The organism is Bradyrhizobium embrapense (genome assembly GCF_001189235.2).
Taxonomy (GTDB): Bacteria; Pseudomonadota; Alphaproteobacteria; order Rhizobiales; family Xanthobacteraceae; genus Bradyrhizobium; species Bradyrhizobium embrapense.
Genome location: NZ_LFIP02000003.1, coordinates 962,513 through 1,016,352 on the forward strand (window position 1 = coordinate 962,513; position 53,840 = coordinate 1,016,352).

The 53,840-nt window shown below is 64.6% G+C and carries 61 protein-coding genes (2 of these 61 running past the window's edge); 32 read left to right on the top strand and 29 right to left on the bottom strand.

Annotated features, from left to right (window positions below; genetic code table 11):
- The 6 genes from AKN83_RS18540 to flgF all read right to left on the bottom strand — a co-directional run.
- Positions 1-72 carry the 5' portion of a hypothetical protein gene (locus tag AKN83_RS18540; protein ID WP_050403654.1) on the bottom strand. The gene continues 222 nt to the left of window position 1, outside the view, so the window shows 72 of its 294 coding nt (coding positions 1-72); its start codon is at positions 70-72; the stop codon falls past the left edge of the window.
- A gap of 96 nt (positions 73-168) precedes the next feature.
- Positions 169-603, bottom strand: coding sequence for a hypothetical protein (locus tag AKN83_RS18545; protein WP_050403653.1), 435 nt, complete (start codon positions 601-603; stop codon positions 169-171).
- Between the two features lie 347 nt (positions 604-950).
- The gene (gene flgH / locus AKN83_RS18550) at positions 951-1,703 is read right to left on the bottom strand and encodes a flagellar basal body L-ring protein FlgH (protein WP_050403484.1); all 753 of its coding nucleotides are present in this window, start codon (positions 1,701-1,703) and stop codon (positions 951-953) included.
- A gap of 5 nt (positions 1,704-1,708) precedes the next feature.
- A complete protein-coding gene (flgA, locus tag AKN83_RS18555) occupies positions 1,709-2,764 on the bottom strand; it encodes a flagellar basal body P-ring formation chaperone FlgA (RefSeq protein WP_050403483.1) in 1,056 nt (351 codons plus the stop codon).
- A 2-nt stretch (positions 2,765-2,766) separates the two neighbouring features.
- Complete coding sequence (gene flgG, locus AKN83_RS18560) at positions 2,767-3,555, bottom strand: flagellar basal-body rod protein FlgG (protein WP_050403482.1); 789 nt, start codon at positions 3,553-3,555, stop codon at positions 2,767-2,769.
- Positions 3,556-3,571: 16 nt separating this feature from the next.
- A complete protein-coding gene (gene flgF / locus AKN83_RS18565; protein ID WP_050403481.1) occupies positions 3,572-4,336 on the bottom strand; it encodes a flagellar basal-body rod protein FlgF in 765 nt (254 codons plus the stop codon).
- Between the two features lie 382 nt (positions 4,337-4,718).
- Here flgF and fliL point away from each other — a divergent pair, with 382 nt between their 5' ends.
- The 5 genes from fliL (at position 4,719) to AKN83_RS18590 (ending at position 11,940) form a co-directional block, all read left to right on the top strand.
- The gene (gene fliL, locus AKN83_RS18570; RefSeq protein ID WP_050403480.1) at positions 4,719-5,207 is read left to right on the top strand and encodes a flagellar basal body-associated protein FliL; all 489 of its coding nucleotides are present in this window, start codon (positions 4,719-4,721) and stop codon (positions 5,205-5,207) included.
- Between the two features lie 18 nt (positions 5,208-5,225).
- Positions 5,226-6,428: a flagellar motor switch protein FliM gene (gene fliM / locus AKN83_RS18575; RefSeq protein ID WP_050403479.1), complete on the top strand. Its 1,203-nt coding sequence runs from the start codon at positions 5,226-5,228 to the stop codon at positions 6,426-6,428.
- Positions 6,425-6,898 carry a DUF6468 domain-containing protein gene (locus AKN83_RS18580; protein ID WP_050403478.1) on the top strand — a complete coding sequence of 158 codons (474 nt, stop codon included), beginning with the start codon at positions 6,425-6,427 and terminating at the stop codon, positions 6,896-6,898. Before fliM ends, AKN83_RS18580 begins: the two co-directional genes overlap by 4 nt.
- The gene (locus tag AKN83_RS18585) at positions 6,895-7,707 is read left to right on the top strand and encodes a MotE family protein (protein WP_050403477.1); all 813 of its coding nucleotides are present in this window, start codon (positions 6,895-6,897) and stop codon (positions 7,705-7,707) included. The genes AKN83_RS18580 and AKN83_RS18585 overlap by 4 nt, the downstream gene beginning before the upstream one ends.
- A 438-nt stretch (positions 7,708-8,145) precedes the next feature.
- Positions 8,146-11,940, top strand: a complete 3,795-nt coding sequence (locus tag AKN83_RS18590; RefSeq protein WP_050403476.1) for a tetratricopeptide repeat protein — start codon at positions 8,146-8,148, stop codon at positions 11,938-11,940.
- Between the two features lie 12 nt (positions 11,941-11,952).
- Here the strand turns inward: AKN83_RS18590 and AKN83_RS18595 are convergent, their stop codons facing one another.
- Positions 11,953-12,798: a glyoxalase superfamily protein gene (locus AKN83_RS18595; protein ID WP_050403475.1), complete on the bottom strand. Its 846-nt coding sequence runs from the start codon at positions 12,796-12,798 to the stop codon at positions 11,953-11,955.
- Between the two features lie 271 nt (positions 12,799-13,069).
- Here AKN83_RS18595 and AKN83_RS18600 point away from each other — a divergent pair, with 271 nt between their 5' ends.
- From AKN83_RS18600 to AKN83_RS18620, 5 genes are all read left to right on the top strand, one after another.
- The gene (locus tag AKN83_RS18600) at positions 13,070-13,306 is read left to right on the top strand and encodes a hypothetical protein (RefSeq protein WP_050403474.1); all 237 of its coding nucleotides are present in this window, start codon (positions 13,070-13,072) and stop codon (positions 13,304-13,306) included.
- Between the two features lie 25 nt (positions 13,307-13,331).
- On the top strand, positions 13,332-14,291 hold the full coding sequence (locus AKN83_RS18605) for a LysR family transcriptional regulator (RefSeq protein ID WP_050403473.1): 960 nt from the start codon (positions 13,332-13,334) through the stop codon (positions 14,289-14,291).
- 88 nt (positions 14,292-14,379) lie between these two features.
- On the top strand, positions 14,380-15,090 hold the full coding sequence (locus AKN83_RS18610) for an SDR family NAD(P)-dependent oxidoreductase (RefSeq protein ID WP_050403472.1): 711 nt from the start codon (positions 14,380-14,382) through the stop codon (positions 15,088-15,090).
- Positions 15,091-15,113: 23 nt separating this feature from the next.
- Entirely contained in the window at positions 15,114-15,362 is a 249-nt protein-coding gene (locus tag AKN83_RS18615; protein ID WP_050403471.1) for a tautomerase family protein, read from the top strand.
- A 118-nt stretch (positions 15,363-15,480) separates the two neighbouring features.
- Complete coding sequence (locus AKN83_RS18620; RefSeq protein WP_244522014.1) at positions 15,481-16,722, top strand: YbfB/YjiJ family MFS transporter; 1,242 nt, start codon at positions 15,481-15,483, stop codon at positions 16,720-16,722.
- Here the strand turns inward: AKN83_RS18620 and AKN83_RS18625 are convergent.
- The 4 genes from AKN83_RS18625 to AKN83_RS18640 all read right to left on the bottom strand — a co-directional run bounded on the left by AKN83_RS18625 (position 16,719) and on the right by AKN83_RS18640 (position 20,572).
- The gene (locus AKN83_RS18625) at positions 16,719-17,870 is read right to left on the bottom strand and encodes an aminotransferase class V-fold PLP-dependent enzyme (protein WP_050403469.1); all 1,152 of its coding nucleotides are present in this window, start codon (positions 17,868-17,870) and stop codon (positions 16,719-16,721) included. The two genes, AKN83_RS18620 and AKN83_RS18625, sit on opposite strands and share 4 nt — an antisense overlap.
- Before the next feature lie 53 nt (positions 17,871-17,923).
- On the bottom strand, positions 17,924-18,811 hold the full coding sequence (locus AKN83_RS18630; protein WP_050403468.1) for a hypothetical protein: 888 nt from the start codon (positions 18,809-18,811) through the stop codon (positions 17,924-17,926).
- An 85-nt stretch (positions 18,812-18,896) separates the two neighbouring features.
- A complete protein-coding gene (gene fliP / locus AKN83_RS18635) occupies positions 18,897-19,649 on the bottom strand; it encodes a flagellar type III secretion system pore protein FliP (protein ID WP_050403467.1) in 753 nt (250 codons plus the stop codon).
- Positions 19,646-20,572 (bottom strand): flagellar biosynthetic protein FliO, encoded by a 927-nt coding sequence (locus tag AKN83_RS18640; protein ID WP_063695423.1) that lies wholly within the window; start codon positions 20,570-20,572, stop codon positions 19,646-19,648. The genes fliP and AKN83_RS18640 overlap by 4 nt, the downstream gene beginning before the upstream one ends.
- A 369-nt stretch (positions 20,573-20,941) precedes the next feature.
- Here AKN83_RS18640 and flgB point away from each other — a divergent pair, with 369 nt between their 5' ends.
- The 7 genes from flgB to cckA all read left to right on the top strand — a co-directional run bounded on the left by flgB (position 20,942) and on the right by cckA (position 27,067).
- Positions 20,942-21,352, top strand: coding sequence for a flagellar basal body rod protein FlgB (flgB, locus tag AKN83_RS18645; protein WP_063695402.1), 411 nt, complete (start codon positions 20,942-20,944; stop codon positions 21,350-21,352).
- 27 nt (positions 21,353-21,379) lie between these two features.
- Complete coding sequence (flgC, locus tag AKN83_RS18650) at positions 21,380-21,805, top strand: flagellar basal body rod protein FlgC (protein WP_050401185.1); 426 nt, start codon at positions 21,380-21,382, stop codon at positions 21,803-21,805.
- Positions 21,806-21,831: 26 nt separating this feature from the next.
- Positions 21,832-22,143, top strand: a complete 312-nt coding sequence (gene fliE, locus AKN83_RS18655) for a flagellar hook-basal body complex protein FliE (RefSeq protein WP_050401184.1) — start codon at positions 21,832-21,834, stop codon at positions 22,141-22,143.
- A 64-nt stretch (positions 22,144-22,207) separates the two neighbouring features.
- Positions 22,208-22,471 (top strand): flagellar biosynthesis protein FliQ, encoded by a 264-nt coding sequence (gene fliQ, locus AKN83_RS18660; protein ID WP_050401183.1) that lies wholly within the window; start codon positions 22,208-22,210, stop codon positions 22,469-22,471.
- Between the two features lie 18 nt (positions 22,472-22,489).
- Entirely contained in the window at positions 22,490-23,260 is a 771-nt protein-coding gene (gene fliR, locus AKN83_RS18665) for a flagellar biosynthetic protein FliR (RefSeq protein WP_050401182.1), read from the top strand.
- 12 nt (positions 23,261-23,272) lie between these two features.
- Entirely contained in the window at positions 23,273-24,346 is a 1,074-nt protein-coding gene (gene flhB, locus AKN83_RS18670) for a flagellar biosynthesis protein FlhB (protein ID WP_050401181.1), read from the top strand.
- A gap of 141 nt (positions 24,347-24,487) precedes the next feature.
- Entirely contained in the window at positions 24,488-27,067 is a 2,580-nt protein-coding gene (gene cckA / locus AKN83_RS18675) for a cell cycle histidine kinase CckA (RefSeq protein WP_050401180.1), read from the top strand.
- A 151-nt stretch (positions 27,068-27,218) separates the two neighbouring features.
- Here the strand turns inward: cckA and AKN83_RS18680 are convergent, their stop codons facing one another.
- Both AKN83_RS18680 and AKN83_RS18685 read right to left on the bottom strand, forming a co-directional pair.
- Positions 27,219-28,331, bottom strand: a complete 1,113-nt coding sequence (locus tag AKN83_RS18680) for a hypothetical protein (protein WP_050401179.1) — start codon at positions 28,329-28,331, stop codon at positions 27,219-27,221.
- A 38-nt stretch (positions 28,332-28,369) separates the two neighbouring features.
- Entirely contained in the window at positions 28,370-29,563 is a 1,194-nt protein-coding gene (locus AKN83_RS18685) for an L-dopachrome tautomerase-related protein (protein ID WP_050401178.1), read from the bottom strand.
- A 676-nt stretch (positions 29,564-30,239) separates the two neighbouring features.
- On the opposite strand from AKN83_RS18685, the gene AKN83_RS18690 reads away from it, so the two are divergent.
- On the top strand, positions 30,240-31,199 hold the full coding sequence (locus tag AKN83_RS18690; protein ID WP_050401177.1) for a Tim44 domain-containing protein: 960 nt from the start codon (positions 30,240-30,242) through the stop codon (positions 31,197-31,199).
- Positions 31,200-31,350: 151 nt separating this feature from the next.
- On the opposite strand, the gene AKN83_RS18695 is transcribed toward AKN83_RS18690, so the two are convergent.
- On the bottom strand, positions 31,351-31,767 hold the full coding sequence (locus tag AKN83_RS18695; protein WP_050401188.1) for a DUF3606 domain-containing protein: 417 nt from the start codon (positions 31,765-31,767) through the stop codon (positions 31,351-31,353).
- A 153-nt stretch (positions 31,768-31,920) separates the two neighbouring features.
- On the opposite strand from AKN83_RS18695, the gene AKN83_RS18700 reads away from it, so the two are divergent.
- Positions 31,921-32,628, top strand: coding sequence for a glutathione S-transferase (locus AKN83_RS18700; protein WP_050401176.1), 708 nt, complete (start codon positions 31,921-31,923; stop codon positions 32,626-32,628).
- 54 nt (positions 32,629-32,682) lie between these two features.
- On the opposite strand, the gene AKN83_RS18705 is transcribed toward AKN83_RS18700, so the two are convergent.
- Together AKN83_RS18705 and AKN83_RS18710 are read right to left on the bottom strand one after the other, a co-directional pair.
- On the bottom strand, positions 32,683-33,042 hold the full coding sequence (locus AKN83_RS18705) for a GFA family protein (protein WP_050401175.1): 360 nt from the start codon (positions 33,040-33,042) through the stop codon (positions 32,683-32,685).
- Positions 33,043-33,051: 9 nt separating this feature from the next.
- Positions 33,052-33,726: a methyltransferase family protein gene (locus AKN83_RS18710; protein WP_050401174.1), complete on the bottom strand. Its 675-nt coding sequence runs from the start codon at positions 33,724-33,726 to the stop codon at positions 33,052-33,054.
- Positions 33,727-33,881: 155 nt separating this feature from the next.
- On the opposite strand from AKN83_RS18710, the gene AKN83_RS18715 reads away from it, so the two are divergent.
- Both AKN83_RS18715 and AKN83_RS18720 read left to right on the top strand, forming a co-directional pair.
- A complete protein-coding gene (locus tag AKN83_RS18715; RefSeq protein ID WP_050401173.1) occupies positions 33,882-34,208 on the top strand; it encodes an ArsR/SmtB family transcription factor in 327 nt (108 codons plus the stop codon).
- Entirely contained in the window at positions 34,208-34,648 is a 441-nt protein-coding gene (locus AKN83_RS18720; protein WP_050401172.1) for an SRPBCC family protein, read from the top strand. The genes AKN83_RS18715 and AKN83_RS18720 overlap by 1 nt, the downstream gene beginning before the upstream one ends.
- A gap of 4 nt (positions 34,649-34,652) precedes the next feature.
- Here AKN83_RS18720 and AKN83_RS18725 read toward each other — a convergent pair whose 3' ends face one another.
- Together AKN83_RS18725 and AKN83_RS18730 are read right to left on the bottom strand one after the other, a co-directional pair.
- Complete coding sequence (locus AKN83_RS18725) at positions 34,653-35,114, bottom strand: hypothetical protein (protein WP_050401171.1); 462 nt, start codon at positions 35,112-35,114, stop codon at positions 34,653-34,655.
- 102 nt (positions 35,115-35,216) lie between these two features.
- Complete coding sequence (locus tag AKN83_RS18730; RefSeq protein ID WP_050401170.1) at positions 35,217-35,534, bottom strand: Kazal-type serine protease inhibitor family protein; 318 nt, start codon at positions 35,532-35,534, stop codon at positions 35,217-35,219.
- A gap of 233 nt (positions 35,535-35,767) precedes the next feature.
- On the opposite strand from AKN83_RS18730, the gene AKN83_RS18735 reads away from it, so the two are divergent.
- Positions 35,768-37,420: a fumarate hydratase gene (locus AKN83_RS18735; RefSeq protein WP_050401169.1), complete on the top strand. Its 1,653-nt coding sequence runs from the start codon at positions 35,768-35,770 to the stop codon at positions 37,418-37,420.
- Entirely contained in the window at positions 37,417-38,091 is a 675-nt protein-coding gene (locus AKN83_RS18740) for a DUF429 domain-containing protein (RefSeq protein WP_083992119.1), read from the top strand. The genes AKN83_RS18735 and AKN83_RS18740 overlap by 4 nt, the downstream gene beginning before the upstream one ends.
- Before the next feature lie 9 nt (positions 38,092-38,100).
- On the opposite strand, the gene AKN83_RS18745 is transcribed toward AKN83_RS18740, so the two are convergent.
- The 4 genes from AKN83_RS18745 to AKN83_RS18760 all read right to left on the bottom strand — a co-directional run bounded on the left by AKN83_RS18745 (position 38,101) and on the right by AKN83_RS18760 (position 41,358).
- Positions 38,101-38,397, bottom strand: coding sequence for a hypothetical protein (locus tag AKN83_RS18745; protein WP_050401168.1), 297 nt, complete (start codon positions 38,395-38,397; stop codon positions 38,101-38,103).
- A 79-nt stretch (positions 38,398-38,476) separates the two neighbouring features.
- The gene (locus tag AKN83_RS18750; RefSeq protein ID WP_050401167.1) at positions 38,477-39,031 is read right to left on the bottom strand and encodes an inner membrane-spanning protein YciB; all 555 of its coding nucleotides are present in this window, start codon (positions 39,029-39,031) and stop codon (positions 38,477-38,479) included.
- 54 nt (positions 39,032-39,085) lie between these two features.
- A complete protein-coding gene (locus AKN83_RS18755; protein WP_050401166.1) occupies positions 39,086-39,661 on the bottom strand; it encodes a hypothetical protein in 576 nt (191 codons plus the stop codon).
- Positions 39,662-39,954: 293 nt separating this feature from the next.
- Positions 39,955-41,358, bottom strand: a complete 1,404-nt coding sequence (locus tag AKN83_RS18760; RefSeq protein WP_050401165.1) for a carotenoid oxygenase family protein — start codon at positions 41,356-41,358, stop codon at positions 39,955-39,957.
- A gap of 112 nt (positions 41,359-41,470) precedes the next feature.
- Between AKN83_RS18760 and AKN83_RS18765 the strand changes: the two genes are divergently transcribed.
- Positions 41,471-42,190 carry a TetR/AcrR family transcriptional regulator gene (locus AKN83_RS18765; protein WP_050401164.1) on the top strand — a complete coding sequence of 240 codons (720 nt, stop codon included), beginning with the start codon at positions 41,471-41,473 and terminating at the stop codon, positions 42,188-42,190.
- A gap of 193 nt (positions 42,191-42,383) precedes the next feature.
- Complete coding sequence (locus tag AKN83_RS18770; protein WP_244522015.1) at positions 42,384-42,884, top strand: DUF6321 domain-containing protein; 501 nt, start codon at positions 42,384-42,386, stop codon at positions 42,882-42,884.
- On the opposite strand, the gene AKN83_RS18775 is transcribed toward AKN83_RS18770, so the two are convergent.
- On the bottom strand, positions 42,881-43,483 hold the full coding sequence (locus AKN83_RS18775) for a hypothetical protein (RefSeq protein ID WP_050401162.1): 603 nt from the start codon (positions 43,481-43,483) through the stop codon (positions 42,881-42,883). The genes AKN83_RS18770 and AKN83_RS18775 overlap by 4 nt on opposite strands.
- A 165-nt stretch (positions 43,484-43,648) precedes the next feature.
- Between AKN83_RS18775 and AKN83_RS18780 the strand changes: the two genes are divergently transcribed.
- Entirely contained in the window at positions 43,649-44,326 is a 678-nt protein-coding gene (locus AKN83_RS18780) for an SET domain-containing protein (protein WP_050401186.1), read from the top strand.
- Positions 44,327-44,355: 29 nt separating this feature from the next.
- On the opposite strand, the gene AKN83_RS18785 is transcribed toward AKN83_RS18780, so the two are convergent.
- Positions 44,356-44,790 (bottom strand): RrF2 family transcriptional regulator, encoded by a 435-nt coding sequence (locus AKN83_RS18785; protein ID WP_050401161.1) that lies wholly within the window; start codon positions 44,788-44,790, stop codon positions 44,356-44,358.
- A gap of 97 nt (positions 44,791-44,887) precedes the next feature.
- Here AKN83_RS18785 and AKN83_RS18790 point away from each other — a divergent pair, with 97 nt between their 5' ends.
- Together AKN83_RS18790 and AKN83_RS18795 are read left to right on the top strand one after the other, a co-directional pair.
- Positions 44,888-45,349, top strand: coding sequence for a group III truncated hemoglobin (locus AKN83_RS18790; protein ID WP_050401160.1), 462 nt, complete (start codon positions 44,888-44,890; stop codon positions 45,347-45,349).
- A 271-nt stretch (positions 45,350-45,620) separates the two neighbouring features.
- Positions 45,621-47,570, top strand: a complete 1,950-nt coding sequence (locus tag AKN83_RS18795) for a hybrid sensor histidine kinase/response regulator (protein ID WP_083992120.1) — start codon at positions 45,621-45,623, stop codon at positions 47,568-47,570.
- A 7-nt stretch (positions 47,571-47,577) separates the two neighbouring features.
- On the opposite strand, the gene AKN83_RS18800 is transcribed toward AKN83_RS18795, so the two are convergent.
- Complete coding sequence (locus tag AKN83_RS18800) at positions 47,578-48,282, bottom strand: response regulator transcription factor (protein WP_050401158.1); 705 nt, start codon at positions 48,280-48,282, stop codon at positions 47,578-47,580.
- A gap of 199 nt (positions 48,283-48,481) precedes the next feature.
- Between AKN83_RS18800 and AKN83_RS18805 the strand changes: the two genes are divergently transcribed.
- Positions 48,482-48,706, top strand: coding sequence for a hypothetical protein (locus AKN83_RS18805; protein ID WP_050401157.1), 225 nt, complete (start codon positions 48,482-48,484; stop codon positions 48,704-48,706).
- A gap of 82 nt (positions 48,707-48,788) precedes the next feature.
- On the opposite strand, the gene AKN83_RS18810 is transcribed toward AKN83_RS18805, so the two are convergent.
- Positions 48,789-49,187 (bottom strand): hypothetical protein, encoded by a 399-nt coding sequence (locus AKN83_RS18810; protein WP_050401156.1) that lies wholly within the window; start codon positions 49,185-49,187, stop codon positions 48,789-48,791.
- A 30-nt stretch (positions 49,188-49,217) separates the two neighbouring features.
- On the bottom strand, positions 49,218-49,427 hold the full coding sequence (locus tag AKN83_RS18815; RefSeq protein WP_050401155.1) for a hypothetical protein: 210 nt from the start codon (positions 49,425-49,427) through the stop codon (positions 49,218-49,220).
- 94 nt (positions 49,428-49,521) lie between these two features.
- Between AKN83_RS18815 and AKN83_RS18820 the strand changes: the two genes are divergently transcribed.
- From AKN83_RS18820 to AKN83_RS18830, 3 genes are all read left to right on the top strand, one after another.
- Positions 49,522-50,346 carry a helix-turn-helix domain-containing protein gene (locus tag AKN83_RS18820; protein ID WP_050401154.1) on the top strand — a complete coding sequence of 275 codons (825 nt, stop codon included), beginning with the start codon at positions 49,522-49,524 and terminating at the stop codon, positions 50,344-50,346.
- A gap of 63 nt (positions 50,347-50,409) precedes the next feature.
- A complete protein-coding gene (locus tag AKN83_RS18825) occupies positions 50,410-51,075 on the top strand; it encodes a DsbA family oxidoreductase (RefSeq protein ID WP_050401153.1) in 666 nt (221 codons plus the stop codon).
- An 85-nt stretch (positions 51,076-51,160) separates the two neighbouring features.
- The gene (locus AKN83_RS18830) at positions 51,161-51,799 is read left to right on the top strand and encodes an NIPSNAP family protein (RefSeq protein WP_244522016.1); all 639 of its coding nucleotides are present in this window, start codon (positions 51,161-51,163) and stop codon (positions 51,797-51,799) included.
- Between the two features lie 204 nt (positions 51,800-52,003).
- Here AKN83_RS18830 and AKN83_RS18835 read toward each other — a convergent pair whose 3' ends face one another.
- Positions 52,004-53,182, bottom strand: a complete 1,179-nt coding sequence (locus AKN83_RS18835) for a GNAT family N-acetyltransferase (protein ID WP_063695404.1) — start codon at positions 53,180-53,182, stop codon at positions 52,004-52,006.
- A gap of 251 nt (positions 53,183-53,433) precedes the next feature.
- A protein-coding gene (locus AKN83_RS18840) for a hypothetical protein (RefSeq protein WP_244522017.1) crosses the window boundary here: on the bottom strand, positions 53,434-53,840 show its 3' portion. The gene runs 25 nt beyond the window's last position; 407 of the gene's 432 nt are visible here — the last part of the coding sequence; its start codon lies off the right edge, out of view — the gene reads right to left on this strand; the stop codon is at positions 53,434-53,436.

Here is a 53,840-nt window from a genome sequence, read left to right on the forward strand (position 1 = left end):
TTCCTTGATCCGGCGCGCGAGTTCTTCGGCGCTACCAGACTTCGCCTTGGCGTGACGGATGGCGGCATACATGCGTTCCTCCTTCCGGCTGCATCGATCGGGCTGCGCTTCGCGCATGCGCGATGGTACGCCCGAAGGGGCGGAGACGCCATCGGGATTGCGGACCGATCAGCTGAAGCGCCTGGTCACGATGGCCGTGCGGCGGTCGGGAAGCTTCGGCAGCCGCGTCAGATCCGCGCGCGTTGTCGCGGCTTTTGGGCCGGGGGCGGGCGCCTGCTCCTGTTGCTGCAGAAACAGCGTGGCCTCGAACAGCACGCCGGGGGCCTGCTTGGCGGTGCCCGAGCACACCGCGCGATTGCCGCTGAAGGTGCCCGTCAGCTGCGCCTCGACCTCGTCGCATCCGAACACGGTGGTGAACGGGCCGTCGGCATATCTGCGCGTCGTCAGCACCGCCGTGAAGCGGTCCTCATCGAGCTGATAGGATCCACCATAGGTGAACATGGCGTCGCCGCCCGAGATCCTGCCGTCTGCCAGATGGACTATTCCGGTGCCTTCGCCGCGCGGCGTGCGAAACCACGCCGCATATTGACCGTCTCTTTGCATGACCGTCACGAACTGCAAACCCTGCGTTGTCGTCTAGCTACGTTGCAAGCGGCGGGACTGCTACTTAACCTTCACCCGACGGTTAACGAACCGAGAAGGCGATCGTGCGACTTGCGCGAAGCGGTACTGGACCTGTGCGCGACGATCGCGCGAGAGTCCTTTCCGTTCCGACGCAATCGAAAGCGGGCTCTGTCAACTTCGTTCGCGACTCTCCAATGCATTCGACCGGTCATAACACGCCACGGCCCTCGCCAGGGGAGCTAGCGAGGGCCGTGTTGGTACACCGCGCCGCGCCTAGGTTCGCGACGAGATGTGGGAGCTCGTAGAGGACTTACTCAGGCATGTCGTCAGAAGGGCAAGAGCACGTCGAGAACCTGCTGGCCATAGCGCGGCTGTTGCACGTCGGTGATCTGGCCGCGGCCGCCATAGGCGATGCGCGCCTGGGCGATCTTCGATGAGTCGATGGTGTTGTCGCTCTGGATGTCCTCCGGGCGCACGATGCCGGCCACGATCAGCTCGCGGATTTCGTAGTTGACGCGGATCTCCTGCTTGCCCTCGACCACGAGATTGCCGTTCGGCAGCAGCTGGGTGACGACGGCGGCGACACTGGTCTGCAGTGCCTCCTGGCGGTTCACCGAACCCTTGCCGTCGCTTGATGCCGTCGATTCGGCGGTCAGGATCTTGCCGGGCAGGATCTTGTTCGCCTGCGTGATGGTCTGCGAGCCCAGGAAGTTGGTGACACCGGAATCCTCGGAATTGCTGCGGCTGCGCTGGGTTTCGTTGGCGATCGCGGCCTTGTCGGTGAAGTTCACCGTGATGGTCAGGATGTCGCCGACGCGCGCGGCGCGCTGGTCCTTGAAGAAGGCCCGCGAGCCGCTGCGCCACAGCGAGTTGGGGCTGTAGGAGGCGACCTCGGGCTTCGGCATCGGCATCTGCACCGGCTTGTAGCCGGGCTGCGTGGTCGGATTCTCGATCTCCGTCAGCTTCGGCTTTTCACCGATCTGGGAAAGACGGTCGATCGACGAGCAACCGCTGGCGATGGTTCCGAGTGCGAGCAGCGCACCGGTCAGGATCAGGCGGTTGATGCGGTACTTGGACATGAACTTTACTCGGCGTTTGGTGCGACTGAACTCAGCTTGACGGGAGCGGACGTCGAAGAGGCGGCGTCGGCGGCCGGCGCTGCGCGCGGGGACGCGACCGAGATCGAAACCTCGCCGCGGCCGGTGACCACGCCGGCGACGGCGCGCTTGGATTGCAAATTCATCACGTTGACGACATCGCCCTCGGCGCCGGCGTCCATCGCCTTGCCCCGGATCGTGAGGTACAGACCGGAGGTGCGGTAGACCAGCGTCACGTTCTGGTCACGGGTGACGAGATCGGGTTTTGCCGTATCGGCTGTGCGTAGCGCCTGGCCGGCGCGCATCTGGCGGCGCATCTGCATGCCGACGGCGCTGTCGCGCACCGCCGCGTCGTTGCCGATTTCGGCTTTCGGACGGCGCTCGACAACCACGTCGGAGGCTTTCAGCACATCGCCGCGTTCGACGTTGCGGGTTAGCACGGCGGCCTCGATGGTCTCGATCGCGGTGCCGGTGAGGCGCAGCTTGTACGGCGCTGCGCCGGCTTCGTTGCTGACCTCGAAGGTGACGTCGAAACGCGTCGAGCGCGGGTCGTAGCGCACGGCGACGGGCTGCATCGCGCCGGTGTTGGTTGCCTCGAGCCTGATATCGCCGGGATCGCGGTCGAAGGTCAGCGCGATGTTGCCGGCCCTGCCGAGCCCGTGGCGGCCCTCCAGCGCGCGTGACAGCTGCTGCTCGATCTCCTTGCTGTCGATGGTGCGCGCGAGCCGCGTGACTGTGATCTCCTTCAGCTCCCGGGTGTCGACGCCGATCACCTGGTGGCTGCGCAGCACGTTGAGCACCTGCGCGACCGGCAGCGTGCCCGTGGTGCCGAGATCGGGCGCGCGATAGATCGCGATGCTGCCGGCGCTCCCGGCGTTGTCGATGAGGTCGCCGACCCGCACGATGTCGTCCGCGACCGTGACGCTGGCGCGCAGCGTCGGCGCAGCGATGGTCTCGCCGCGGACTTGTGCTGCGGCCGGGACCATTGTCACCGCAAGGAGCGCGGCTGCGATCAGGAGTGAGCGGGCGATCATCGACATCATCCTCAGCGGAACAGGTTGGAGGTCGCCTGCATCATCTGGTCGGCCGCAGAGACCACCTTCGAGTTCATCTCGTAGGCGCGCTGCGCTGCGATCAGGTCGGAGATTTCGGAAACCACCTCGACATTGGCCTGTTCGAGATTGCTCTGCTGCATGTCGCCGTAACCGTCGGTGTTGGCGGTGCCGTCCTGCGGCTGGCCGGAGGCCGGCGTTTCCTGGAACAGATTGTCGCCGATCGGCATCAAGCCGGCCTTGTTGATGAAGCGGGTCAGGCCGATCGTGCCGATGTTGGTCGATGCGGTCTGGCCGGGCAGCGTCACCGAGACCTGGCCCTGCGCGTTGATGGTGAGACCCGAGGCGTTCTGCGGGATCGTAATCGTCGGCTGCACCAGATTGCCCTGCGCGTTGACGATGCGGCCCTGGTTGTCCATCTGGAACGAGCCGTCGCGGGTGTAGGTGAAGGTGCCGTCCGGCATCAGGATCTTGAAGAAGCCTTCGCCGCGGATCGCGATGTCGAGATCGTTGCCGGTCGGCGACAGCGTGCCCTGGGTCATCATGCGCGGGGTGCCGACGGTCTTGACGCCGCCGCCGAGATCGATGCCCATCGGCATGATGGTGTTCTGGTCGGAGGCCTGGGCGCCGACCCGGCGCACATGGTCGTAGATCAGGTCCTGGAACGCGGCGCGCTGCTTCTTGTAGCCGGTGGTACGCAGGTTCGCGATGTTGTTGGAGATCACCTGAACGCTGAGTTCCTGTGCCGCCATTCCGGTCGCTGCAGTATAGAGTGCACGCATCGGTCAGTCCCCCGGATCAGGTCGGCACGTCGGCGAGCTTCTCGATCGCCGATTTGTGCAGGTCGCTCTGCTGCTGCAGCAGCGAGGCGATTTGGGTGTAGGTCCGCGTGATCTCGATCATGCGGCTCATCTCGACGACGGAATTGACGTTAGACTTCTCGATGAAGCCCTGGCGGATCTGCGCCTTGGTGTCCGGCTGCGCCACCGCCCCTTCGCCGAGCGCATAGAGATTGGATCCCTCCTTCAGCAGGCGCTGCGCCTGCGCGAACGAGACCAGGCGCAGCTTGCCGCGGATCGAGTCGAGTCGGGACGTGCCTTCGAGCACGCTGACGTTGCCGTCGGGAGCGATGTTGACGTCGTGATCGGTCTGCTGGAACGTGATCGGGCCGGCGGTGCCGAGCACCTGATAGCCCGAGGCGGTGACGAGCTGGCCGCGATTGTTGATCTGCAGATTGCCTTCGCGGGTGTAGCGCTCGCCGCCCGGCGTCTGCACCACCAGGAAGGCATTGCCGTCGATCGCGACGTCGAGCGGGTTCTTGGTTTCTTCGGTCGGGCCCTGCGAGAAATCGTGGAAGGTCGCCCGGTCCTGCACGAACGAGACGCGGCGGTCGGAGGACGCGAAATTGTCCTCATGCGCGTTCGAGGACAGGTATTCCTGGAACAGCGACCGGTCGGCCTTGTAGCCGTTGGTGTTCATGTTCGCGATGTTGTTGGAAACGACATCCATCTGCCGTTCCAGCACCATCTGCTTCGATAGTCCGACCAGAAGCGTATTCTGCATCGGTGGTCTCCCCTGTGAGGTGATCCGATGCGAAAGGTTCTCCCAAACCCTCACGCCGGACCGGCGGTAACCATTGGGTTCTCCCAAACCCGCCGGTTACGCCGTCCTCTCAGCGAAAGCCGTGCCAACTTGAAATGCTGATATATTTAAACGGCTTAGGTGTTTTGTGGGGCGCTATACGGGGCGGCAGAAAGGTCTTGTTGACCATGTTTGCCCGGCAGTTTTTTCCTAGTGGAAGGTAAATCCTAATCTTCCGTTAACCATTATGACCCCAGTGTTGCCGGCATTGGGGCGCGTGTGCGCCGGCGGCCTTTGTATCGCGTCTTCAAGCCAAAGCTGGGGCAAATCGCGTTCGCATCCTTCTGGTTGAAGCGAGCGGACGATGGCGGACGAGGAAAAGACCGATAGCGGCGAGGGCGCGGCCGCTCCGAAGAAGGGCAAGCTCAAGCTGATCATTGCCGTCGTCGGCTTCCTCGTCGTGCTCGGCGCGGGCGCGGGCGGATGGTTCTTCTTCATGCGCGGCCATGGCGAGGAGCAGCACGCAGAAGCGCCGCCGCCGAAGCCGCCGAGCTTCGTCGACGTGCCCGACATGCTGGTCAATCTGGTCGGCGCGCCCGGCGAGCGGGTGCAATATCTCAAGCTCAAGCTCGTGCTCGAGATCAAGGAAGAAAAGCAGGTCGAGGCGATCAAGCCGGCGCTGCCGCGCGTCACCGACCTGTTCCAGACCTATATGCGCGAGCTGCGTCCGAGCGATCTCAACGGCTCGGCCGGCCTGTTCCGCCTCAAGGAAGAGCTGACCAAGCGCGTCAACCTCGCGCTGGCGCCCAACCAGGTGAACGCGGTGCTGTTCAAGGAAGTCGTGATCCAGTGACGGGGCGGATGTAAAGCCATGGCCGGCAACGACCAGATGGACCAGGACGCCATTGCGGCCCAATGGGAAGCCTCGCTCGATTCCGAGGATCCCGCGACGGCCGCGGCGGAAGCTGCCAAGAACGAGCTCACCGAGAACATGGCGCTGCAATGGGCCGCCATGGTCGAGGACGGCAGTCGCGACTTCGGCGGCAAGAACACCAATGGCGAGCGCGTGCTGTCGCAGGAGGAGATCGACAATCTCCTCGGCTTCACGGTCGGCGACGTCAGCCTCGACGATCATTCCGGCATCCGCGCCATCATCGATTCCGCGATGGTGTCCTACGAGCGTCTGCCGATGCTCGAAATCGTGTTCGACCGCCTGGTGCGGTTGATGACGACGAGCTTGCGCAATTTCACCTCCGACAACGTCGAAGTCTCGCTCGACCGCATCACGTCGGTGCGCTTCGGCGACTACATGAACTCGATCCCGCTGCCGGCGGTGCTTTCGGTGTTCAAGGCGGAGGAGTGGGAGAATTTCGGCCTCGCCATGGTCGACTCCAACCTGATCTATTCGATGATCGACGTGCTGCTCGGCGGCCGCCGCGGCCAGACCCAGCTCAAGATCGAGGGCCGGCCCTACACCACGATCGAGACCAATCTGGTCAAGCGGCTGGTCGAGGTGGTGCTGTCGGATGCCGAGCAGGCGTTCCGGCCGCTGTCGCCGGTGACCTTCACGATCGACCGGCTCGAGACCAACCCGCGCTTTGCCGCGATCAGCCGCCCGGCCAATGCCGCCATTCTGGTGCGCCTGCGCATCGACATGGAAGATCGCGGCGGCAATGTCGAGTTGCTGCTGCCCTACGCCACCATCGAACCGATCCGCAACGTGCTGTTGCAGATGTTCATGGGCGAGAAGTTCGGCCGCGACCCGATCTGGGAAGGCCATTTCGCCACTGAAGTGGCGCAGGCCGAGATCGCGGTCGATGCGGTGCTGTACGAGGCCGATATCCCGCTGAAGGAGCTGATGAAGCTCAAGGTCGGCGACACGCTGCCGCTGGATATCCGCTCCGACGCGCTGGTCTCGGTCCGATGCGGCAACGTCACCCTGACGGAGGGCCGCATGGGCCGCGTCGGCGACCGCGTCGCGATCCGCGTCACCAAGAATTTGCGTAAACCCCAAACCACCTTCGCGATGTTCGAGAAGGCGGACGAGCGGACCAAGATGATGGAGGCACCATGAGTCATGTGCTTGGACTGATAATCGAGAGTCTGGTGGCCGTGCTGCTGATGCTGACGATCGGCTATTGCTGGCTGCTCAACAAGCGCCTGCAGCGGCTGAAGGCGGACGAGCATTCGCTGAAGGCGACGATCGCCGAATTGATCACCGCGACCGAGATCGCCGAGCGGGCGATCGGCGGGTTGAAGCACGCGGTGCGCGACGTCAACGAAAACCTCGGCAACCAGCTCGATGCGGCGACGCTGATGTCGGCGCAGCTGAAGAACCAGCTGGCGGAAGGCGACCATGTGGTACGCCGCCTGTCCAAGATCGCGCTGGCCGCGCGGCCGCCGGAGCCCGCTCAGGCGCCGGCACCAGCAGCTGCGCCCGCCGCGCCGGTGGCGCAGGCGCCCAGGGTTTCGGCCGCGCGCGCGGTTGCCGCGGCGGCTGAAGCCTTCACCGAGCGCAGGAGGGCCGGCGGCCTCGCTGCATGAAGTTGCTTCGTGACATCAGAGTGATGCCCGTGGTGCTGGTCGCGATCTTCGGCCTGATGGTGCTGAAGGTCGCGGGCCTCCTGCTCGATGGCGGTTACGTGTTTGCCGAGGACGCGCCGCCGGCTGGCCCGGCCGGTCCCTCTTGGGCGCAGCAGAACTTCAACTTCCCCGGCGCCCCCAAGGCGGTTGCCGACAGCAAGATCAAGGCCGATCCCGGCGACATCACGGGATCGGTCGAGGGCAAGGACGCGAAGAAGGACGAGGCAGCGAAGCCGGCCGCACCCGCCGCGGAGGCGCCCAAGCCCGACGGCGTGGTGGTCAATCTGGATGCACCGCCACCGGTGTCGGCGTCGGAGCGCGCGATCCTGGAGCGGTTGCAGTCGCGCCGCCAGGAGCTCGAGACGCGCGCCCGCGAGGTCGAGATCCGTGAGAGCCTTTTGAAGGCGGCCGAGAAGCGCATCGAGGCCAAGGTCGAGGAGGCCAAGGCCAATGATGCCAAGGCGAACGCCGACGCGGCGGCCAAGGCCGAAGCCGACGCCGCCCGTTTCAAGGGCATCGTCACCATGTACGAGAACATGAAGCCGAAGGACGCCGCAAAAGTGTTCGATCGGCTGGAGATGACCGTGCTCTACCAGATTGCCTCGCAGATCCAGCCGCGCAAGATGTCGGACATCCTCGGCCTGATGCAGCCCGAGGCTGCCGAACGGCTCACGGTCGAACTTGCCCGCCGCGCCGGCGGCGACAAGTCGGCCCCGACCGACGAGCTGCCCAAGATCGAAGGCAAGATACTCGCGCCGAAGACGAATTGACGGAGCGAGTTAGCCCGAGAACTTTCGGTCGGTTTGCGCCCGCGAGCCAAGTGGCGCGCCTTCGCGGCGGCGGCGATAGCGTCGCGACGAAAGATGGATCGTCCTCATCCAGCGCCGCCGCAATAGATGCGGTTTGCTGTTCAAGGGCGCTCAGATGCTTCTGGATGTCGAATCCCTTCGTCTTGAGCGGCAGCTCGAACCAGCCGATTTCCGCGAACCGTTCCAATGTGATGGCAAGAGTTCTTTAACCATACCGCAAACCCGTTCGACTGGCAGATTAGCGCAAGGGCGAAGCCGGCGTCGAAACCCGCTTGGTAACCCCCATGAAACAATCCATTGACGTTAACAGCTCCTTAACGCCGCCCGATCCAAGATCGGGACGCGTGGGCGAGGGCGCTTCGCGCTGGTATGGCTGAAGTCCCGAGAAGACGTTTCGAGATGGCGCGAACGGCTGCCGCTGAAACTTGGTCGCTAGGCCGCGCCTGGGCGCGGACCGCGCGTCTGTGCCTGCTCGCAACCGGCCTTTTCCTCACCACCCTCGCAGATCCAGCCACCGTGCGAGCCCAGGATCTGTCGCCGGTGCCGGGCGAGGCGACATTCTCGGCCGCGAACGGCTATGCCCGGCTGGTGCTGAAGACGAAGGAAGAGGTCGAGTCGGAGGTCACGACCGCGGGCTCGATTATCGTGATCCGCTTCAAGCGCCCGGTCGATATCCCCGTCGAGAAACTGTCGGATGCGGTGCCCGATTATGTCGGCGCCGCGCGCCGCGATCCGGACGGTTCGGCGATCCGCCTGTCGCTGGCGCGCCGCGTCACCATCAACACCATGACCGCCGGCGAGCGCATCTTCGTCGACTTCCTGCCCGACGGCTGGACCGGCCCGCCGCCGTCGCTGCCGCAGGACGTGATCCGCGAACTGGCGGAGCGCGCCCGTGCCGCCGAGCGTCTATTGCGCATCCAGCGCGCGGCCGATGCCGCCAGGAAGAAGCCGCCGATCCGGGTTCGCGCACTGGTGCAGCCCACCTTCGTCCGTTTCGTGTTCGAGGTTCCCGACGGGGTCAGCGTCTCTTCGGTGCTGAACGAGCAGAAGCTGACGCTGTCCTTCAACTCGGTTTTGAGCTTCGACCTGGCCGATGCCAAGGTCGCCGCTCCGCCGAACGTCGCATCGATCAGCTCGCGCGCCGACACCGATACCTCGGCGGTCGACGTGACGCTGATTGGCGATGTCGACGTGCATTCGTTCCGCGACGAGAAGAACTACATCGTCGATGTCGCCTTCCAGCAGAGCGAGCAGCAGCAGGCGGCGAAGCCCCCGCTAAGCTCGTTGTTGCCGACGCCGCGCGGCAAACCGAAGAGCGCGGCTGCAATCGCGCCGGTGACATCGGAGAGCATCGCGCAGCAGGCCAAGATCGAGATCAAGTCCGAGCAACCCAAGGCAGAGCAACCCAAGGCGGAGCCGGCCAAGCCCGAACCGGTCAAGCCCGAACAGGCAACGACCGAACCACCGGCGCCCGCGCCCGCCAAACCGGAACAGCCGAGATCAGAGCTGCCCAATCCGGAGCTGCCGAAGATCGCCGCTGCGCCGCCGGCCGAGGTCGAGAAGGCCGCTGCACCGGCCGCGCCGCGCGAGGGCGGCGCCGCGACGGAACAGAGCGACGCGCCAAAGCCTGCGCCTGCTGCCGCGGCGGCGCCAGCCGTGGAGGCGCCGAAGCCAGCGGCAGCGCCATCGCCGCCTGCCGAGGCCCGCGCCGGCGCCAAGTCTGCTGCCAGTTCTGCGATCGAAGCCCAGCGCGACAGCGACGGGTTGCGGGTGACGTTCTCATTCCCCGGCGCGACGCCGGCGGCACTGTTCCGTCGCGCCGACACGGTATGGATGGTGTTCGACACGCCCGAGGCGATCGACGTCGATCCGATCCGCGCCAAGGCCGGCTCGCTGATCTCGGATGTCAGCCGGATCGCGCTGGAGAAAGGGCAGGCGGTGCGCTTCCGCCTCAACCGGCCGCAGATGCCCTCACTCGAGAGCGACGAGCGCTCGCGCGGCGTGAGCTGGACGCTGACCTTCGCCGAGCGGGTGCAGAAGCCGCCGCTGCCGCTCAGCGTGGTGCGCAATATCAGCGAGCCCTCGCTCGCCAATGTCAGCGTGCCGCTCGCCAATCCCGGCCAGCTCCACAGACTGATCGATCCCGACGCCGGCGATACGCTCTGGGTCGTGACCGCGCCGCCGCCGACCCGCGGCATCATCAAGCGGCAGGATTTTGTCGAGCTCTCATTGCTGGAATCGATTCACGGCGTCGTGGTTCACCCGAACGCCGATGACGTCAAGGCGGAGGTCGGCGACGACAAGGTGATGCTGGGCCGGCCAGGCGGCCTGACGCTGTCGTCGGCAGGCGTCACGGCCGAGCGCGCGACCGCGGCGGTGAAGCCGCTGTTCGATCCGGACGAGTGGCACAAGAACCAGTCGGAGAATTTCCTCAAGCAGCTCGACGGACTGATTGCGGCGGCTTCGACCGCCAATGCCGAGCAGCTGCCGCAGGCGCGGCTCGATCTCGCCGATTTCTACATGGCGCGCGGCATGTACCAGGAAGCCCACGGTGTCACCAATCTGATCCTGTCCGAGAGCAAGCGCGGCAGCGAGTCGGCGTCCGTGGTGATGGTGCATGCGGTTGCCAGCATCCTGATCGGGCACCCGGCGCAGGGCCTCAAGGATCTGGCCAATCCCGTAATCGGCAACGGTTACGATTCCCAATTGTGGAAGGGGCTGGCCTTTGCCCGCGAGGGCAAATGGCCCGAGGCGCGCGAAAAGTTCAAGAACGCCGAATTCGCGGTCGCGACGCTGCCGCCCGATCTGCAGCGCATCGTCACCATGGATTCGATGAAGGCCTCGCTCGAGGTCAAGGACTATGCCGGCGCTGCGCGGCGCAAGAGCGATCTCGACGTGGTCGGCATTCCCGACGAACTCAAGCCCGCGGTTGCCGTGCTGCGCGGCCGGCTTGCCGAAGCGCTCGGCCAGGAGAAGGACGCGCTCGACGCCTACCGCTTCGCCGCCGGTTCGCCCGACCGTCAGGCCGCCGCCGAGGGCAGACTGCTGGAGACGCTGCTGCGGCAGAAGCGTGGCGAGATCGGCCGCGACGACGTGTTGAAGGAGCTCGAGCTGTTGTCGATGCTGTGGCGCGGCGACAATATCGAGCTGAAGACGCTGTATGTACTGTCGAAGATCTATGCCGAGACCGCGCGCTACGCCGATGCCTTCGCGGTAACTCGAGCGGCGACCCGGCTGCAGCCGAACGCGCCGGAATCGCGCCAGGCGCAGGATGCCGCCTCGGCGTTGTTCGTGCAGCTCTATCTCGGCCCGAAGGGCGACGAGATGGCGCCGATCGATGCGCTCGGCACGTTCTACGACTATCGCGAGCTGACGCCGATCGGCCGCCGCGGCGACGAAATGATCCGCCGTCTCGCCGACCGTCTGGTCGGCGTCGATCTGCTCGACCAGGCCGCCGACCTCCTGCAATACCAGGTCGACAAGCGGCTCGAAGGCGCGGCGCGCGCCCAGGTCGCCGCGCGGCTTGCGATGGTCTATCTGATGAACCGCAAGCCCGACCGCGCCATCGGCGCGCTGCGCTCGACCCGGATTGCGGACCTCTCCGGCGAACTGCGCCAGCAGCGGCTGCTGCTCGAGGCGCGCGCGCAGAGCGATGTCGGCCGGAACGACCTCGCGCTCGACATCATCTCGAACATCACCGGGCGCGAGGCGATCCGGCTGCGCTCGGACATCTATTGGGCGTCGCGGCATTGGCGCGAGGCGTCCGAGCAGATCGAGCTCTATTACGGCGACCGCTGGCGCGACTTCACCCCGCTCAACCCGAGCGAGAAGGCCGACGTCATCCGCGCGGTGGTCGGCTACGCGCTCGCCGAGGATGCCATCGGGCTGTCCCGGTTCCGCGAGAAATACGCGCCGCTGATGTCCGGCGATGCCGACAAGTTGGCGTTCGACGCGGCCAGCAAGCCGGTCGCGACCTCGAGCGCGGAATTCGCCCAGATCGCGCGGATGGCCGCCAGCGTCGACACGCTCGACGGCTTCATCCGCGAGATGAAGACCCGCTTCCCCGACGCCACCGCCCGCGCGCCGCTGCTCGATCCGGTCACGACCGGATCGCTGCCCGACGGGCCAAAGGCCGCGCCGGTCAGCACGCTGCCGGTCATCAAGGGCGAGCGCCGCGCCAGCGCGACGCCGTAGCGGCACTGGCTGCTACGGGCCGGGAGTTACCCACGCGGTCGAAATGATCCCCTTGTCGTCGAGCGCGATGCGCCAATGCGCGGCGCCGTTGGCCTGTCTGACGCTATAGACATCTTCGCCTTGCTCCCCGACACCGAGAAAGCGGATCGCCTGGATCGTGCCGAGGTCTGCGAGGGGCTGAAGCCACGTCATCTGCTTGCGGGTCGCCGCCGCGAGCGCCGGGCTCATCTCGTTGTAGTTGGGATTCCCCGAGGCGATCCCATCGATCAGCCGGTGCAGCGCAGCCTCGGTTCCGGGATTGGCCGACTGGTTCTTGACGCGCTCCGCCGTCTGATCGGCGATCTTCCGTGCCGCTGCGGCATCGATACGCGCCATCGCAATATCGGTGCCGTTCTGATGCAGGATCAGCGAGGTGACTTGTCCGTCCGGTCCGACGACGAAGCTGACTTGGGCGTCGACGATCCTGGCGAAGAATTCGGTCACGCTCTCCGCAAAGAACCGCACCGAGCGCTGTCCGGTCAGTTGCATCACCAGCTGATGTCCGTCGGGTGTGACCGTGAACACGGCGCGGTCGTTGAGCTTGTAGAATCCGGCATAATTGTCGAGCACGGCTGGATCCACCGCAATCTCCTGCCGCGCGGTGGTCGGCGGTGATCCTGCGGTGAAGTCTGTAGCCTGGGCTGGCGTGCTCGGCGGTCCGGCGGCCTGTATCCGCGCCGCCAGCGTGTTCCAGTCGCGCTGACCGAACAATCTGGCGACCAGCTCCAGGCTGTCGCTATGGGTGAGGGGGATCGATTTGGCGGCGAGCGCTTCGCGCAGCGTCTGCGCCATGGTCTTGGCATTACGGAAGTCGCGCATGGGATCAACCTTTGCATCGACGAACGGTGAGCGTCAGGGGCTTGCGTTGCTGACCCGTTCGTGCGGGCAAAGGAAGCCTGAAACCTGGCTTGATACGTTCACCGTCCCCGGGCGGGGTGCAAGCGGCGGGTGGTATCGAACCCTGTCCGATGTTCGCCGGGGACCCGTAATTTGTCAATTGCAACAGCCCGTGATCAGGTGCGTGCTCTCGACATTCAGCCGCCAAATCGGCAACCATGGCTGATGTCGCCAACCAAGAGGACGTCGTCACATGAGCAAGCCGATCAGGACCGAAGCCGAACTGATCGCGATGGCGCGCGCCGAGTTGAAAGTCCATGCCGATTGCCCCGACGGCATCGACATCTCCGTGCTACGCGACGGCGACAGCTGGGAATTCCGCGCCAGCGCCGACGCGGCCACCGTGGCAAAACCCGGCTACCCCGAATGCGTCGCGATGCTGGTGCAAATCGGCGACCACCTCAGCAAGCAGTATGACGTGAACGGCTAGCCACTGCTGCGAACCGGGGAGAACGATGGACCGCATCGACGCCATGAAGATCTTCGTCGCGGCGGTCGACGAGGGCAGCCTTGCCGGCGCGGGGCGGAAGCTGCGGCGCTCGCCCGCGGCGGTCAGTCGGGCGATCGCGTTCCTCGAGCACCATGTCGGCGCCGAGTTGCTTCACCGCACCACGCGGTCGCTGAAGCTGAGCGATACCGGCCAGCGTTACGCGGCGGCGTGCCGACGCATCCTCAGCGAACTCGAGGAGGCCGAGATCTCGGCCGGCGGCGAGCGATCGGCGCCGCGCGGCACGCTGACCATCACCGCACCCGTCGTGGTCGGCGAGGACGTGCTGCGCCCGCTGCTTGACGCCTTCATGACTGAATATCCGGCGGTGTCGGTGCGGCTCGTGATGCTCGACCGCACGGTCAACCTGATCGACGAGGGGATCGACGTCGCCCTGCGCATCGCCCAGCTCGCCGATTCCAATTTCATCGCGATCAAGCTCGGCGAAGTGCGCCGCGTGCTCGCGGCATCGCCGGGCTATCTCGCCCGGCATCCCGTGATCGGCGAGGTCGCCGATCTCGCCAAGCACCAGATCATCGCGATGACGCATTTCGGGCTCGACTCCTGGAGCTTTCCGCCGGCCGCCAGGTCGAAGGTTGCGCGCGCGGTCCAGTTCGAGCCGCGGCTGGTCGTCAACACGGTGCGGGCGGCGGTCTCTTCGGCCAGCGAAGGATACGGTGTCACCCGGCTGTTCTCGTATCATATCGCCGAAGAAATCCGTGACGGCCGGTTGCAGATCCTGCTCCCCGGTGACGAACACCCGCCGTTGCCGGTGCATCTGCTGGCGCCGCAGGGGCGCTTCGACGTGCCGAAGGTGCGCGCCTTTGTCGATTTCGCGGCGCCGCGGCTGAAGCGCTATTTCGAGCGGCTGTCGCACGAGGCCAGCCGGGCCAGTCGTTCGCGCCGCGGAAGAGTGTCTGCCGAATAGCAGGCATTCGCACGGAAAGCGGATGTATCTAGCTTGCTCTCCATCGAGGCGGCGCTGTTGTCGCCTCACCAACAGATGGAGAGAGATCATGGGTGCAGAGCAGAAGGTTGCCGTCATCACCGGTGCGTCGCAGGGGATCGGCGAGGCGCTTGTCCGGGGGTATCGCGATCGCAATTATCGAGTCGTCGCCAATTCCCGCAGCATCAAGCCGTCGACCGATGCCGATGTGCTGGCGGTGCCAGGTGATATCGGTGATCCCGAGGTCGCAGACCGCATCGTCAAGCAGGCGCTGGCGCGCTTCGGCCGGGTCGACACGCTGATCAACAATGCCGGCATCTTCGTCGCCAAGCCGTTCACCGATCATACCGACCAGGACTATGCGGCGGTGCTGGCGACCAACCTCAACGGCTTCTTCTACATCACCCGTCGCGTTGCCAAGGAGATGGTGAACCAGGGCTCTGGACACATCGTGCAGATCACGACCAGCCTGGTCGATCACGCCAACAGCAATGTGCCATCGGTGCTGGCCTCGCTGACCAAGGGTGGCCTGAATGCGGCGACCAAGTCGCTGGCGATCGAGTATGCCGCCAAGGGCATCCGCGTGAACGCGGTGGCGCCCGGCGTGATCAAGACGCCGATGCACGCCCCCGAAACTCATGAGTTCCTCGCCAAGCTGCATCCGGTCGGCCGCATGGGTGAGATGAAGGACATCGTCGACGCCGTGCTGTTCCTCGAGGGCGCGGGCTTCGTCACCGGCGAGATCCTGCATGTCGATGGCGGCCAGAGCGCCGGGCACTAGTCGAGCAAAATCGGGAGCGTGTGATGCCTGTCGTCACCATTCAGGTCACGCGTGAGGGGACGACGCCGGGCGCGTCGTCCACCACGCCGGAGCAGAAGGCGGCGCTGATCAAGGGCGCCAGCGAGTTGCTGCGCGATGTGCTCGGCAAGCCGACGGAGTCGACCTTCGTCATCATCGAGGAAGTCGACCCCGATAATTGGGGCTGGGGCGGGCTGCCCGCGCTGGACTACCGCAGGAAGCTCGCAGCTGCCGCGGCGACATCATCGCGCTGACGGCTTCTGCCAAATCGAACCGGGACCTCGCCGATCGGGAGAGGTCTCGAAATCGCTGCGAGCGATTGCTGCGATCGCAACTAATCATTTTTCACGAACGGCCGGAGCGCCTATTGCCATGTCTATGTCAGCCGATGTCGATCATAACAGGCGCCACCACGCCGAGCCGCGCCGCGACGCCGGCGGGCCGCTATGGCTGTCCGCAACGGCGGGATTGTGCGCCTCGCTGGTCGGACTGGGGCTGGCGCGCTTTGCCTACACGCCGCTGATCCCGGCACTGATCGCAGCAAAATGGTTTACGCCGGCGGAGGCGGTCTATCTCGGCGCCGCCAATCTCGCCGGCTATCTCGCCGGCGCGCTGATCGCCCGCGATCTCGGCGCGCGCATCGGCTCGGTGTGGGCGCTGCGCGGCATGATGGTGCTGGCTGCCGCCACCTGCTTTGCCTGCGCGGTGCCGATCTCCTTCATCTGGTTCTTCGGCTTCCGCTTCCTTGCCGGCATTTCGGGCGGCGTCATCATGGTGCTGGCGGCGACCGCGATCCTGCCCCACGTCGCGCCGAGCAAACGCGGTCTAGTCGGCGGCGTGATCTTCGCCGGCGTTGGCCTCGGTGTCGCCGCGTCAGGCACGCTGGTGCCGTTGTTGCTGCAGCAGGGCGTCAAGCAGGCCTGGTACGGCCTTGGCGTGCTGTCGGCGGTGCTGACGTTGATCAGCTGGAGGGCGTGGCCGGCGGAGGTGCCTGTCGCGTATGGCGCAGCCGAGCCCCACGTCGCCTCGCACGGTGTGCGCTCGCCGCTGGTGATCGCGCTGTGCGTGGAGTACGGGCTCAATGCGCTGGCGCTGGTGCCGCACATGGTGTTCCTGGTTGATTTCGTGGCTCGCGGCCTCGGGCAGGGGATCGCCGCAGGATCCTATTACTGGGTGCTGTACGGTATCGGCGCCGTTGTCGGACCACTGCTATCCGGACATCTCGCCGATCGCGCCGGCTTCGCTGCGGCGCTGCGTGCGGCGTTCCTGATCGAGGCGGTGGCGGTCGCGCTGCCCGCGGTGACGAATTCGCCCCCGGCGCTGATCGTGTCGAGCCTCATCGTCGGCGGCTTCACGCCCGGCATCGTGCCGCTGGTGATCGGCCGCATCCACGAGCTGATCCCGCATTCCGCCGCAAGCCAGCGCTCGGCCTGGGCTCAGGCGACCACGGCCTTCGCGCTGTTCCAGGCGGCCGGCGCCTACGGCCTGTCCTGGCTGTTCGCGCAGAGCGGCGGCAACTATGCGCTGCTGTTCGTGATCGGCGCGGCTGGCGTTGCCGCAGCGCTCGCGATCGAATTGGTCAGCGTCGTCGTGCTGGGGCGCAAGCGGACTTAGCCGCGCAGCGCTTTCGTCAGGACGGCGACGAGGCGGTCCACATCGGCCTCGTCGTTGAAGACGTGTGGCGATATCCGCATCCGGCCGAGCCGCAGCGCGACGTGGATGTTCTCGGCGGCAAGCTGTGCGATCAGCTCCTTCGGAATGCCGCCGGTCATGCCGAGGCTCAGGATATGCGGCGCGCGCAGGCTCCGCGCCAGCAGATTGAGCCCGAGATCGCGGACCCCGTCGGCGATCCGCTCATTGAGCATCGCGAGCCGCGCGCTGACGGCGGCGGCGCCCCATTCCGCCATCATCTCCATGCCGATCGAGGCCATTTCGAGGGTGATGAAATGATCGCGCTCGCCCATGTCATAGCGCCGGGCATTGTCGACATAGCCGAGATCGCCGAAATAGACCGGCTTCTCGGAATTGACGTCGCGGCGGCCGGCGGAGGTCTGCTCCAGCGGCACCCCGTTCTGGTGACGTTTCGCCACGTAGAGGAAGGCGCGGCCGTAGGGACCGATCAGCCATTTGTAGGTCGGGAAGATCACGGCGTCGGGATCGAGTTCTGTCACATCCATCGCGATGACACCGGCGCTTTGCGTCGCGTCGATCACGAACATCGAGCCATGCCGCCGCAGCGTTGCCTGCACCTTGTCGACGTCGATGAGGCCGCCGTCGGACCAGTGCACCGACGAGATCGAAGCGAGGCCGACCGGCGGCGCGCCTGGCCGCTCGATCGTTGCAAGCACCGCCGACGTCCAGTCGCCGTCGGCGGGCTGGCGCACGGTGTCGACGACAAAACCCTGCGCCTCGGCCCGGGCATGCCATTCCAGCACCGGCGAGGAGTGATCGTTCTCAAGCACGACGACGCGGGTGCCGCGTGGAATGGTCAGGGCCTTCGCCACGGTCGCGATGCCGTAGCTGATCGCCGGGATCAGCGCGATGTCATCGGGATCGGCATTGATCAGGCGTGCCGCGGCGCTGCGGGCGCGTTCATGCTGGCGGCCGGCAAAACCGGCATCGATCGTCCAGGGCTGGCCCTTGCGTCCGACTGCGGCGCGCCCGGCGTCGAGCGTCTTCAACGGCAGCGGGCTGTAGGACGCCGAGTTTAGGTAGCAGACCTCGCGTGGAATATCGAACAGATGGCGCTGGGAGGGAAGCATGTCGTCTCGTGGCTGGGATTGCTGATGATGTCGCGATGCGGACGAACGTGCGCTCATCGGTCATATTGGTCCGGTCCCATCGCCCATGGCGCCTGGTCGTAGCCGTTGGCGAAGGTGCGGTTGGTCTGCGCCGGATTGCGGTTGACCAGCGGCCGCAGATACATCGGATGGGTGGCGCTGCGCACCTCGTGCTCGACGGTGAACAGATGCCGGCCATCTCTGGGATCGACGATGTCGCAGAAGCGGTACTGGTACTGATTGTCCTCGCGCGAGACCAGGTTGCGCTGGCGCAGCCGCCTGTAGGGGCCCGAGAAGTCCGTGATGTAGATCTGGACGTGATGACCGTCGAACTCGCCCTGTGCCTGGTCGGTCTCGCGGAATTGCAGATACTGGTCCTTGCCGACTTGTGCGCGCGCGACGACACCGTCACCGTTCGCAACGCTGGCCGGGATGCCCATGATCTCGGGATAGAACCGGCTGATCGCCTCGGCGGTGCCGCGCGGCACCTCGAACTCGACATAGGGCATGCCGAGCGCGATACGTCCGAACCGCCCGGCGTCCGGCTCATAGCAGCGCAGCCGGTTGCCCCACGGGCAAATGGCCTCGACGTGGTCGTTGTGCTCGCGATAGCTGAACGCGGTGCCCTCGAGCTTGGGCGCGACCGCGGCAAGCCGCTGCAGCAGGGCCTGCCGTCCGGCGATCACGATTGCCGTGTGGCCGCGCAGCACCTGCGGTCGGCCGCTCGGCAGATGAAATTGGCTGCGGCCGGCATTCACCCACATGTTGCTGTCGGAGACCATCAGATAGGGATCGCGGGTCAAGCCGATGCCGGCGACATAGAACAGCGTGGCGAGGCGCTGGTCCGGCACCTGCACGTTGACGTGCTCAAGATGGATGGCGTTGCCGAGGTCTTCTGCGGCGCGGTCGAATGGCTGCTGCACGGCGCGGCTCCCTGGATGCGGTGCCGCGTATGATAGTGCAACGGCACGGCCGATCCAGCGATGAGGCCATGAATGTTTCGCGGGGCTACCCCCCGTAACTCTGCACCAGGCTGCCGGCGACCAGCGCCCAGCCGTCGACCAGCACGAAGAAGATCAGCTTGAACGGCAGCGAGACCACCACCGGCGGCAGCATCATCATGCCCATCGACATCAGGACTGAGGCGACCACGAGGTCGATGATCAGGAACGGGAGGAACAATAGGAAGCCGATCTCGAAGGCACGCTTCAGCTCGGAGATCATGAAGGCCGGCACCAGGATGCGCAGCGACATCTCCTCCGGTGTTGCCGGCGGCGGCTCGCCGGAGAGATCCATGAACAGCTTCAGATCCTTCTCGCGGACGTTCTTCTGCATGAAGCCGCGCAAGGGGACAGAGGCGCGCTGCAGCGCTTCCTCGACGCCGATCTGGTTGGCGACCAGCGGCTTGATGCCGTCATCATAGGATTTCTGCAGCACCGGTCCCATCACGAAGGCGGTGAGGAACATCGCAAGCGCGATCATCACCGAGTTCGGCGGCGCCGTGGCGGTGCCGAGCGCGGTGCGGAGCAGCGACAGCACGACCACGATGCGCGTGAACGAGGTCATCATGACCAGGATCGACGGCGCGATCGACAGCACCGTGAGCAGCGCGATCAGCTGGATCGCGCGCTCGGTCACGCCGCCATTACCGCCGCCGAGATTGATGCTGATGTCCTGCGCCATCGCCGGATCGGCGAAGGATCCGGCGGCGATCAGGACAGCGATGAAAAAAACTCTACGCGGGACCGACCCTGATCTCACGAAGGATTCTTCGGTCGGCCGAGCAGCGATGCCATCTCGTCCTCGAGATTCTCGAAGCCGCTCTTCTGTCCGCCGGCGGGCGGGGCGGGCGGCTCGCTACGCGGCGCGCGAACCGGCTGTGCCTCGGGCGCAACCGGCGGCGCGACGGTCTCGTTGGCGCCGGTTGGGCGGCGCAGGGCCGCCTCGAGCCGCTGCGCCATCTCGGCAAGATTGGCATCGGCGTTGGACGACGGCGGCACCGGCGGAGGCGCCTGTGTGGCGACCGGCGGAGCAGCGGGAGGCGGCGGCATGACGGCGCGCTCGGGCACACGCGGCGGCGCCTTCGGCGGCTCGGCAGCGCGCGGCGGACGCGGAATCACGGGTTCGGAGCGCGGCGGCAGGCGCGGCGGCATCGGATCTGGCCGCGGTTCGCTGCGCTCGGCCGTCAAGCCCGCGAGCGGATCGTTGCGACGCTCGGCGATCGGCGGCGGGGGCCGGCGCAGCTCGTCGGCGAAAGAGGGGCGCGCCTGACGCGGCGGCAGCTCGGGCTCGGGAAGGTCGAAACTGTCGGACCGGGCGGCCTCGCTTTCGTTCCAGGCGGCATCCGGCAGAGGTGCAGCGCGCGGCAGCGCAGCCTCGGGCGCAACCGCGGGGCGGCTCGACATCTGATCGCGTCCGGGCATCGCCCGCACGATATTCGGCTCGACGACGATGTCGGTCGGGCCACCGATCATCAAGAGATGCTCGATGTTGTCGCGGCGAACCAGCACCAGGCGGCGGCGGCCATCGACGGCTGCTGCGTCGATCACCGCCAGGCGCGGCATGCGCCCGCGGTTGGCGTTGGCGCCGAGGCGGCTTCCGGCGAAGCGGCGGACGAGCCATGCGGTGACGCCAATCAGCGCCAGCACGACGACGAATGCCAAGACGAAAGTAATGACCTGCATATTGGAGTCCCCGGCCATCGTGGCCTTCCTCAGCTTCCGCCATCAACGAGCGCGGATTGATAGGTGCGATTTGCGCAGCGAATCGCGCCCGAGATTCGCCTTATTTCTTAATTCCCAGCGGCTTGCAGCCGACTGTTCTATTAATAAACCAAGAATCGCTTGTCCCAAAACGACTTCTCAGCGCCCCACGCTGTCTTGGTTCGTGCTGGTTAACGCAGCATTCGTGGCGAAAATGCGCTCGCCGACCGCAGTTGCGGCGTTCTCCACGGCTCCGTCCGACATTTTAACCATCCGTTAACCATACACCGGGCAAATTCTGCCTACCTCGGAAGGCCCAAGGGGCGTCCAAAGGTTAACGGAGCCGCGACGATGGCCATGAACGACCTCCCGATCCTGTCGGCGCTGCGCAGCAAGATGCAGTGGCACCAGGAGCGCCAGCGGGTGCTCGCCGAGAACATTTCCAATTCCGACACGCCGAACTTCCGGCCCCGCGACCTGGTCGAGCCGAAATTCGACCGGGCCGGCGCCACGGTCGGCGGCGGCATAGGGACGCTGCCGATGATGCAGACCAGCGCCACCCACATGGCAGCGTCCGGCGCGCCGGACACATTCGATAATGATCGCGGCAAGAGCGGGTTCCAGACCCGCCCGGCCGGCAACGCGGTCAATCTCGAGGAGCAGATGCTGAAAGTGTCGGCCAACCAGATGGACTACGCGGCCGTCACCTCGCTCTACAGCAAGAGCTTGCATCTGCTGAAGACCGCGATCGGCAAGGGCTAGGCCGCCTAACGGCGGCGGGAGGATCCCATGGCAGATGGAACAAGCGATTTCACCCGCTCGATGAGCATCGCGACCTCAGGCCTGCGCGCGCAGGCGGGGCGGATGCGTGTGATCTCGGAAAATATCGCCAACGCCGATTCGACGGCGCAGACCGCGGGCGGCGATCCCTACCGCCGCAAGGTGCCGACCTTCTCCTCGGCACTCGATCGTTCGCTTGACGCCCAGATCGTGACGCTCGGCCGGATCCGCCCCGACCAGTCGTCGTTCCGCATCAAGCACGAGCCGGGCAATCCGGCGGCGGATGCCTCCGGCAACGTCAAATATCCGAACGTCAATTCGATGGTCGAAATGACCGACATGCGCGACGCCCAACGCTCCTACGAGGCCAACCTCAACATCATCAGCGCGACGCGGCGGATGATCCAGCGCACGCTCGACATCCTCAAGTCCTGACGCAACAAGAACTGGGAACGTAAATCATGGCTACACCGACCGTCGCCGCCAACGCCTATGCCAGCCTCGCCAGGATGATGGAGCGCGGCGGCGCAGAGAAGGCCGGGCAGGCCGTCGCCGGCCCATCCTTCAGCGCGCTGCTGAAGGACTCCGTTGGCAGCGTGCTGGAGGCGGGCAAGAAGTCCGACGCGCAGACCATGGCGATGGCCTCCGGCAAGGCCAACGTGATGGATGTGGTGACGGCGGTCGCCGACACCGACGTCGCGGTGTCGACGCTGGTGTCGGTGCGCGACCGCGTGATCCAGGCCTATGAAGACATCATGAAGATGCCGATCTGACGTCCATCAGCACGTCATCGCCCAGGGCGATGCGAAGCAAGATTGCAAAAGCGAGAACACAACAATGACCGGCCCTGAAACCCTCGACGTGGCGCGCGATGCGATCTGGACCATCGTGCTGGTGTCGTCGCCCTTGATGGTGGTCGGCCTCGTGGTCGGCGTCGTGGTGTCGCTGTTCCAGGCGTTGACCCAGATCCAGGAGCAGACGCTGGTCTTCGTGCCGAAGATTCTCGCGATCTTCGTCACATTGCTGCTGGCCCTGCCGTTCATGGCGGACGCGCTCAGCAGCCACATGATGCGGATTTCGTCGCGAATCATCGGCGGTTGATGCACTAATGCCGCGGTCATGCGCATCGATGTCTCCCTGCTTCCGGCGCTGGCCGCGATCTTCGTGCTGGTCTTCGCGCGCGTGGGCGCGATGGTGATGCTGTTGCCCGGATTCGGCGAGAGCAACATCCCGGCGCGGGTCAAGCTGTCGATCGCGCTGCTGCTGACGCTGATCATCCTTCCGCTGCATCGCAACGCCTATCATGTCGACCTGACGTCGATCTCCGCGCTCGGCGTCCTGATGGTGCATGAGCTGATCATCGGCATCGTGCTCGGCGCCACCGCGCGGGTGACGCTGTCGGCGCTCAACGTCGCGGGCTCCGTGATCGCCCAGCAGCTCGGCCTCGGCTTCGTCACCGCCGTCGACCCGACCCAGGGGCAGCAGGGCCAGATCATCGGCAACTTCCTTACCATCCTCGGCCTGACGCTGCTGTTTGCGACCGACAGCCACTATCTCGTCATCGCGGCGCTGAGCGAGAGCTACCGCATCTTCTCGCCCGGCGAGATCATGCCGACCGGCGACGTTGCCTCGCTTGCGACGTCCGCGTTCTCCGCGGCCTTCAAGATCGGCCTGCAGCTGTCGGCGCCGTTCCTGGTGTTCGGCCTCGTCTTCAACATCGGGCTCGGCGTCTTGGCGCGGCTGATGCCGCAGATGCAGGTCTACTTCGTCGGCGTGCCGCTCTCGATCGTGGTCGGCTTCCTGATCTTCGGCGTCGTGCTCGCGGCGATGATGAACACCTATTTCGACTACTTCAACGGCGTCTTGCGCCAACTCGCTCCAATGAACTAGTCAGGAGACGGGATGGCCGAGGACACCGAAGACAAAACAGAAGACCCTACGCAAAAACGTCTCGATGAAGCCCTCGAGAAAGGCGACGTCGTCAAGAGCCAGGAGGTCAACACCTGGTTCATCATCGCCGGCGCCACGCTGGTGCTGTCGACCTTCTCGAGCTCGATCGGCGGCGGCATCTTGATGCCGCTGCGCAATCTGATCGCCAATTCATGGATGATCCGCACCGACGGTGCCGGCCTGCTGCAGCTGACCCAGACGCTCGGCTACGCGGTGGTTGCCGCGATCGGCGTGCCGTTCCTGATGCTGGCGCTGGCGGCGATCGCGGGCAACATGATCCAGCATCAGCTGGTGTGGTCGGGCGAGCAGCTCAAGCCGAAATTCTCCAAGATATCGCCGGCGGCCGGCTTCAAGCGGCTGTTCGGCAAGCAGGCGGTGGCGAACTTCCTGAAAGGCCTGTTCAAGCTGATCGCGCTCGGCGTCGTGATGGTCATGGTGCTGTGGCCCGATCGGATGCGGATGGAATCCTTCCTGCGGGTCGACCCGGCCGAGCTGTTGCCCGCCATCACCGGCATGACCGTGCACCTGCTGGCTGCGGTGGTCGCCATCCTCGCCGCGGTCGCGATCGCCGACTACTTTTTCCAGTACCGGACCTGGTACGAGCGTCACAAGATGTCGCTGCAGGAGATGAAGGAGGAGTTCAAGCAGTCGGAAGGCGACCCGCACGTGAAGGGCAGGATCAAGCAGTTGCGGGTGCAGCGCGCCAAGAAGCGCATGATGGCCCAGGTTCCGAAGGCCTCGGTGATCATCACAAACCCGACCCACTATTCGGTGGCGCTGGCCTACGACCGCAGCATGTCGGCGCCGATCTGCGTCGCCAAGGGCGTCGACAACCTGGCTTTCAGGATCAGGGAGATCGCCAAGGAGCACGACATTCCGATCGTCGAGAACGTGCCGCTGGCCCGGGCGCTCTATGCGACTGTCGACATCGACAAGGAAATCCCGGTCGAGCACTATCATGCGGTTGCCGAAATCATCGGTTACGTGATGCGGCTGAGGCGTGGCCTGTCCGGCCTGCGCCAGTAAGGGGCGGAAAACCGCTTGAAATGCGCGTAACTTGCGAATTAGCCGCCTGATGGACTTGCGTTTTCGGGTCCGATTCAGGCACTCAGGGGTGAGGTGGCCGGCCGGTCGCCTTCGTGATGCAGACGAGCCATGTCTCTCCAGATGACCGCCGATAGCAACGATCCTCCCGCGACTGAGCCGTTCGTGGCCCACGGGCGGGCGCGGCGGAGCGGCAGTATCCTGCTGGTGCTGCTGATCGCCACCGGCATCGTCGCGGTGGCCGTTTGGCTCATGACCATCGGCCGGACCCAGGCACAGCCCTATATCCTCTTTGTGCTGGCGCTGCTCGCCACCGTCGGGCTGTTCAACCTGTTCGCCCTTGCCGCCGGCATCATCCGCTTCTCCGACCGCACCAGCGACGACCCGGTGATGGGCCGGATCGCCGATCACGCCCACGAAGGGCTCGTCGTTACCGACTCTCGCGGCCACGTGGTCTATTCCAACGCCGCCTATCTCACGCTGACCGGCGCGGCGGGGCCGCAGGACGTCCGTCCCGTCGAACGGGTCTTCATCGGCAACCCCGACGTCTCCGAGGCGGTGTTCCGCCTCCTGAAGGCGGCGCGCGAGGGCAAGCGACAGCAGGAGGAGGTCCGTGTCGCCGGCCACGAGGCCGGGCAAGGTGGTGGGCAGGGCCGATGGCTGCGCCTGCGGGTGCGCCCGCTCGGCGAGGGCAAGCGCGACGCGAAATATGCGGTGTGGTCGATCGCCGACGTCACCCGCGACCGCGAGCGCCAGGAAGACGTGTTCCAGGAGCTGCGGCACGCGATCGAGTATCTCGATCATGCGCCGTGCGGCTTCTTCTCGGTCAATCCGGCCGGCGAAATCGCCTATATCAATGCCACGCTCGCCAACTGGCTGGACTATGATCTCGCCGAGATCGGCTCGGGTGGCCTCAAGCTGACCGACATCGTCTCGGGCGACGGCGCGGCGCTGCTGACCTCGATCGCGGCGGTGCCCGGCGAGGTCAAGACCGAGGTGTTCGACATCGACCTGCGAATGCGCGGCGGCAAGACCGTGCCGGTGCGGCTCTATCACAAGCTCGCTTTCGGCGCGGACGGCGCGGCAGGGGCCTCGCGCACGCTGGTGATCAGCCGTGCCCGCGACGAGCATTCCGATCCCGAGCGCGCCGCCGAGGTGCGGTTCATGCGCTTCTTCGACCACACGCCGATGGCGATCGCAACCGTCGATCGCGGTGGCAACGTGGTCGGCGCCAATGCGCGCTATGCCAAGCTGGCGCAGGGGCTGAACGGTGACGGCGGCGCGGCCAAGTCGATCTTCCGTGCGGTCAATCCGCGCGACCGCGGCCTGTTGATCGCCGCGATCAACCAGGCTGCCGAGGGCCAGGGCGATATCGCGCCGGTCGAGGTGATGCTCGACGGGCCGAAGGAGCGCTTCGCCCAGTTCTTCGTTACCACCGTGGAAAAGGACGAACGCGACGCCGAGACCGCGATCGTCTACATACTCGAGATCACCGAGCGGCGCGCGCTGGAAAACCAGATCAACCAGTCGCAGAAGATGGAGATGGTCGGCCAGCTCGCCGGCGGCATCGCGCACGACTTCAACAACGTACTGTCGGCCATCATGATGGCGAACGACTTCCTGCTGAACGCGCACAAGCCGACCGACCCCTCGTTCCAGGACATCATGCAGATCAAGCAGAACGCCACCCGCGCCGCGACGCTGGTGCGACAGCTGCTCGCGTTTTCGCGCCGCCAGACGCTGCGGCCGCAAGTGCTCGATCTCGGCGATGCATTGAGCGACCTCACCATGTTGCTGCGCCGGCTGATCGGCGAGAAGGTCAAGCTCGACCTCGTGCATGGCCGCGATCTGTGGCCGGTCAAGGTCGACGTTTCGCAGTTCGAGCAGGTGGTGGTCAATCTCGCTGTCAACGCGCGCGACGCGATGCCCGACGGCGGCAAGCTGATCATCCGCACCGCCAACGTGCCGACCGAGGAAGCAGCCCAGCTCGCCAACAAGGGCATGCCGGCGGCGGACTACGTGAAGATCGAGATTTCGGACACCGGCACCGGCATTCCGCATGAGATCATCGACAAGATCTTCGAGCCGTTCTTCTCGACCAAGGAAGTCGGCAAGGGCACCGGCCTCGGTCTGTCCACGGTCTACGGCATCGTCAAGCAGACCGGCGGCTTCGTCTATGTCGATTCCGTGCCGGGCAGCGGCACTACGTTTCGGATTTATCTGCCGCGGCATCGCCAGGAGCAGGAGGTCGCACCGGAGGCGCATGCCGGCAACGGCGCGGCAAAGGAGACTGCGACCACAGAAGCCGCCAAGCCGAAGCCGGATCTCACCGGGCAGGGCACCATCCTGCTGGTCGAGGACGAGGACGGCCTGCGCTCGCTCAATGCGCGCGGCCTGCGCTCGCGCGGCTACAGCGTGATCGAGGCGGCCAACGGCGTCGAGGCGCTGGAGGCGTTCGAGGAGAAGAACGGCGCCGTCGATCTCGTCGTCTCAGACGTCGTGATGCCGGAGATGGACGGCCCGACGCTGCTCAAGGAAATGCGCGGTCGTAATCCGGAGCTGAAGATCATCTTCGTCTCCGGCTACGCCGAGGACGCCTTCGAGAAGAGCCTGCCGGAGAACCAGCAATTCGCTTTCCTGCCGAAACCATTCACGCTGACCCAGCTGGTCGCCGCGGTGAAGGAAACCATGACAGCGAATTAGAGCATGATCCGGAAAGGTGGAAACCGGTTTTCCCTCGCGACAAACGCAAGGGCGTTTGCGCGGAGATCATGCTCAAACAAAGAGATCAGATCATGATGCGTTTCCATGATCTGCGTGTACTCATGACCGACTGGCCAACCTGTCCGGTAAATCACGTTCCGGCCGAGACGCCAAAGCGCGTTTGCGGACGCCTTATCGCGGTATCGATTTCCCCAGGGTGGTACGCCATGGCGCCCCCGACGCGGCGGACGAGAGTGTTCCACCTTTTTCTGCGTTCGATGTAAGCTGCCCGCAAATGCGGAAAATCTTCCGCAACATTGATGTCTGCATCCTGCAGGCGCTTCCGTGCATCCTCGAACCGAGCTTCCCAGAGCCGCCGGTCCGTGTCGTTGGGGTCAGCCGATGACTTGTCGTGCAGGAAGACGTTGTCGAGCGTGGAAAGTAGAAGTAGTGCCGAGGACCACATCTGGGTGACCGCGCCCGATTGCTTCAGCCAATCCGCGTCGTCCGGCAACGCACTTCGGATCAGCGATACGGCGTCGAGCACGATGAGCCATGACCTGGAAACGGCGTAAATCGGTTCAGGAAAGCGAAAATAAAACAGAATGGGATAGAAGTGGTGAGCTTCCTTCGCGTCCGTGAGCTCTGCCGCAAGCTCTGACAGGTTGTTGTAGCCAGCGCTGAGCTGGTTTTTCGCAAATAGATGCGCGAGCAGAGCTGCAGCATCGCCGGTCTCGCCGGAAAGCGCGTGAATCTTGAGACAGAGCGAGTTTCTGCTCCTGAGTGCGCCGTAAATCTGCATCAGGTAAGTGATCGTGAGCGATATGACCGACGTTCCGATGACCGAATTGAGGAGAAACAACAGCTTCGCTCCGGCGCTTTGCGGACCGAAGTTGCTGCCGCCAACGATCGAGAGGCTGCTTCCGGCGACGTAAAGCGCGGTCACGAAATCGGTTGGAGTCTCTTGGCTGCTGCTCGTGATGCTTGTGCCGAGCTGAGGGTGCACAATCAGTGCAGCCCCAAGCGCGAGCAAGATCGACCAGCTCATGAGTAAGGCGACCATGATGAGCGGTCCGCAGAACGAAAGCAGATGGCTATTGTTGCGAATGCAGGCAACCGCGCGCATGGCCCGCCAGACCAGTTTTGCCAGGCGGCTGCTGATGATGCCAGTGCCGGCCCGCGCGTAGAGAACCGTGAGGAAGACGTCGGCAAGGACCACTGCCATCAGCAATGTGCCCAAGACAGGCTCGAACCAACGCGCCATCGGCCCCTCTCCTTGAGCCGCCGGTTGCAATCGTGCGCTTACGGCCGCTTAGGCTCGCTGCGTGATCCGACCGTGCCGGAATCGCGCGGCATAAACTTGAACAAGGTGAAGTTCTTGTCGGTCCAAGCCATGTGGAACCAGGGTGAATCCTGAATATGGGATGCCGTCACATAGATTTGCCCGTCAGGACCTTGCGAAAAGGTATCCGGCCAGCGCAGGCGGGAATCTGCCAACAGCTGTCGCATGCTGCCGTCTTGGGGATTGATGATCTTGACTGCATTGCTTGCAATTGAGCTCAGATAGATCTCGCCATTCTCGCCCGTCCAGAGTCCATCAGCCGGCTCCGTCGTCGCCACCGTCTCCGGACGCGCACGACTTGCCGCATCAGGATCCTGGATACTCGATGTGGGGATCCGATAGAGCGTTTTCCCGGTCAGGGCTTGCCAATAGAGGGTGCTGCCATCCTTGGAGAGCGCCAGACTATCCGCATTGAACAACGGTTGCCGCCCGTCTGGCCGCCGCAAGGGCTGGCCGTCGGTCATCACAATGACGCTTGGATCGAACTGGGTTGAAGCATCGTCATTCAGCACACGCCACGCCTGCCCGGACCCGATGTTGAGTACAATCAAGCCGCCGGGCGAGCCGGAGTCGGTCAGGTAGGCGAATCTTCCGTCGGGCGCGATGCGCACGTCGTTCAAATAGCTGCCCGGACCAGCTATGTCGGCAGGGATCGGAAAGGATCGTTTCACCGCGTTTGATTTCAGATCAATCTCGATAACCTTGGGCCCGCCCTTGATGGTCTTCTCGGCATTGGGAGCTGCCGGATCCACGACCCAAAGCGATCCGTGTTGGTCCGCAACGACGCTCTGTACGCAAACAAAATGATCGCTTGGCGAGACCTCCGACATTCGTCCATTGCGCCAGCTGTTCCACTCCTCATTGGGGTAAGGCTTGATCGACCCGTCCGGCATGAGCTCAGCCACAGAAATGGGCGTATCCTCGGTCCAACGCGGGAAATTCACGAATATCCGGCCGTCCGGTGCGACGGTGACACCGGTCACCTGATGTTCGAACGTGGCGACGACTTGCAACCGACTGTCGCGAGTGTCGACCAGTGGAGACACAAGTCGTTCCGCTTTGGCCTTGATATCCTCCGTCGCGGATTGCGCGTGGACAGCGGGCGAGATCGACAGTAGCGCTGCCGCGCAGGAGGCGAATACGTTGGCCCGCATCGAGAGGTCCTCTCGTTGAAAAATTCAGGGCACAATCGTCGGGATCTGACATCGTTCCTATGAAGGGGCGCTAAGCTCTACTCAGCCTTCGGATTGACCTGGCACGGAAAAAATTACTCGTCGAAGGATGTGCGGCTTAAACTTGGGTTAAGAAACATTCTTGGCTTCTGATGACTGCCGCTAGCGGCCCAAGCTATGTGGAAAGTCGATCGCGACGAGATTCCGCAGGATAGAGTTCTGCGCGGCATTGTTTGCCTGCCTCTTCGGTGGAATTGAGTTTTCTCGCGTTCGATTGCAGAGCAGAATATCCTCGTAAGACGACAAGGCCGACCTTTCACTGAGCCTGACCAAAAGCCGGCATGCTGTCGTCGCTCGCCGATGTCAGGTTCTAGGATAAAACCGACATGGCGGGTTTATAACTGCGCAGCCTAGCTGCGCGGCGAGGCGCGATGTGCTTTGATTTCTCGCAGGTGCGAGGTGAAAATCCGCCGCGGCTACGGTTGAACGGAAAGCTGGTCCCGCGCTAGGTAGCGCTGTCGCATCCACAAGGACCATAGTGTCACATCGCCGCGACCGAGGGCCGCAGCCGCGGTTCCCGTTTCCCGCTTCACTTTTATCAGGCCCTGCCCATGTTAGGGGCGTTTCCCCATGCCGGGGATCCTTTGAGGAAACCAACATGAATTTCTCGCAACGCACGCGTGGAATTGTTCGGGCGATCGCCGTCGCGATGGCGCTGGCGCTGCCCGTGATGATGACCGTTTCGGCGGCCGACGCCCGCGTTGGCGGTGGCGGCTCGCGCGGCTCGCGGACATTTTCCGCGCCGCCCCCGACCAACACCGCGCCGGGCTCGGTTGCGCCACTGAACCGGACCTTCAGTCAGCCCGGCAGCCCGGGCATGAGCTCGCCGGCGGCGGCGAATTCCGGCGGCCTGTTCGGCCGCGGCGGAATGGGCCGTGGCCTGCTCGGCGGCCTCGCCGCGGGCTTCCTGGGCGCCGGCCTGTTCGGCATGCTGTTCGGCGGCGGCCTGTTCTCGGGTCTCGGCGGCCTGTCGTCGATGCTCGGCCTCTTGCTGCAGATCGGCCTGATCGTGCTCGTCGTCCGGCTTGCGATGTCGTGGTGGCAGCGCCGCAATCAGCCGGCCGCTGCTTACGCGGGCGGACCCGACGTCGGCCCCGGCCCCCAGGCCAACGCCCGCTCGGGCTTCGGCTTTGGCCTCGGCGGCGGATCGAGCGCGCCGGTCGAGATCGCGCCCGCCGACTACGAGACGTTCGAGCGGCTGCTCGGCGAGATCCAGGCTGCGTGGTCGAACGAGGACATTGCGAAGCTGCACACGCTCGCGACGCCGGAGATGGTGTCGTACTTCTCCAGGGATCTCGAGGACAACAAGGCGCGCAACGTCACCAACAGGACGTCCAACGTGAAGCTCTTGCAGGGCGACCTCGCGGAAGCCTGGCGCGAAGGCGACAGCGAATACGCGACGGTCGCGATGCGCTATTCGCTGGTCGACACCATGCTCGAGCGCGGCACCAGCCGCCAGATCAGCGGCGGGCAGCCCGAGGAGGTCACCGAGGTCTGGACATTCGTGCGCCAGCGCGGCGGCAATTGGGAGCTCTCGGCGATCCAGCAGACCAACTGATCGCTGGAGATGAAAGATACAAGGCGCCGCGGCATCCACCGCGGCGCTTTTGTTTTGCGCGCTTCATTCGCCCGTCGTGGCACTGGCGGCGACGGCGCGCGACCCGTTGGCTCGCAATGACGTGGAGAGAGCAGTGCGCCGGTGACCGCGCTCAGCTCTTCTTGCGCTTGGCAGTCTTCTTGACGGCCTTCTTTGTGGCCTTCTTGGCCGTCTTCTTTCTCTTCGCGGCCTTCTTCGCCGCGAAATAGGCCTCGACCTTCTTCGAGGAATGTCCGACCTCGCCGACCGCCGCCTTGAGCCGGGCAGGGGTCACCTTGAACTTCTTCGACCAGTAGCGGACCTCGTAGGGCTGGCTGATCGCGATCCGCGCGCGGTCGGCGGCCATGTGCCGCTGCTCCTTGAAATAGGCCTCCACCTTCCTGGCCGAATGCCCGACCTTGTTGACGGCGGCCTTGAGCTTGGCCGGCGTGACCTTGAACTTCTTGGACCAGTACGCAACTTCGTAGGACTCGCTCAACGCGATCAGAGCGCGATCCTGTGCGCCCCGCTTCTTCTTGTTGTCCGCCATCAGATGATCCTTCATCGAAGATTCCACGTTGGAACCTTAGCAGTCGCCGCGCGGTTCGCACAGGCGGACTGCGTGAGGTGGACGATCTGACCGCGGCGCGGCTACGATCGACCGGAAGCGAAGCGACGCGGCGAAGTTCTTGGAGATAAGTGCATGCACTATCAGCTTTACTACTGGCCGATGATCCAGGGGCGCGGCGAATATGTCCGCCTCGCGCTCGAGGATGTCGGCGCGGATTATACCGATGTCGCGCGGGCTAAGGGCGGCACCGGCGCCATGATGAAGATGATGGACGCGCACAAGGGCACGCCGCCGTTCGCGCCGCCGTTCCTCAAGGCAGGCCAGCTCCTGATCGGGCAGACCGCCAACATCCTGCTCTATCTCGGCGCGCGCCACGGCCTAGCGCCGAAGGCTGAAGGCGGAAAGCTCTGGGTGCATCAGCTGCAGCTGACGATCGCGGACTTCGTGCTGGAGATCCACGACACTCATCATCCGCTCGGGCCGTCGCTGTATTACGAGGACCAGAAGGCGCCGGCGAAGAAGCGCACGGAGGAATTCTGGAAATCGCGGGTGCCGAAATATCTCGGCTATTTCGAGGATCTTGTGCGGGCCAATGGCGGCGGCTTCGTCACCGGCCGCCGGCTGACCTACGCCGACCTCTCGCTGTTCCAGATCGTGGAAGGCCTGCGCTATGCGTTTCCGAAACGGATGGCGGCATTCGAGAAGAAGGTCCCCCGCCTGATCGCGCTGCGCGATCGGATCGCCGAGCGGCCGAACATCAAGGCGTATCTCGCCAGCCCGCGGCGAATTCCGTTCAACGAGGAGGGGATTTTCCGGTGCTACAAGGCGCTGGATTTGTAGATACCGTCATTCCGGGGCGATGCTGCGGACCGCCCCGGAATGACTGTTTTGCAGTCACTTGCTGCGCCCGTCGACCGGCGTCATCTTGATCTTCGACAGGTCGATGCCGTCGATGCAGCTGACATTCAGCGCCACGATGTCCGAACCATCGGGTTTGTTGCCGCGCGCGAATACGTCGACGCCGCAATCGACGCAGAGCTGGTGGCGGATCGCGTGGCGGTTGAACAGATATTCCTTCAGGTTCTCGGCGCCGGCGCGCAGCTGGAAGCTCGATGGCGGCAGGAATACGAAGTGCAGGCCCTTCTTGGTGCAGATCGAGCAGTTGCAGGCGGTGACCATGGCCATGTCGGTGGTGCATTCGAAGCGCACCTGGCCGCAATGGCAGCCGCCGGTGTAGGTCTTGGTCTCGGCCATGCTGGTTCCTCACCACAGTCCGGGCACGAGGCGATAGCGAACCCGTGCCGCATAATCGGCATAGCCCGACAACCCCGCCAGCAGCGTGCGCTCCTCGATCCCTGTGCGGAACGCGAACATCGCGAAGAACAACGGCACGAAGGCGAGGCCCCACCAGGAGCCGAGCGTCACCGGCACGCCGATGAAGAACAGCATCACGCTCGCGTACATGGGATGGCGGACCAGCGCGTAGGGGCCGGTCGAGATCACGTGATGATGACGCTCGGTCTGCACCTTCACGACGGGTGCTGCGAACGAATTGGTGCGGAACACCCACAGGACCAGCACGGTCGAGAGCACGTAAAGTGCGAGGCCGAGCACAATCAGCGTCGCGCCGGCATTGGCGCCGCCAAAGCGCCGGTCGAGCCCCATCGCAACGAACCACAGCACCGCAACGACGAGGAACACCAGCATGAAGCGCTTGTCCTCCGACGGCTGGCCCTCACGCGCGGTGAGACGCATGCGCTCGGCCAACAGGCCGGGATCGACTTTGGCGAGCCACGCCCCGCAGGCCGGTCCGATCAGCGCCGAGGCGATCAGATACGCCCAGGCGCCGGGCCAGTGCAGCGTGCCGGCGAAGCCAAACAGCAGCGCGGCCATGGCGACGACGAAGAAGGTGTTCTGCACGAGGAGCTTTGCGATCATGGGGCGGCTCCGTGATTCCAGCCGCGATTATCGCACTCTTTTTCCGGCAAGCATGCGACCGCAATCATCAACTTTCGGAGTGGGCGACCTGTTCCTGCGCCGCGACCGCATTGTCTTGCATTGATAATCGTATAAGCAATTGCTTATACATTAGCATGACCACCGCCATGCAGCTGACCAATGTGCTCAAGACCCTCGCGGACCCGACGCGGCAGGCAGTGTTCGAGCGGATCATCCGGGAAGGGGAGGTCGCCGCGACCGGGCTGGTGCAGGGCTCCAAGGTGTCGCAGCCGGCGGTGTCGCAGCATCTGCGCGCGCTGCGCGACGCCGGCCTCGTCGCCGAGCGGCGCGAGGGCCGCCACATCCATTATCGCGTCGCGCCGAAGGGGCTCAGCCCGCTGATCGACTGGCTCGGCCATTACCAGACGTTCTGGGCCGAGCGCTTCGCAAATCTGGAACGGCTGTTGAAGGAGAGTGAGTGATGGGCGAGACGCACGCGATCACGGTCGAGAAGGTGCTGCCCTTTGCCGCCGACAGAATCTGGCGGACGCTGACCACGAGCGACTTGCTGATGAAATGGCTGATGCCGAACGATTTTCAGCCGCGCGTTGGGCACCGCTTCAATTTCCGCACCAAGCCGATGGGCGATTGGGACGGCGTCGTGCATTGCGAGGTGTTGAATTGCGATCCGCCGCGCCTGCTGCGCTATTCCTGGAAAGGCGGCGCCGACACCAATCCGCAATACGGCTCGAAACTCGACTCGATCGTCACCTGGACGCTGACGCCGGTCGAGGGCGGCACGCTTGTCCGCATGGTGCATGACGGCTTCGTCTTCCCCGGCAACCGCTTCGCGTTCGACATGATGAGCCCGGGCTGGGGCAAGATCGTCGATGCGATCGGGCGGGTCGCCGCGGAAGCCTGACCGATCACTCGTTCTTGCCGCGCCGGACCGTGATCGATGCTTCGGTCTTGTTGCGCGTGCATTCCAGGTTGAGGCGGCGATAGCGCATCGTGATGGTGTTGCCGCGCAGGATGCCCATGCGCTTCAGGCAGCGCGAGGTGCCGGTAGCGGCGTCGTCCTTCGGCACCGTAAAGACCAACGCCGTGGCGGAGCCGACCAGATTGAAGAATTCCGGCTTCATCTTGCGGTCGGTCTTGGCAAACAGCTCGATCGAGTAGTCCTTGCCACGGCAGCCGAGCGACAATTCCTTCGCCGCCGGGTGTGTGAGGTATGTGATGTTGGCGGCGCTGAAATTGACCTTCAGCCCGTCGATCTGGCCGGCGAGCTGCTTGGCGATGTCCTCGCAGGGATCGGCATGCGCGGGCGCGGCAGCGAAGGCTGTCGCCAGCGCGATCAGCGCGGCCGGCAGAAAAGAGCGGATGCTCAAGGGAAAGCGTCGGCGCAACGGTGCTGTCACGAAATACCCCCGCGGTATGAAAATACGCGAAGCTACATGCAGGCTCCCGCGCAGCGCGTCAATACGGCCCGGTCAGGATGCGCACTTGCCGTCCTGCGCCTTGGAGGCGCCGGCGGCGCGGCGTTCGCAATCATTGCCATAAGTCTTGCCGTCGCAGCCGCACACCGGTTTATAGATCTTGTTGCAGATCGTCGGCCGGAACGCGCAGCTGCCAGTCTGGTCGGCGCGGCCGCATTGTCCCGGCTTGAACTGGCAGAACTGGCCGCTACGGCTGCATTGAACGCCGGCAAGGCCGCCGCACGATTTGCCGAGGCGGGCCGCATCGGCGCCGGTCGGGACCGCGATCAACAAGGCCAGCGCCGCGAACCAGACGAAAAGCGCTGTCTTCATGATGGTCTCCTGATGGCTTCCACGACCGCTTCGCGGATCATTGGAGCGTTGTGGCAACCAGAGATTACCGACGGATGAAGGGTAACACATGGATTGCCGGTCCCGTGCATGGCTGGAAGGCGGCCGGCTTCCCTTTCCTTTGTCCGAAAAAGGCTTAGAACGGCTCTACATTCCGGCGGCCGCACGGCCGGACCGGCCTTACGAACCCGACCTGCAAGCCCAAAGAGCAGCTCATGAACGCCCCCTCAGCCTTCCCCGACCAGAAGCCCGTTCCGCCCTACAAGCACACCCCGCTGTTCCCGCTGGGTGCCGACACCACGCCCTACAAGAAGGTGACGAGCGAGGGCGTCCGGGTCGAGAAGGTGCTGGGCAAGGACATGCTGGTGGTGTCGCGCGAGGCGCTGCGGGCGCTCTCCGAGGCCGCCTTCGGCGACATCAACCACTATCTGCGGCCGGGCCATTTGAAGCAGCTGCGCTCGATCCTCGAGGACAAGGAAGCCAGCGACAACGACAAGTTCGTCGCCTTCGACTTCCTGAAGAACGCCAACATCGCCGCCGGCGGCGTGCTGCCGATGTGCCAGGACACTGGCACCGCGATCATCATGGGCAAGAAGGGCTGCAACGTCATCACCGACGGGGACGACGAGGCCGCGCTCTCCGAAGGCGCGCGCGACGCCTATCTGCGCCGCAACCTGCGCTACTCGCAGGTCGCTCCCTTGTCGATGTATGAGGAGAAGAACACCGCCAACAACATGCCGGCGCAGTGCGAGATCTACGCCGAAGGCGATGATGCCTACAAGTTCATGTTCATGGCGAAGGGCGGTGGCTCCGCCAACAAGAGTTTTCTGTTCCAGGCGACGCCCTCGGTGCTCACCAGGGATCGGCTGCTGGCGTTCCTGAAGGAGAAGGTGCTGACGCTCGGCACCGCGGCGTGCCCGCCCTATCATCTGGCGATCGTGATCGGCGGCACCTCGGCCGAGCTTTGCATGAAGACGGTGAAGCTTGCCTCGGCGCGCTATCTGGACGCGCTGCCGACCCACGGCTCGGCCGATGGCAACGCGTTCCGCGATCTCGAGATGGAGCAGGAAATCCTCAAGATGACGCAGTCGCTCGGCGTCGGCGCGCAGTTCGGCGGCAAGTATTTCTGCCATGACGTGCGCGTGATCCGCATGCCGCGCCACGGCGCCTCGCTGCCGATCGGGCTCGGCGTCTCCTGCTCGGCGGACCGGCAGGTGCTCGGCAAGATCACCAGGGACGGCGTCTATCTCGAGGAGCTCGAGCACAACCCGGCGCAATATCTGCCCGCGGTCGAGCAGTCGCTCGGCGGCGATGTGGTCAAGATCGACCTCAACAAGCCGATGAAGGAGATTTTGGCCACGCTGTCGCAATATCCGATCAAGACCCGCGTCTCGATGACCGGCACCATGATCGTGGCGCGCGACTCCGCGCACGCCAAGCTGCGCGAGCGGCTGGAGAAGGGCGAGCCGCTGCCGGACTACTTCAAGAACCACCCGGTGTACTACGCCGGCCCCGCCAAGACGCCCGATGGCTACGCCTCCGGCGCGTTCGGCCCGACCACGGCCGGCCGCATGGACTCTTTCGTCGACCAGTTCCAGGCTGCCGGCGGATCGATGGTGATGGTCGCCAAGGGCAACCGCGCCGTCGCGGTGCGCGAGGCCTGCAAGAAGCACGGCGGCTTCTATCTCGGCTCGATCGGCGGCGCGGCGGCGAACCTCGCCGAGCACTGCATCAAGAAGGTCGAGGTGGTCGAATATCCCGAGCTCGGCATGGAAGCGATCTGGCGCATCGAGGTCGTCGACTTCCCGGCCTTCATCATCATCGACGACAAGGGCAACGACTTCTTCAAGGAATTGAATCTGGGTTGAGGGCAACAGGCCTCGACGGATTCTCCAAAGGCTGGGTCGCCGTCACCATCGACGGCGACCGGCGCACAATTTCCTTTCACCGCGATGTCGCCGACGCGCTGGCGCGTCCGTTCGATCGTGCCGGGATCGATATCCCGATCGGCATGACCGATGACGGCGAGCGCGATTGCGATCGTCTGGCTCGCGCGCGGCTGCGCCCACACACCTCGCGCGTCTTCACCGGGGCGCGCCGCTGGCTGTGGCAGGAGTTTGACGATCCAGATCAGGCGAATGAGGAAGCGCTGCGCCGCGGCCAGAGCCGCGTCTCGCGCCAGCTCTGGCATCTCGGCAGCAAGATCATGGAGGTCGACGCGTTTGTGCGCGCCAATGCCGCGCGCGACGTCCGCGAGGTGCATCCCGAGCTGGTGTTCCTCCGGCTGAACGGCGGCGCGCCTTTGCCGCGCAAGAAGTCGGAGGAGGGTGATGCACTTCGCCACAAGCTGCTGAAGCGATCAGGCTTTCGCGAGATCGATCGCTGGCTCGGCGAGGCGCGGATCGGCACCGGTGCGAAGCGCGACGACGTGCTGGATGCCTGCGCGGTGGCGGTCGCAGCCCATGAACCAAACGGCTGCGTTCCCGAGGGATCGCAGCCGTTGGATGCCTATGATCTGCCGATGCGGATCTGGTTCTAGATGGTGCGGTTACGCTCGTGTGCCGGTGAAGGGGAAGCTGCCCATCGGGCCGATACCCATCTCGCCGGAGATGCCGTCGCCTGTGACCTTGCCGGTGAATTCGAGCGTCAGCGGCATCGGGTTGGTGATGGAGACTTTCCAGGCGACGCTGTCGCCATTCACGGTACCGTCGAAGATCTCGGTGGAATTTCCCTCGGCACCCTGCGTGCCGGTGAGCGTGCCGCCGGAGCTTGCCAGCGACAGCGTCGCCTTGCGCTCGCCCATCGGTGTCGTCATCGTCAGATTCCAGTTTCCGTCCACCGCCATTGATGTCTCCCTCCAGTTAGCAGCGTGGGCGGCGGTATAGCCCATCTTGCCGCGCCCGCCTAGTTCGCGGCTGCGGCGATCAGGCGCGGGCCGCGGCGCGCAGCCGGTTGCCGACCAGGAAGCGGAAGGCGACGTACTGGATCGCGAACGCGGCGATCTTGGCGCCGAGCAGAACCACCGATACGTAGAACGCCCACAGCTTCATGTCGCCGGTTGCCGCGATCGCGATGGTGCCGGCGGCGAGGATGAACATCAGTCCGGCCCAGGCATAGCCGGCGAGGGTGGCGTATTCCGGAATGGTCTCGGTCACGATCGGCGGCAGATAGCGCAGCATCCAGCCGCGTTTGAGCATGATCGCGCCGATCGCGATGTGGCCGATCGCAGGCTTCGCCAGCACGAAGCGCGGATCGTTGGTGAGCAGTGTCGCGCCGCCCAGCACGATCACCAGCCCAAGGCTCGCCCAGGTCATGTAGCCGAGCGCCTGTCCCTTGACGCGCGCATAGACCACTTGGGCAATGGCACCCACAATCGCGATAGCGGTGGCGATCAAGACGTTGTCGGTGGCGAGGTAGACTACCAGAAATACGATGGTGGAGAGAAAGTCGCTTGCGAGCCTGGCAAATACGCTCTTCATCGTCGTGGTTCCCGTTTCCTCGATACGATCGTTGTGATGTCGTTGTGGCAGCGTCTAGCGTGACGGCGGCGCGCCGGCCGGCGGCGTCCCGTACTTGGCCGCGCGATATTGCGGATACCAGCGCGTGAAGCCCACCGCGGCGTTGCGCGCCGCAAAGGCGATCAGGAGGCCGGTCCACAGCGGCAGGGCCGGCACATAGAGCACCGCGATGTTGCCGATCAACATCAACAGCGTCGCAGCGGTCCAGGCTGCGGTGATCAGGTAGTTGGCATAGAGGAAGCCCGGCTGCCTTGCGATCTCGGCATCGACCTGCTCCAGCGCATATTGCCGCGTGAAGGGATGGCCGATCAGGATCGAGCCGAACGACACCAGCAGGATGCCGGCATCGACGGCGATCTTCACCGCGATCGTGCTCGGCGTCGGATCGACGAAGGTGAGGTAGCTGCCCACTGCGGTGAACACGATTACTGAGCCGAGGCCGAGGATCTTGATGCTGCGGCCGCGCGCGATGTCGAACGCGATGACGGCAAGGCAAATCAGCGCGGCAGCGAGCAGACTCACCGTGGCCGAGGTCGCCAGCATCAGCGTGGCGTAAGCGCCGTAAGGGGCGAGGATCAGGAAGATCGTCATCGGGAGCCTCAAAGGCCAATCTTTACATCGTAAAGATACCTTAAGGGCGGGCAAAGCGAGCGTCAAGCGATATCTTTACAGTGTAAAAATCGTGATGCAATCTCAAGAAAGTGAGTGAATTCATGTTGATACATCAGCGGTCGTGGGCTGCTCGTTGTGCTGGCAGCGGTCGCGGCCGGGCCTGCCCCAGCCATCCTCGTCTTTCTCGCAAGAACCAACAAGGAATGCCCGGGACAAGCCCGGGCATGACAAGTGGAGGGACTGGGCATTCTCAGGCTTGGAGTGACGCGCAGCTACTCCGCACCCACCCAATTGCCGTGGAATCCATCGGGCACGCGGTGACCGAGATGAACCAGCGCGGTTGGACCAGTCTCGACATCTTGCGCGTTGAACACGGCGAGGTCGCTGCGGTTCTCGCGGGCGCGCCAGACCACCGCGAGCAACCAGCCGTCGCCTTCCTTGGCGTCGGCGTTGCGTTCGACGAACACGGGCTCGGAGATGGTGTCGCCGACGGGCAGCAGATAGTGGCCGAGCCGCTTGCCGCGGCCGTCGACATGCACGATGCCCGACAGCGCACCGAACATCGGCAGATCCGGGTTGGCGCAGGCGTACCAGCCGTGATTGCTGGCAAATCCCGCGCGGCGATCGTCGACGCGGGGGAATTCGCCGGTGAGGTCGTCGAGATAGGTCTGCGTGAAGCGGTCGGTATTGCCGGATAGATCGAACGTCCAGCGGCAATAGCGCGCGCGGTTCTTCTTCGGGTCGGTCGGCGAGCCGTCGGGATGGTTGAACAGCGGCGCTTCCTCGAACTGCATCACGTCGGCGACGATGCGATTGCCTTCTTCCCATGCGTTCATGACATGGAAGACGTAGCAGGTCTCGGCGCGGAACCAGACGATGTCCTTCGACGCGCCGCTGCGCTTCATCACACCGACATAGGCGCCTTTCTCCGGCTCCCAGGCATAGGGCGCCTGTCCGCGCATCGCGCGCTGCATGCTGCCGGTGATCGGCAGGATCGGAAACAGCACATGGTTCTCGGTGACGATGAAGTCATGCACCATGCTGGTATAGGGCGCTTCGAAGCGTTCGAACCGGGTCACCACGCCGGACGAGCTCACGGCTCCGTACGACAGCGCCGGCGTCAGCGGGCCCGCGGCATTGTAGCCGAAGAACACCATCTCGCCGGTGACCGGATCGATCTTGGGATGCGCGGTGAAGGGGCCTGAGATCGCGCCCTTGTAGTCGCAATAGCCGAGGCGATTGAGCGTGCCGGGCTCGATCTCGGTCGGCAGATGGCTCTCGACGAGCGCGAGCAGCTTGCCACCATGGTAGATGATGTTGGTGTTGGCGACGCAGCCGTCGGTCGTGATGTCGGCAGGAGCGTCCGGCATCTTGCGGCCGAAGCCGCCGAACAGTGCGCGGCCGGCATCGTGCTCGGCCTGCCATTTCGGGGTGCGGACCCAGCGGTTGCGGTAGCTGGCGCGGCCGTTCTCGAGATGGAAGGCGTGCAGCATGCCGTCGCCGACGAACCAGTGCGCGCCCGGCGCGTCGAACTGCGGATTGGGACCGTTGCGGTAGAGCGTGCCGTTGAGCTCGCGCGGCAATTCGCCCGTGATCTTCAGGAACGGCGCATCGGCTTCAAACGGAATCGGCGCCAGATTGGTCCGCGCCGTGTTGGAGGTGACCTGGTCGAGCATTCGCATCTCCCCGCATTATAATCTTTACATCGTAAAGATATCAGTAGGGATGACACCATCGCTCGTCAAGCAAAATCTTTACAGTGTAAAAATTGCGACCTATAAGATCCGGATGGCAAGATTATCCAAACAAAACAAGGCGGCTCGCCCGGCACGGGCCCCGGCGCGCCGGGTTGCGCGAGCTACGGCCGATCGTCCGCGGCGCCGGAGCAACGACACGCCTTATCATCATGGCGATCTGCACGAGGCGCTGCTGAGGGCCGCCGAGCGCGTGCTGGAGCGTGATGGGTTGGCCGGACTGACCTTGCGTGCGGTGGCGCGCGAGGCAGGCGTGTCGCATGCGGCTCCCACACATCATTTCGGCGACCTTACCGGTTTGCTCAGTGAACTCGCGGCGATCGGTTTCCGGCAATTCGGCCAGGCGATGGCGGCGGCGGACGCTTCAGCGGCAACACCGCCCGAAAAGGGAGTGGCGAGCGCCAGGGCTTATGTCGCCTATGCGCAGGCGCATCCCGGTATGTATGGGCTGATGTTCCGCAGCGAGCGGCTCGATCATGCGCGGCCGTCGCTGCACGAGGCGTCAGAGGCTTCGTTCGCCGGGCTGACCCGTGGCGTCGCCGCCAGCCGGCATGAACAGATTTCCAAGGAGCAGCTTACATTGGACCAGGCGGCCGCGATCGCGTCGGCCTGGTCGCTGGTGCATGGCTTCACCATGTTGCTGCTCGACGGACGCCTCAAGACGATTCTGGATCGGGCGCCCGAGGGCACATCTGTGGAAACGTTGTTGACCGCGATGCTGCGTTTGTCCGCGGGCCGCTCGGCGCGCACTTAACCAAGCAACCCTCGTCGTGCTGGCGCGTTGACGCGACATGGCACGATCGCCCCGCGTTCCCTGGAAACGTCCGAACCCGCGCAAGCGGGCGGGCAAATCATCGAAGCATTTGTCGCCGCCCAGGAAGGCTGCGGCCAAGGCGGCCGCACGGCGTGCCGGACGGCGCTATCCAAACCTCGTGGACAATATGCGCATGGCAGCAAAGACGAAGCGCAAGACAAAGACCTCTGGACGGAAGCGGGCCGCGTACAAGCGCACCGCTGCGAAGAGAAGCTCGGCGAAGAGAAGCTCCGCGAAGAAGACTGCGGCAAAGAAGCGCAAGACCGCAAAAGCGTCGGGACGAAAGCGCGCCGGCGGCAGCCGCGAAAAGGATCCGCGCGGCGGCCTCACCGCGGCGGGCCGCAAGGCATTCGCCGAGAAGCAGGGCGCGCATCTGAAGCCCGGCGTCACGAAGAAGGAGTCCGAGATGACGCCGCAGGACATGCGGCGCAAGGGCAGCTGGGCGGTGCGCTTCTACGGCCGCAAGCAGTTGCCGCCGCTGGTCGATGATCGGGGACGGCCGACGCGACATGCGCTATCGGCCCATGCCTGGGGCGAACCGGTTCCCAAAACGGTGGCCGCCGCGCGTCGCATCGCGGCCAGGGGCGAACGGTTGCTCGAACGCTACAAGCGCGCAAAGCAGCCGAAGCGCTAGCGCTTCGTCGGTGAGGTGGTGCGGCCGCTCTGTCCGATCGTCTTCACCTGGTCGGCGCCGCATTTGAAGTCGCGGGCGAAATCGTCGGCGGCCTGCCTCGCCAGCTCGTTGGCGTTGGGGTTGGCGGCGACGTCGACATAGGCGACGTGACAGACCTCGCCCGGCGGTAGCCGCGTCACCGCGAGCATTGCCCGTGAAACCGGACCGCCGCGCTTGTCCTGCTCGCTGTTGTCGGCGATCTGCCAGCGCTGGATGATCGCGAAGGGCTTGCTGTCGGCGGCACGCCATTCGACCGTATCGCCGCTCGAGCTGAACGGGCCGAACCAGGCCTGCGCCGCCGGTTCCCTGGCTGCTGCCGCACGGTTTCGGCCGACCGACACCACTTCGCGCAGGTCGCCCTCGTTGATCAGCACCACGAGGCCGGATTTCCCCGGGCAGACCCGCGTGGTGCTGCCGTCCTCCTCGTTGGGTTTGCCGATCATCCGGCAGGCCTTCGGCGCGGTCGATGTATAGAAGCTGCTGATCGTTTGGGCGCCAGCCTGACCAGGATTTGCGCTGGCGAGCGCCACAACGATTGTTGCAAAAGCAGGGTATTTCATCGGGGGAAACCTGCAATCCGGACGTTACTTTGTGTCTGACATATGCAATCTGGGGAAGGTTCAACAGACACGCGGGAAACACCTGACAGGCGCGCGGAATCGTCCTAGAAGGGCGGCTTCGCAACTTCTGTCGCGTGCACCTTGCGTGCCTTAGCCTTGATCGTCATGCCCGCATCATTATCGCACAAGCCCTATCGCGTCGGCCGTTCCCGTACTGGCCTTGGCCTCTTCGCCACTAAGCCGATCAAGAAGGGGACCAAGATCATCCGCTATTTCGGGCCGCTGCTCGACTCGAAGAAGAAGGATGAGGACGCAATCGAGAACAAGTATTTGTTCGAGCTCACCAATCGCTGGACCATCGACGGCTCGATCCGCGAGAACGTCGCCCGCTACATCAACCACGCCTGCAGGCCGAACGCGGAGTCCGACGTCAAGCCGCGCAAGCGCAAGGTGTTCATCCGCGCCATCAAAGACATCGAGCCGGGCGACGAGATCAACTACGATTACGGAACCGACTATTTCAAAGCCTATCTGAAGCCGATCGGCTGCAAGTGCGACGCTTGCGAGAAGAAGCGCAAGAAGAAGCGCGCGGAGGCGAGGGCGGAGCGGCTGCGGCTGAAGGAAAAGGCCGAGCGGAAAGCCAAGCGCGAGGCCGAGAAGGTCGCTGAGAAGCGGGCCAGGCAGAGGAAGGCCGGCGCGAAGAAAGTCGCGAAGGCCAACGGCAAGCTCGGCAACGGCAAGACGTTGAATGGCAAGCACCTCAACGGCCACAACCTGACGGCCGCAGCCGGCAAGCGGGCAACGCCGTCAAAGCGCGGCGCCGCGCGTGTGCTGCAGGCCTGAGTTCCGAAACCGATCCGGCTCGCCGATCGTCATGACGCGCGCGCCGGATGGCGCCCAGGACGCGGCAGGTAGGCGCATTCGGCGAGCGTGGTTTCGTCAAGCTCGCGCATGAAGGCCTCGCGGGCCGCCGCGAGCTTCGCCTTCAGGCGGCAGCGCGGCAGCAGCGCGCAGTCTCCGCCATCATCCCTGAAACATTCGACCAGCGCGCTGCCGCCTTCGAGCGCGCGCACCACCTCGCCGAGCGTGATCGCCTGCGGGGCGCGCGCCAGCGAGAATCCGCCGCCGGCGCCGCGCTGGGTCGCGATGAAGCCGGCCTCGCCGAGGTCGCGCACCACCTTGGCGAGATGATTGCGGGAGATGCCGAACTCGGCCGCGATCTCGCTGGTCGCGAATGAGCGGCCCGGCTCGCCGGCCAGCCGCATCAGCGCGCGCAACGCAAAATCCGTGAATGATGTCAGGCGCATGAAAGCCCTTTGAAATCAGCTCTTGGAAATCGGCGCTTGGCGGATCCGCTATAGCAGTCTAAATAGGCATTTCAAATACCTATTTAGGATGTGAGGCATGACGGCAGCAGAGCGCCGCGAGCGGATCACCGCCGAGATCATCGCGCGGACCGGGATCACCGAGGCCATGATCGAGCAACTGGTGCACGGATTCTACGCCAAGGTCCGCAAGGACCCGATGATCGGGCCGGTGTTCGAAGCCAGGATCACCGATTGGGAGCCGCATTTGGCCCAGATGTGCGCGTTCTGGTCCTCGGTCGCGCTGATGACCGGGCGCTATCACGGCACGCCGATGGTCAAGCACATGAAGCTGCCGGTCGATGCCGCGCATTTCGACCGCTGGCTCGAACTGTTCGAGGCAACCGCGCATGAACTGTGCCCGCCGGTCGCAGCGGATCATTTCATCGAGCGCGCGCGGCGTATCGCGGCGAGTCTGGAAATGGGCGTCGCCAGCGCGCAGGGCGTCATGCTCGGTGTGGGCGAGCGTTACAGGCAAACTGAAGTCCGAACGGCACAGTAGCCTCGCAAAGGCAGAGGCCGCCCGGAAGGCGGCCTCCATTCGGTGGACGGTTAGTAACAGGGTTGCCCCAGCCTCCACCTCGTTGCGCACTTCAAATTGGGACCCAAGGCAAATTCCCGGTCTCGCATCGCAACATGTGGCGACTATTGCCGACCGAGCCGCTGATCGGAATACGATCTTTGTGCAGATTTGTGCGCTGCACCCGGATTTGATACGCATCAAGTGAGTGCTTACGTTTCGTTCCAGTCTTGCGCTCCGATCTGGAGGGGCAATGGCGCGAGCGGACGAAAAAGGGACGGAAAAGTCTCTCCGTCCTGCAAATGGTGATCAGTTTCGCGGCTTCGTCGAGTATGCGCCTGTTGCGATCGCCATGTTTGATCGCGAGATGCGCTATTTGGCGGCGAGCCGGCGCTGGATCGACGATTATGGCCTGCTTGGAAAAATCGAGGGCCGGTCGCATTACGAAGTCTTCCCGGAGATTCCGCAAGCCTGGCGCGAGATCCACCAGCGCGCGATGAACGGCGAAACCTGCAGCTCGGACGAGGAGAGGTTCGAGCGCGTCGACGGGACGGTGCATTGGCTGAGGTGGGACGTCCGGCCCTGGTTCGGACCGGACGGTGATATCGGCGGGATATTGATCCTCACCGAGGATATCACCCGCAGAAGGGCGGCCGAGGAAGAGCTTCGTCGCGATCGCGAACTGTTGCGCGCCTCAGAGGATCGGTATCGCGCGATATTCGAGGCGGCGCCCAATCCGATCATCCTGATCGACGCGCGAGGGATCATCGAAGCGGTCAATCCGGCGATGCTCGCGGTCTTCGGCTATCAATCAGGCGAGTTGCTCGGCAAGAACGTTGCCCTTCTGATGCCGGAGGCCGACGCGATGGCTCACGACGGCTATCTGCGCCGATATGCCGAAACCGGCCAGGGGAATATCATCGGCATCGGCCGCGAGGTAACCGCCAGGCGCAAAAACGGCACCGTGTTTCCCGCGGAACTGGCCATCACCACCTGGCGAAACGAAAATGGTGCGCAGCTCTATTGCGGCACGCTCTCGGATGTGACCGAGAGAAAGCAGGCCGAACGGCTGGTAGCCGAGAGGCAGCGGCTCGACGCAGTCGGACTGCTTGCAGGTGGCGTCGCTCATGATTTCAACAACTCGCTTGCCGTCATTCTGGGAAACCTCGAACTCGCCGAGCCACGAATAGGCGATCGCGTGGCGCAGCATCTCGTCAGTCGCTCGCTGCAGGCGGCCAAAATGGCCTCTACGGTGACCCGACGCTTGCTGGCGCTGGCACGCAAGCCCGAAGGCGAATGGGAGATCGTTTCACTCAACGACGTCGTGCGCGAGACGGTGCCGCTGCTCGAGAGCCTGGTTGCGGGCCAGTGGGCGCTGCGTCTGGACCTCCTCGAGGAACTCTGGCCGACGCGAGTCCCTGCGGGTGAGCTGTGCAGCGCGCTTCTAAACCTGGCCGCAAACAGCCGGGATGCAATGCCTGAGGGCGGCAACATCACGATCGCCACGCGTAACATGCATGTGACGGAAGAGGCCGGCACAGCCGCACCGGGCCGCTTCGTGTGCCTCTCCGTGACCGATACCGGCGAAGGGATGCCGGCCGATGTCCTGCACAAGGTCTGGGAGCCGTTCTATTCGACCAAGAAACCGGGGCGAGGCACCGGATTGGGGCTGACCACGGTCAAGAACCTGGCAAAGCTCGCAGGCGGCTTCGCGAAGATCGCCAGTGCGCCCGGAAGGGGCACCACTGTGACCCTCCATTTTCCATGTATCGAGGCTGCCATATCGGCACAGATGCTTGCTGATCCGCTGCCGATCCCGTTCGGCGACGGCGAAGCCATCCTGGTCGTCGACGACGATGATGAGGTGCGCGAGATTGCTATGAAGCGGCTGGAAGCGCTCGGCTATGTTGCGCTCGAAGCGCGAACCGGGGAGGAGGCCGTGACGACGTTGCGGAACGATGACGCGATTGATCTCGTTTTTGCGGATGTGGTGATGCCCGGCATGTCGGGGTATCAGCTTGCAAAATGGATCCGCGCGCACCGGCCGCGGACGGCGGTCGTACTGACCAGCGGCTATCCCGGTGAAGTCAGCACCGGGGAATCCAGCAATGGATCTGCGCTGCTGCTCAAGCCTTACAGCCGCGAGCAACTCGCGCGCAGCATCGAGCAGGCGTTGGCGGCGAGACCAGCACCGGCAATCTAGCTGCATGCTATCCACAAAACACATAACCCACCCCTCTGACGCTTTTGATCAGATGGGGTTCGTCGGAGAGCGGCTCGAGCTTGCGCCTCAGGCGGGCAACATGGCCGTCGAGGGTGCGATCGAGCGGGGACCAGTCGCGTCCTCGCAAGTAGGTATTGATCTCGTCACGCGAGAGGACACGTGATGGATGGCGCAGGAAAAGCTCGAGCAGTTTGATTTCGGTCTCGGTCAGGTCGATGACCTCTCCGTTCAGTCGGCGCAGCGCGCGGCGCCGGAGGTCAAGAATCGCATGGTCGAAAGTGTAGGCGTCGGGAACGGAGCGTTGATTCTCGCGGGTGTCGTCGTAGCGGTCGAGCAGCGTGCGCACGCGCAGTATGACCTCACGGATGTGGAAAGGCTTGGTGACATAGTCATCGGCACCGTGCTCGAGCCCGCGGACACGATCGATCGGCTCAGCCCGGCCCGTGATGATCAGGATCGGCACGTTGATCATGGTCCTGATCTCGCGCGCCAGCTGCAAGCCATCGTCTTGGCCGAGCCCGATGTCGAGCGTGATCAGGTCAACGGTGCTCTGTTCTAGTTGCTTGATTGCCGCTTCGCGACTTTCGGCTTTGTTCACTACGAAACCTTCTGCCGCCAAGCCAGACGTCAACACCGCTCGAACCTCTGGATCGTCGTCTATGACGAGGACGGTTTTTTGTGGAAGCCGCATGCGTGAGACCAATTCTGGATGCGCGATTGTATCAGTTTCTGCTGCATTTCATTGAGGTGGATCAATGCCACATGCTGCAGGGCCGCACGGGCATCGTCGACAAATCTGCACAAATCTCGAATCGCATCGACCGCGCTTGCGCGGCTACGTTGCGCAAGCGACCAAGGACGAAACGTCTAGAGCGGCTGAGAGCGGCAGAATGTCGGAAACCAGCAACTGCTTCCAGAACGAACGGCAGGACCCCATCACTCCGATGGAGGCGTACGATCCCGCTTATTGGCGGCGATGCGCGACATGGGCGCGCACGAAGGCAGGCCAAGCACCGGCACACCGGGCGGCGGCACTCGCGCGGGAGGCTGCTGATTATGAGCGGCTCGCGGCCTACGCGAACGCTGTTCGGGCCGCGGGCGAGGCCACGGTCTAAATTCTGCCCCGGCGCGCCCAGACCGCCCCCCAGCCCCCAAACAGGTTTGACGCGCCGGGGGCTCTTTCCAAGCTGCAGAATTCTATGCCGCGGCCATACCCTCGCTCCTCCGCAACCCGACAAATTGCAACTCGGCGAACACGCCGGTAGCAATCGCCTGGGCGAGGACCACGAGTGTTCCGACCAGGTTCGGCGATACTGCGCCCGACAGCAGCAGCGCGACGCTGGCCAGCGTCCAGGCCGCGTTGCCGGCGACCACGAGGATCACGGGTCCTTTCGGCAGCGAGGTTCGCGCGGCGAGAAAGCCGACCAGCGCGGTATAGGCGATCAGGAACAGCCCGGTCTCGCGCAGCAGAGCCTCCGGCAAGCCGAGCAGCGATGCCAGCGCGCCGGCGTCGAGCACCATCGCGACAGCCGATGTGCCGCTGAACACGGCGTCGGCAAGCAAGGCGCGGCGCAGCAGCTGGGACGAATGGATCATGGCAGTGTCTCCTCGAGTTGGGTTGGGTTTTCAGCGCATCAGGGATTGCAGCTGACGCCACAGGCCCTTGCCGACCCTCATCTCGACCGCATGGACCTGCGCGAACACGAACATGCTGGTCGCGTGCACGAGCGGCTGGGGCATGTTGAGCGAGCGCGCGACCAGCCAGGTGGCGAGATGGATCAGCCCCGGGAGCAGGACGGCGAAGGCGCGGATAAGGGACAGCATCAGCATGGTCATCTCCTGTGCCGTGGAAGATGAGCCGGCCCGCGCGCCAATTCGATTACCTCAGGCGTAATGGAACGGGCGAATTTCGCATGGTAGGTTTTGCACCATGAACGCACATGCATCCCTGGCGCGGGCCGAGCCCGCAAAACCCGTCCTGATCGGCGAGCACCTGCGCGAATGGCGGCAGCGCCGCCATCTCAGCCAGCTCGACCTCGCCGTCGATGCCGAGATCTCGGCGCGGCATTTGAGCTTCGTCGAGACCGGCCGCTCGGCGCCGTCGCGCGACATGGTCCTCAAACTGGCGGAGCGCCTCGACGTGCCCCTACGCGAACGCAACGTGCTGCTGGTTGCTGCGGGTTTCGCACCCGCATTCCCGCAACGCTCGCTGGATGATCCCGCGCTGAAATCGGCGCGCGAGGCGATCAATTTGGTGCTGAAGGCGCACGAGCCGAACCCGGCGCTGGCCTATGACCGGCACTGGAATCTGGTCTCCGCCAACCGCATGGTGGCGCCGCTGCTCGAGGGCGTGCCGCAGCGGCTGCTCGGTCAGCCCTTCAACATCCTGCGGCTCGCCTTCCACCCGGAGGGCCTGGCGCCGCGTACCGTCAACCTGGCGGAATGGGCCGCGCATCTGTTGGAGCGGCTGCATCGGCAATGCGAGGCAACGGCCGATCCGGAGCTGCTCAAGCTCTATCAGGACCTGAAGTCCTATCCGATCCCGGCGCGGTCGGCCCCGATCACGACCGACAACAACGTCGCGCTGCCCTTCAAGCTTCGCCTCAATGGCGAGATCCTGAGCTTCATCTCGACCACCATGGTGTTCGGCACCCCGGTCGACGTCACGCTGCAGGAACTGGCGCTGGAGACCTTCTTCCCGGCCGACGAACTGACCGCCGAGCGGATGCGGCAGATGGCAGCCAGTATGAAATAGCGGCTTGTCTTGGGGCGCTTTCGGCCTACTTTCGGGGTTCCAATTCCGCCGGGAACCCCTGCCATGAGCGATCTGAAGCCGCTTCGCCTCGATATCGTCTCCGACGTCGTTTGCCCTTGGTGCTATATCGGCAAGCATCGCATCGAGGATGCGCTCAAGCTGGTGCCCGACGTGCCGGTCGAGGTGCACTGGCGGCCGTTCTTCCTCAACAATTGGGTGCCGCGCGAGGGCATCAGCCGCGACGAATATCTCACGGCCAAATTCGGCTCGGTCGAGGCCTACAAGGGCATCGCCGGCCGCGTGGTCGCCGCCGCCAATGAGGAGGGGCTGACCTACCATCCCGAGCTCGTCAAGCGGCAGCCCAACACGATCGACTGCCACCGCCTGATCCACTGGGCCGAGGCCAAGGGCAAGGCGGCCGAGATGAAGCAGCGGCTGATGGAGCTGTATTTCCGCGACGGCGGCGATCTCACCGACACCAACGTGCTGGTGCAGGCGGCAGCCGACGTCGGGCTGGATGCCGACGACGTGCGCAAGCGCCTGGCCACCGACGAGGATGTGGCACTGGTGTCCGCGCAAGCCCAGGAAGCCTCCGAGAAGGGCATCTCCGGCGTGCCGACCTTCGTGTTCGCGCAGAAATACGCAGTGTCCGGCGCCCAGCCGGCCGAGCAGCTCGCCCGCGCGATCCGCCAGGTCTCGGCCGAGATCAACGCGCAGGCCGCCGAGTAGTCCGCAATTCCCATCGAAAGCCCGGCTCATGCCGGGCTTTTTCGTTTGCCTATACGATCCATCGGAAACAACCAGGGAGACCATCATGATCTATGAGCTGCGCACCTACACGGTACGTCCAGGCACCGTCGGCGAGATGGTGAAGGCGGCGAGCACGATCTCGCGCGACATCCGCGGCGACAATTTCGGCAAGCTGGAAGGCTACTGGATCACCGAGATCGGGCCGCTCAATCAGGTCATGCACATGTGGAGCTACGCCGATCTCAACGAGCGGTCCCGGCTGCGAGCCGAGCTCGGGAAAAACCCGCGCTGGACCGGTGAGTACATTCCGGCGATCCGTCCGCTCCTGGTGCGCCAGGAGGTCCGGCTGCTGAATGCGATCATCCCGCCGGTGGCGCCTGCCACCAAGGGCAACCTCTACGAATTCCGCAACTATCGCGCCAAGCCGCTCGGCGCCGCCAAGCAATGGCTCGACCTGATCACCGGCGTGATGCCGGAGCGCGAGAAACATTCCAAGATCGTCGGCCTCTGGGCCACCGACGCGGGTCAGCCCAATGAGGTCTGCCACATCTGGGCCTATCCCGATCTCAACGCCCGCGCTGCTGCACGTGGCGCTGCGATGAAGGATCCGGCGTGGTTGGAATTCCTCAGCAAGGGCACGCAGCTGCTCGAGGAAATGCACTCGACCATCATGCTGCCGGCGCCGCACTCACCGCTGCAGTAAGGCGGGCCTCGCCGAGAACGCCGGCAGAAAGCCTCACCCGATGCTTCGATCGGATGAGGCTTACCAGGCAAGGGCATGCGCCGCCTGAGAAACGGCGCACAGCAACGCTAGAAGGGCTAGCTGACACCAACCTGACGGCGGCGAACTGATTGTTTCCTGGTGTGTCTGCATGGCTAGGAAAGGGTAAATCACTGGCGCGCTGAATCAGGCCGTCCGCCGGCTGCGGATGAAGCGGACCGCACTGCGCGCGGCTTGATAGCCGAACCTGTTCAGCGTCAATGCGGCATGAACAGCGGCGACCAGCGGATCGCGCCGTCGCAGCGGCAGCAGCACGTCGCCGATCGCGAAGCGCCCGCGCCAGATCGGGTCGATCATGGGGTGGCCCGGCGCCGCGGTGGAATCGGCCGAATTGATCGCAGGATCGGAGCAGAGATGGCGCGTCAGCTCCAGCGTCAATTGCGCGCCCGGCGAATGCTTCGCAAAGCGCTCGTCGATACCGATCTTGAAGAAGAAGGCACGGTCCTGGTGGCGTACCACGATGCCGCTTGCGACCGACGTGGCGCCCGCATGCAGCGTGACGATCTCGCAGCGGCCGGTCTCGGCCAGCGCCGACGTCGCGCGGCGGATGAACGCCGCGTCGCCGGCATGCTGGCCGAGCGCGGTGCCGCGCTGGCCCTTCCAGCCACCGGCTTCGAGCGCAAGGAACGTCTCGAGCGCCGCCGCAACGTCGCGCGGCGTGCGGGCGACGTCGAAGCGCACCGCGCCGTGGTCGGACAGGCGATGGTGCTGCCGGCGCAGCTCCTTGAGCTTCTTGGGGCCGAGCGCGTCGCGCAGCAGCTCATCGGCATTGCGCGTCGCATCGAGCTGCGCGCGTTGATAGGCGCTCAGCACGCGCGGCTGCAAACCGTCGCGCGCGAGGACCGCGCGGATCGCCGCCATGGCCGGGCCCTCGAGCGACATGGTGCGCAGGATCAACGCATGCGCGCCCGCATTGCGCGCCTGCTGGAGCATCTTGCCGGCGGCCAGTTCGGCGGCGTCGCGGTCGAGCAGCGGTGTGCACAGCGTGCCATAGGGTTCGGCGCCGACCAGCGCGGGCAGCGGTATCCGGTAGATTCGCCGCATTGGGATGACCGGCAACAGCCCGATCAATTGCCCGGCATCGCCGGTGGCGCTGAGCAGCGATGCGCCGGTGCGGCCGCGCGCGGAGGCATCGACCGCCAATTCCCAGTCGGGCTGGTAGTAGCCATTGGCCTCGATCGCACGCTCGGCCAGCGCCCGCCATGCGCCGACCGGCGCGGCCGACAGCGGCGGCAACCCGCGATCATCCGTGGCATCCTTGCGCGATGCACGGCGGATCACTGCCTGGTCAGCAATATCGGCCACGTCCCATGTTCCCCGGTCCGAGAGGTTGATCGGCCTTGCGTTTATCGCGGGCAACGCTAGCGGACAGAGATGGAAAATGCCGTTGAGGCCATCCGGCAATTTGAGCGGTAATGTTAACGGGCTGTTCAGCATATGACGGCGACAGCAGCAGCGCTGCTGGAACGTGACTGGGGGGATCGCAAAAGCTCGCAACGATACGGCGACAACGTCGCGATCGGCATTGCCGCTCGCCGGCAGAACAATGTCAGACGCTAAGGCTTGGCGCTTCGTTGCGCTTCCATTTGAACGGCGCTTTCGACCGGCTCGTAAGTCTCGGTCACGCAATTGTCGTCAGCTTCCACCTGCCGGCGATCGAAGATCGCGCCTTCATTGATGAAGACGCGGTAGGTCTGCGTCCCGAGCGGCTTGCCGATCACCGAGGTCAGTTCGGCGCGCACGCAGGCGGTCCATCCGGTGCCGCGCGGGTCGTGCAGCGGAGCGGAGACCCGCACATGGGCCGGCTGCGAGCCGGCGGTGAATACCGAATCCAGCTTGCCGGCTACCAGGTGCTTGACGTCCGGAGGCGTCTCGAGCGGCGCCGGCTCTGTGGCCTTGACCTTCAACATCTCGGGCCATACCGCGTGGCTGTCCGCCAGCCCGCAGCCGCTCAACATCAAGG

Excerpts from the sequence above, each read along its gene's own strand:
- AKN83_RS18545 (WP_050403653.1), bottom strand. The coding sequence starts at position 603 with ATGCAAAGAGACGGTCAATATGCGGCGTGGTTTCGCACGCCGCGCGGC.
- flgH (WP_050403484.1), bottom strand. The coding sequence starts at position 1,703 with ATGTCCAAGTACCGCATCAACCGCCTGATCCTGACCGGTGCGCTGCTC.
- flgA (WP_050403483.1), bottom strand. The coding sequence starts at position 2,764 with ATGATGTCGATGATCGCCCGCTCACTCCTGATCGCAGCCGCGCTCCTT.
- flgG (WP_050403482.1), bottom strand. The coding sequence starts at position 3,555 with ATGCGTGCACTCTATACTGCAGCGACCGGAATGGCGGCACAGGAACTC.
- flgF (WP_050403481.1), bottom strand. The coding sequence starts at position 4,336 with ATGCAGAATACGCTTCTGGTCGGACTATCGAAGCAGATGGTGCTGGAA.
- fliL (WP_050403480.1), top strand. The coding sequence starts at position 4,719 with ATGGCGGACGAGGAAAAGACCGATAGCGGCGAGGGCGCGGCCGCTCCG.
- fliM (WP_050403479.1), top strand. The coding sequence starts at position 5,226 with ATGGCCGGCAACGACCAGATGGACCAGGACGCCATTGCGGCCCAATGG.
- AKN83_RS18580 (WP_050403478.1), top strand. The coding sequence starts at position 6,425 with ATGAGTCATGTGCTTGGACTGATAATCGAGAGTCTGGTGGCCGTGCTG.
- AKN83_RS18585 (WP_050403477.1), top strand. The coding sequence starts at position 6,895 with ATGAAGTTGCTTCGTGACATCAGAGTGATGCCCGTGGTGCTGGTCGCG.
- AKN83_RS18590 (WP_050403476.1), top strand. The coding sequence starts at position 8,146 with ATGGCGCGAACGGCTGCCGCTGAAACTTGGTCGCTAGGCCGCGCCTGG.
- AKN83_RS18595 (WP_050403475.1), bottom strand. The coding sequence starts at position 12,798 with ATGCGCGACTTCCGTAATGCCAAGACCATGGCGCAGACGCTGCGCGAA.
- AKN83_RS18600 (WP_050403474.1), top strand. The coding sequence starts at position 13,070 with ATGAGCAAGCCGATCAGGACCGAAGCCGAACTGATCGCGATGGCGCGC.
- AKN83_RS18605 (WP_050403473.1), top strand. The coding sequence starts at position 13,332 with ATGGACCGCATCGACGCCATGAAGATCTTCGTCGCGGCGGTCGACGAG.
- AKN83_RS18610 (WP_050403472.1), top strand. The coding sequence starts at position 14,380 with ATGGGTGCAGAGCAGAAGGTTGCCGTCATCACCGGTGCGTCGCAGGGG.
- AKN83_RS18615 (WP_050403471.1), top strand. The coding sequence starts at position 15,114 with ATGCCTGTCGTCACCATTCAGGTCACGCGTGAGGGGACGACGCCGGGC.
- AKN83_RS18620 (WP_244522014.1), top strand. The coding sequence starts at position 15,481 with ATGTCTATGTCAGCCGATGTCGATCATAACAGGCGCCACCACGCCGAG.
- AKN83_RS18625 (WP_050403469.1), bottom strand. The coding sequence starts at position 17,870 with ATGCTTCCCTCCCAGCGCCATCTGTTCGATATTCCACGCGAGGTCTGC.
- AKN83_RS18640 (WP_063695423.1), bottom strand. The coding sequence starts at position 20,572 with ATGCAGGTCATTACTTTCGTCTTGGCATTCGTCGTCGTGCTGGCGCTG.
- flgB (WP_063695402.1), top strand. The coding sequence starts at position 20,942 with ATGGCCATGAACGACCTCCCGATCCTGTCGGCGCTGCGCAGCAAGATG.
- flgC (WP_050401185.1), top strand. The coding sequence starts at position 21,380 with ATGGCAGATGGAACAAGCGATTTCACCCGCTCGATGAGCATCGCGACC.
- fliE (WP_050401184.1), top strand. The coding sequence starts at position 21,832 with ATGGCTACACCGACCGTCGCCGCCAACGCCTATGCCAGCCTCGCCAGG.
- fliQ (WP_050401183.1), top strand. The coding sequence starts at position 22,208 with ATGACCGGCCCTGAAACCCTCGACGTGGCGCGCGATGCGATCTGGACC.
- fliR (WP_050401182.1), top strand. The coding sequence starts at position 22,490 with ATGCGCATCGATGTCTCCCTGCTTCCGGCGCTGGCCGCGATCTTCGTG.
- flhB (WP_050401181.1), top strand. The coding sequence starts at position 23,273 with ATGGCCGAGGACACCGAAGACAAAACAGAAGACCCTACGCAAAAACGT.
- cckA (WP_050401180.1), top strand. The coding sequence starts at position 24,488 with ATGACCGCCGATAGCAACGATCCTCCCGCGACTGAGCCGTTCGTGGCC.
- AKN83_RS18680 (WP_050401179.1), bottom strand. The coding sequence starts at position 28,331 with ATGGCGCGTTGGTTCGAGCCTGTCTTGGGCACATTGCTGATGGCAGTG.
- AKN83_RS18685 (WP_050401178.1), bottom strand. The coding sequence starts at position 29,563 with ATGCGGGCCAACGTATTCGCCTCCTGCGCGGCAGCGCTACTGTCGATC.
- AKN83_RS18690 (WP_050401177.1), top strand. The coding sequence starts at position 30,240 with ATGAATTTCTCGCAACGCACGCGTGGAATTGTTCGGGCGATCGCCGTC.
- AKN83_RS18695 (WP_050401188.1), bottom strand. The coding sequence starts at position 31,767 with ATGGCGGACAACAAGAAGAAGCGGGGCGCACAGGATCGCGCTCTGATC.
- AKN83_RS18700 (WP_050401176.1), top strand. The coding sequence starts at position 31,921 with ATGCACTATCAGCTTTACTACTGGCCGATGATCCAGGGGCGCGGCGAA.
- AKN83_RS18705 (WP_050401175.1), bottom strand. The coding sequence starts at position 33,042 with ATGGCCGAGACCAAGACCTACACCGGCGGCTGCCATTGCGGCCAGGTG.
- AKN83_RS18710 (WP_050401174.1), bottom strand. The coding sequence starts at position 33,726 with ATGATCGCAAAGCTCCTCGTGCAGAACACCTTCTTCGTCGTCGCCATG.
- AKN83_RS18715 (WP_050401173.1), top strand. The coding sequence starts at position 33,882 with ATGACCACCGCCATGCAGCTGACCAATGTGCTCAAGACCCTCGCGGAC.
- AKN83_RS18720 (WP_050401172.1), top strand. The coding sequence starts at position 34,208 with ATGGGCGAGACGCACGCGATCACGGTCGAGAAGGTGCTGCCCTTTGCC.
- AKN83_RS18730 (WP_050401170.1), bottom strand. The coding sequence starts at position 35,534 with ATGAAGACAGCGCTTTTCGTCTGGTTCGCGGCGCTGGCCTTGTTGATC.
- AKN83_RS18735 (WP_050401169.1), top strand. The coding sequence starts at position 35,768 with ATGAACGCCCCCTCAGCCTTCCCCGACCAGAAGCCCGTTCCGCCCTAC.
- AKN83_RS18745 (WP_050401168.1), bottom strand. The coding sequence starts at position 38,397 with ATGGCGGTGGACGGAAACTGGAATCTGACGATGACGACACCGATGGGC.
- AKN83_RS18750 (WP_050401167.1), bottom strand. The coding sequence starts at position 39,031 with ATGAAGAGCGTATTTGCCAGGCTCGCAAGCGACTTTCTCTCCACCATC.
- AKN83_RS18755 (WP_050401166.1), bottom strand. The coding sequence starts at position 39,661 with ATGACGATCTTCCTGATCCTCGCCCCTTACGGCGCTTACGCCACGCTG.
- AKN83_RS18760 (WP_050401165.1), bottom strand. The coding sequence starts at position 41,358 with ATGCTCGACCAGGTCACCTCCAACACGGCGCGGACCAATCTGGCGCCG.
- AKN83_RS18765 (WP_050401164.1), top strand. The coding sequence starts at position 41,471 with ATGGCAAGATTATCCAAACAAAACAAGGCGGCTCGCCCGGCACGGGCC.
- AKN83_RS18770 (WP_244522015.1), top strand. The coding sequence starts at position 42,384 with ATGGCAGCAAAGACGAAGCGCAAGACAAAGACCTCTGGACGGAAGCGG.
- AKN83_RS18775 (WP_050401162.1), bottom strand. The coding sequence starts at position 43,483 with ATGAAATACCCTGCTTTTGCAACAATCGTTGTGGCGCTCGCCAGCGCA.
- AKN83_RS18780 (WP_050401186.1), top strand. The coding sequence starts at position 43,649 with ATGCCCGCATCATTATCGCACAAGCCCTATCGCGTCGGCCGTTCCCGT.
- AKN83_RS18785 (WP_050401161.1), bottom strand. The coding sequence starts at position 44,790 with ATGCGCCTGACATCATTCACGGATTTTGCGTTGCGCGCGCTGATGCGG.
- AKN83_RS18790 (WP_050401160.1), top strand. The coding sequence starts at position 44,888 with ATGACGGCAGCAGAGCGCCGCGAGCGGATCACCGCCGAGATCATCGCG.
- AKN83_RS18795 (WP_083992120.1), top strand. The coding sequence starts at position 45,621 with ATGGCGCGAGCGGACGAAAAAGGGACGGAAAAGTCTCTCCGTCCTGCA.
- AKN83_RS18800 (WP_050401158.1), bottom strand. The coding sequence starts at position 48,282 with ATGCGGCTTCCACAAAAAACCGTCCTCGTCATAGACGACGATCCAGAG.
- AKN83_RS18805 (WP_050401157.1), top strand. The coding sequence starts at position 48,482 with ATGTCGGAAACCAGCAACTGCTTCCAGAACGAACGGCAGGACCCCATC.
- AKN83_RS18810 (WP_050401156.1), bottom strand. The coding sequence starts at position 49,187 with ATGATCCATTCGTCCCAGCTGCTGCGCCGCGCCTTGCTTGCCGACGCC.
- AKN83_RS18815 (WP_050401155.1), bottom strand. The coding sequence starts at position 49,427 with ATGACCATGCTGATGCTGTCCCTTATCCGCGCCTTCGCCGTCCTGCTC.
- AKN83_RS18820 (WP_050401154.1), top strand. The coding sequence starts at position 49,522 with ATGAACGCACATGCATCCCTGGCGCGGGCCGAGCCCGCAAAACCCGTC.
- AKN83_RS18825 (WP_050401153.1), top strand. The coding sequence starts at position 50,410 with ATGAGCGATCTGAAGCCGCTTCGCCTCGATATCGTCTCCGACGTCGTT.
- AKN83_RS18830 (WP_244522016.1), top strand. The coding sequence starts at position 51,161 with ATGATCTATGAGCTGCGCACCTACACGGTACGTCCAGGCACCGTCGGC.